The following is a 47,858-nucleotide window of genomic DNA, read 5'->3' as shown; positions in this document are numbered from 1 at the left end:
TTCCTCGGCCAGGAGAGCGGCGCGGGGCTGCTGCACCGGCTGGGTGGGGGCCCGGCCAGCGAGTTCACCCTGCTCTGCGTGCCGTACGGCGGCGGGTCGGCGGCGGTCTACCAGCCGCTGGCCCAGGCGCTGGGCGACCGGGTCGAGGTGCTCTCGGTCGAGCTGCCCGGCCACGACCCCGCCAGACCCGACGAGCTGCCGCTGCCCCTGGCGGAGCTGGTGGACGTGCTGGCCGCCGAAGTGGCGGCGACCGCGTCCGGCCCGGTCGCGATCTACGGCCACTGCGTGGGCTCCGCGCCCGCCGTCGCGCTCGCGCGCAAGCTGGAGGCCGACGGCGTGCCCGTGCTGGGCGTGATCGCCGCCGCCAGCTTCCCGGCCGCGCGGCTGCCCGGCATGGTCAGGCGACTGTTCGGCGGCGACCGCTGGGTGTCCGACCGGATGTTCCGCGACGCGCTGCGCGCCTCCGGCGGGCTGCTCGACGACATGGACGAGGCCGCCAAACGCACCGCCGTACGGGCCATGCGGCACGACGCCGACCAGGCGCAGGAGTGGTTCGGCCAGGAGCTGGCCGGCGAGGGCACGCCGCTGCGCGCCCCGATCCTGAGCCTGGTCGGGGAACGCGACCGCGCCACCGAGCTGCACGAGGAGCGCTACACCGAGTGGGCGGCGTTCGCGCCGCGGGTGGAGCGGGCCGTGCTGCCCAGGGCCGGCCACTACTTCCTGCGTCACCAGGCCGAGCCGCTGGCCGCCGTCGTGCTGGCGCACCTGACCCGCTGGGCGGCCGGAACGCTGCCCGATCCGGTGCGCCCGCCCGAACGCACCAGACTGGGGTCCTTCTACACCGTCGCGGGCGGTCAGATCGTCTCGGCGCTGGGCACGGCGCTGAGCTCGTTCGCGCTCGGCGTGTGGGCCTACCAGCGCAGCGGCGAGATCCTGGACCTCGCGCTGATCACGATGCTGGCGCAGATCCCGGCCGTGCTGCTCACCCCGCTGGGCGGCGCGCTGGCCGACCGGGTGGACCGGCGCAAGATCATGCTCGCCTGCGACGCGCTGTCCGGGATCGCCATGGTGGCGCTGGTGCTGCTGCTGACCACCGATCGGCTGGAGTTCTGGAACGTCTGCCTCATCGTGGGCGTGACCTCGGTCGTGTCGGCGTTCCAGCAGCCCGCCTGGCTGGCGGCGATCGCGCAGCTGGTGCCCAAACCGTACCTGCCGCAGGCCAACGCGCTGGCCAACGTGGGCTTCGGCGCGGGCAACGTGGTCGCGCCGCTCGCGGGCGGCGCGCTGATCGGCCTGTTCGGGCTGTCGGCGGTGGTGGCCGTGGACGTGGCCACGTTCGCGGTCGGCGTGCTGACGCTGCTGCTGGTGCGCTTCCCCGACCGGCTGTTCCACCGGCGCGAGGAGACGTTCACGGCGGCGCTCACCGGCGGGTGGCGGTTCCTGCGCCGGCGGCGGCCGCTGATGGTGATGGCGCTCTACTTCGCGGTGGTGAACTTCTGCACCGCGCTGATGTGGGTGCTGGTCACCCCGGTCGTGCTGGCCATCGGCGACTCGGCCGACCTCGGCGCGGTGACCGCCGTCGGCGGCGTCGGCGCGGCCGTGGGCACCGGCGTGGTGCTGGTGTGGGGCGGCACCCGGCGGCGGGCGACCGGCATGATCGGTTTCGTCGTCGGCTCCGGGATCGGCGTGGTGCTGATGGGCGTGTGGCCGGTCGTGTGGCTGGTCGCGGCCGGGTTGTTCGTCCGGCTGGCGTGCATGAGCATCGGCAACGCGCACTGGCTGTCGATCATCCAGGTCAAGGTGGGGCCGGAGCTGCAGGGGCGGGTGCTCGCGGTGAACATCATGATCGCCACGGCCATGCAGCCGATCGGCTTCCTCTCCGCCGGCCCGCTGGCGGACTGGGCCGGACGGTTCGCCACCGGCCCCGGCGGGGGCGCCGGGGTGGTGCTGCTGGCCAGCGGCGTGTTCCTGGTGCTGTGGGGGCTGCTGGGGCTCCGGCACCGGCCGCTGCACCACCTGGAGGACCTCGTCCCGGACGCCGCCCCGCCCTCGGAGGCCGCGGCCGACCTGGACGCCATCCAGGAGAGGGTGCTGAGCGCATGAACGGCGGTGCTGAGCCCATGGAAATGGAGGGGACGGCGGGCGCGCGGCTGGTCACCGCGGCCGACGTCCGGGCGGCCGGTGACCGCATCGCGCCGTACGTCCGGCGCACGCCGCTGCTGCGGCTGCCCGGCGAACGGCTCTGGGTCAAGCCGGAGAACCGGCAGCCCACCCGCTCCTTCAAGGTGCGCGGCGCGGCCAACGCCGTGGGCCGGCTGGCCGGGCGCGGCGTCCGGCACGTGGTGGCGCAGTCGTCGGGCAACCACGCCCAGGCCATCGCCTACGCCGCCGCCGAACACGGGGTGCGGGCGACCGTCGTCCTGCCGGACACGGCGCCCGAGCTGAAGGTCAGCGCCGCGCGCCGGCTCGGCGCCGAGGTGGTGATCGTCCCGCCCGCGCTGCGGGAGGAGGCGTGCCTGGCGCTGGCCGACCGGTTCGGCGCGACGGTGATCGGCTCCGACGCGTTCGACGTCATCGCCGGGCACGGCAGCGCCGGGACCGAGATCTGCCTGGACCTGCCGGACGCGGGGACCGTCCTGGTGCCCGTCTGCAACGGCGGCCTGCTGGCCGGGATCGCGGTGGCGGTCAAGGCCGCCGACCCGGCGATCCGGGTGATCGGCGTCGAGCCCGAGCTGGCCGCCGATGGGACGGCCAGCTTCCGGTCGGGCACGCGCACGGCGTGGCCGGTGGAGCTGACCTACCGCACGCGGGCCGACGGCCTGCGCGCGCCGGTGCTGGGCGCCCTGGCCTGGGAGCACATCCACCGGTACGTGGACGACATGGTGACCGTGACCGAGGACGCCATCGACGCCGCCGCCGGCCTGCTCCACCGGGAGCTGGGGGAACGCGCCGAACCCAGCGGCGCGGTGGCCACCGCCGCCTACCTCACCCACCAGGCGCACCTGCCGCCGGGGCCGGTCGTCGCGGTCCTCTCCGGCGGCAACGTCGCGATCACCCCGGAAACCAGCCAGGAGCCACTGGCACGAAGCACCTGATCCACGCCAGAGCCAACGGCTGTGGTGGCGGCGCCCGCGAGCGCCGTCACCACGCCACATCGGACGATCACTCCGCCCCGACCGCCCCGGCCCGTTGTGCCGTCACCCCGGCATCCGGCGCCCCGCAGAACTTTGCAGACTGTGCCTAACCGAGACGCTCCCGCCCCTTGTCCGTCAACGACGCCAGGTGCACCCCTACGCCGAAGGTGGTGAAGCCCGACCTGGCCGCCTTCGTGAACTCCGCGACCACCACGTCCGACGGGAAATCCTTGACCAGGACGTCATAGGCCGCGAATCCATGATCCCGGACGGCGGCGAGAACCATGTCCGTGGTCAGCTCGGGGTGTTCCACGATCTCCTCCAGCAGGTCGCCCTGCCTTCACAGTCGCACCGTTGCCGCCACCTGTCATCAGCAACGGCTCTTCGGTGCCCGGTCAGCTGTCAGGAAGCAGCCCCTCGTTCCCGCGCCGGCGGCATCGCCTGACCGGCGGCCTCCGGCGCCCACGAACGCTTGCGGAACCTCTCCGCGTACGCGCGGTAGAAGTCGGCGTACACCTCGCGCGCGCCTGCCACGCGAGCGAGCTCGCCGTCGATCATCTCGATGGCCGCGCGAACCGGCCGTTCAACTCGCGGACCATCGGCACCAGGACGCACCGGTCGTAGTCGAGCAGCAGCCCGGTCGTCTCGATCTCGGCGGAGAACCGTTCCCAGTCCACGGCGCGCTGCACTTCCCTCGTAAGACTGAACACGGTCACCTGTCCATGTCAGTAGCGATGGCCGCACCAGTCCACGGAACACGCCCCCGGGTACCGCGGTACGGCACGCCTGCGATGCGATCGATCTGCGTCCCATCCACAGGTACAGATGCGGCATGTACTACGATCAGCGGCACATGCAGCACGGCCGAGCGTGAAGGTGTCCTGGTGATGGCGCGACGTCCCGGGCTCAAGGGCCAAGACCCGGCCCACGTCGTGCTCGGCGTCGCTCTTTTCGTCACGATCATGTTCCTCGTAGACGCAGTGACCGAGTACGTCATCGACGGCCTTCTGACGGCGGCGTACATAGCCGCGCGTGCCGTTGTGCTCGTCACCGTATGGCTCGTGGCCTCGCTGCTCACCACCTGGCTCCATCGATCGCGCAGATGACCTTCAGGGGTTTCCACGCGTCTTCACCACCGGGCAGCCCCGGGCACGCTTCGTACCCGGGAACGGTGAGTCTGCGCGGACGGCCGCCGGCAGAGATTGCGAGGCCGAGGACGGCCATGGATGATGATCAGGTGATGTCGGTATTCGTGTGGGTTCTTCTCACGCTAGCCACTGTGAACGCTCTCGCAGGCGCCTACACCGTGATCGTCGGTCACCCGCCGACCTGGATGGCCCGGCGGAACAAGCCCCGCTCGGGCCACCTCTCAGGCTGGTCCGCTCTCCTGATGTCCCTGTTCATCGCACTGCTCGTGATCAACCTGTCGGGCGGTCTTCCGAGTTACGCGCTCCTGCTGGTGACGGTGGGGCAGATCATCTGCAGCTTCGGGGCTGCGGCGCTGTCAATGATCGACCACAGCCGGGGACGCGCCTGACAGCTGGCGCTGGTACGCAGTGCGGTGCTGCACCGTGGCGGAGACCCGGCAGGACGCCTCGACGTGCACGCCGGAGAGCGGCGGACAGCGGAGCGCGGGGCGAAAGCAGCCGACCCGGGCCGGCCCCTCGCCACCGCTGTGAGATTCGACCCGCTATGAACGCGACCCGCGTAAGCGGGCGTGCAGGTTGTCGATGCGCCGGTACAGCACTTGGTGGTCGGGCGGCTGAGTGCTCTCCCACAACCGCACCTTCCTGTCGGCGCCCGCGGTGGCGAGCAGATGCCCGTGCGGGTGGAAGGCGATGGCCCGGACGGGACCGGTGTGGCCGTCGAGAGGCCGCCCCACCTGTTTTCCGGAATCGAGCTGCCACAACCGGACCAGCCCGTCATCGCCGGCGCTGGCCACCAGGTCCGCGCCCGGATGGAAGGCCACCGACCGGACCGGGCCGATGTGGCCGACGAAGGGGTCGGCCGTGGCGCGTCCCGATGCGGGATCCCACAACCGCACCGTTTCGTCGTCGCCGCCGCTGGCCAGGACGTGCCCGTCCGGGTGGAAGGCCACCGTCACGACCGCGCCGCTGTGACCTGCCAACGGCTCACTGACCGGCTGCCCGGACGTCGTGTTCCACAACCGGACCATGCCGTCGTCCCCGCCGTTGGCCAGCAGGTGTCCGTCGAGGTCGAAGGCGAGGGCCCAGCCGGCGCCGTCATGGTCGATGAGCGGCCCCCGCAACGGCCTTCCCGTGGTGATGTCCCACAACCTCACGGTGCCGTCGATGCCGCCGCTGGCCAGGACGTGCCCGTTCGGGTGGAAGGCCACCGACCAGACAGTGCCGGCATGGCCGTGCAACGGTTCACCCACCGGTCGCAACCCGTCGGTCGTCCACAGGCGTACCGTCTTGTCGCTGCCACCACTGGCCACGAGATCCCCATCGGGATGGAAGGCCACCGCCACGACGGCACCCGTGTGGCCCAGCAGAGGCTCCCGCCACGGCCTGCCCGTCACCGTGTCCCACAGCCGCACGGTCCCGTCGCCGCCGCCGCTGGCCAGGATGCGCCCGTCCGGATGGAAGGCCACCGACCAGACGGCGCCGGAGTGACCTTCCGCATCCGCCCCGTCCACCGGCCGATACAGCTCATGCGGTGGATCGGAGGCCGGCCCTTGGGCGTCCTCCGTCCGGGCTGTGGGCCCGGTCTCGGGATCCAGCGGGCGACCGCGCTGCGAACGCAGGTCGTGGGCGGCGATCCACAGGGCCTTGAACTCCGTGACGTCGCCCTGCAACGCCTCCACCACGAGCTCCAGGTTGCCCCATCGAGGCAGGCTGACGCAGCGGATCACCCCGTGCGCGGTGGAGTGGCTCATCGCGCCCGTCTGCCTGGCCAGAGCCCGGCTGCTGGGCTCGCCCGCGTGGAGATGCAGGTCCCGCAGGCGTTCGCGCAGAACGGCCAGGGGATCCTCCGGCAGGGGGGCATGCGGAGACATGGTGATGTCAGGATTCCAGAATCCCGAAGAACCAAACCCACCCGTGACGGATCCGTGCACATCGCCATCCGGGCCGGGAACCGTCAGTTTCTGTCAGCCGATGTACGGGTTCATCGGATCGCGTAAGACCTTGGCACAGATCGTCAACGGCACTTCGGCGCGCCCCATCCTGATATCGCGCCCCTCGGCACCGGCCGAGGCGATGCCGAACTCTCGAAGGGAAGCTCCATGATGCTGCCCCACCTCGCCGCACTGGTCGTGACGAGCGCCGCGCTGGTGACGCTCCCCGCCATGATCTACATGTTCTCGGCCGACTCGGCCCGCCGCTCCCGGGCGCTACGTCTGCTGCGCCTGCTGCTGCGCCGTTGACGCCGGTGGCGCGGGCAGCCGGCCCGAATCGGGCTCCCGCCCGTGACGGCTCCCCCGGCGGGCCTGGGTCATCTGCCGCACAGGGCGGTGCCGAAGGCTTCGAAGATGTGCGCGTCGCTCTTCGGGGTGCCGGTCACGTAGAGGGTGACGGCGCGGCCCGAGCGGTCGCGGCCGCTGAGGACGCGGGTGCCGGGCAGGCCGCCGTCGTGCATCCAGGCCGGGCCGCAGGCGAACGGGTAGGAGTAGACGCCCAGACCGTAGTCGGCCTTCGGCGGGTCGTTGGCGGGGACGGTCCGGGCGAGCATGGTCTTGATCGTGGAGGCGGGCAGGGACTGCCAGAAGCGGTTCAGGTCGTCGGGGGTGGAGATCAGGCCGCCCGAGGCGCCGAAGAGGTAGCCGGGCTCCAGGGTCGTGTCGACCACCTTGCCCTGGCTCTTCGGGTCGAACGGGTTCACGCCGTAGGTGTGGGCGTGCTTGCCGCGGATGTCCAGCTCGTTCTGACGCGGCCAGTAGGTGTGCCGCAGGTTCTTCAGGACGCCCTGGCGGGTGACCGTCCGGAAGTCCTTTCCGGTGACCTTCTGGATGAGCATGCCGGCCACCAGGTAGTTCGTGTTGGAGTAGGCCCACTTCTCGCCGGGTTCGCCGGTGGGCTCGGCGTCCAGGGCCAGACGCAGGAAGTCGGCGTCGGCGTCGGCGCCGAGGCGCGCCGGGTCGATCAGCGGCAGGTACTCGGGCAGGCCGCTGGTGTGCGTCAGCAGTTGCCGCACGGTGATCGGCCTGCCGTCGAGCAGACCGGGCGCGTACCGCTCCGCCTGGGCGTCCAGATCGATCTTGCCCTGGTCCGCCAGGCGCACCACGGTGGCCGCGACGACCGACTTGGTCACGCTGGCGATGCGGAAGTGCGCGTCCGCGCCGACCATCGGCCGGTCAGAGCCGCGCTCGGCGACGCCGGACGTCCACGTCCTGACCCGGCCGCCGGGCTCACGCACCGACACCAGCGCACCCGCCAGCCCGTCCTGCTGGGTCAACCGGTCAAGCTGCTGCTGCAAGGTGGGCGACGACGGCTTGGCGGCGGCCGGCGCCGGGGACGCGGCGCCCAGCAGGACGACGGCGGCTGCAGCTGCGGCAAGATACCTACGCATGTTCTCGGCAACTCCCTTGGACGAGGTGATGTGCCCATCCTGTGGCTGCCGAGCACCGGAATCGATCATGCCGCCCGGTGTCCGGATGGTGGGGACTGCCCTACCACGCCCGGCTCGGGCGGTCTGCGCCACCAGCGGTGAAGTTTGAGGTAGTTTGCCCGGTGGTGTTGTGTTCGATCAAGGAGGAAGACAGATGCCTGACAGGCTGACCCGACGCGATTTCGGCCGGACGATGGGCCTGGCCGGGCTCGAATTGGCCGGCGCCGGGCTCGTCGCCGGTCAGCCGGGCAGAGCGGACGCCGCCGCCGGGACGTGGAAGACGACCGGAACCCTGGGAGCCGGGCTGGGCAGTTTCGACAGCACCATGAAGGCTTTCATGCAGGCCCGTAACCTCTCCTGCGGATCGCTCGCCGTCACCCGCAAGGGCAAGCTCGTCCTGGCCCGCGGCTACACCTGGACGACCAGCACCACCCTGAAGACCCAGCCGACCTCGCTGTTCCGGATCGCCAGCCTGAGCAAGCCCATCACCGGCGCGGCCGTCCTCAAGCTGGTGCAGGACGGCAAGCTCAAGCTCACCGACCGGCTGCCCGACCTGCTCCCCCTGACGCCGCCGTCCGGCAAGACGGTGGATCCCCGGCTGAAGGACGTGACCGTCCTCAGGTTGCTGCAGCACCTGGGCGGCTGGGACTCGTCCATCACCGCCGACCCCATGTTCAGCGACCTGGCGGTCTCCAGGGCGCTGGGCGCGGCGCTGCCCGTCCGCCAGGCCGACATCATGCGGTACGCCAGCGGCCTCGCCCTGGACCACGACCCCGGCAGCACGTACGCCTACGCCAACTACGACTACCTGCTGCTCGGCCGGATCATCGAGAAGGTCAGCGGCATGCCGTACGGCACGTACGTGCAGCAGAAGATCCTCGGGCCGCGCGGGATCACCCGGATGAGGCTCGGGCGCACGCTCAAGGCCGATGCCGTCACCGGCGAGGTGCCGTACGTCTCGAAGTACACGGGAAAGACGGTGTTCGACGCCTCCGGCACGTCCGTCCCGGCTCCGTACGGTTCGTTCAACCTGGAGAACATGGACGCGCACGGCGGCTGGCTGGGAACGGCGGTCGATCTGGTGCGCTTCGCCGGGATCTTCGACGCCGCCGGCTCCGTGCTCACCTCGACGTCGATCTCCCGGGCCTTCGCCCAACCCGAGACCGGCGTCAACGGCGACGGCTGGTGGTACGGCTGCGGCTGGTCGGTCCGCAACGTCACCGGCGGCCGCAACACCTGGCACACCGGCAGCCTCCCCGGCACCTACACCCTGCTGGTGCGGCGGTATGACGGGCTGACCTGGGCCGCGCTCTTCAACCAGCGCGACGACGCCTCGGGCCTGAGCTACGCCGACATCGACCCGGCCCTCCACAAGGCCGCCAACGCGGTGACCACCTGGCCCACCGCAGACCTGTACGGCACCTACCTCTGACAACCCCGCCGTTCACCGGCAACCGGCGCCCGCCCGCCCAGACGGCGGTGCGGGCGTCATGGAACCAACCGGCAGGGCGCCATCGACACGGCCCCCTTGGGCTTCGGCGAGTGCCTGGGTTATGACGTTCCGCTTTTCCTGGGCGGCGAGGATCGCGTGGCCAATCTGAGCCGATTCGACATCCAGATCTACTGGCATGTCGCCGGAGAGCTCCGGCAAGGGACCTCGAACCGGGCGTCGTAGTGGGCTGCGTGCTCACCGAGGTCCATGAGCAGGTTCGGCCCGGCAGACGAGGGCCGCCTCCGCGGAACCAGTGGCAGTGGACGAGCCCGGTGTACTGACCGTTCCGCGCCGCGCCACCACCAGGCCCGGCACCTCCCGTGTCGAACAATCTGCGGGCATGGATTCCGCATGACGCCCTGTCACCACGGACGTCCTGACCATGCCGACCTACGCTGCCCGCATGGCTTTTGTTATCCCAGAGATCAAGGTCGGCCTGGCCGAACTCGGCGGCGGGCCGGACGCCTGGTGCTCGAAGTGCGGCAAGCGGGCGACCCTGTACGCCGTTGACCCGGCGACCGGAAGGCCCACGTACGTCTGCACGGCCGACGCCGGTTCCGAGGTGGAGGCAATGCTCCTGCGCTCCCCCGACTAGCCGGATCACCACCGCGATGTCACCCTCGCAAGCCTCCGCGCCGCAGGAACGAGGTGTTCCTCGACGCCGCAGAACCGCGCCCGTCCCCATGAGTGTTCGCCCCCGAGGAACGGGCGCCCCACGCCGTCCGAGCGTCGCTCTCGCCTGGTGACGGCGTCCGCCATAGACAGGACTGCAGCCCCTTCCGTCCGACCGGACGAGTTCTTGAGCCCCACAGGCCGGACGTTTACGCTCGCGCCATGCCGATGATCGCCGTATTCGCCGGATTCGCCGCCCTGCTGGTCGTGGTCGCGTTCGTCGCCAGGCGCCGGCTGGCGGTGGTGACCGTACGGGGGGAGAGCATGGTGCCGGCGTTGCGGCCCGGCGACCGGTTGCTGGTGCTGCGCGGGAAGGCGGGCCGGCGCGGGCAGATCGTGGTGCTCGAACCGATCGGGCCGGGAATGCGGTGGCGGGACGGGCCGCTGCCCGAGGTCGCGGCCGCCGACTGGGTGGTCAAGCGGGTCGCGGCGCTGCCGGGCGAACCGGTGCCGCCGCAGTGCCCCGGACTGCCCGCCACGGTCCCGCCCGGAAAGCTCGTGGTGCTGGGGGACGGGGAGGTCAGCGCGGACTCGCGGTTGTGGGGGCTCGTCCCGGCCGATCGGGTTCTGGGGGTCGTCCTACGCACCCTTGTTAGTACGTCTTAACAGCCCCATACTCCATTATGTCCGGACATTTCCTGACAACGGGGCTGGGATATGCGTCTGGTCTTTTCTGCCGCAGGACTGGCCGCGACCACCTTCACCATCTCCCCGCTGCACCACACCCTGTTCGCCGCCCTGTGCCTGCATCATCCCGGCTTCGCCGTACCCGGATCGCCGTGGCGGGATCTGGCGCGCAGGACGCCCGCCAGGGCCATGCCGTTCGTCCGGCGTGTCCACCACGCGCCGCACAGCGTGTCCGGCTTCCTCTGGGCCGACCTGCCGCTGCCGCCCGGCGCGGGCACGCTCAACGACGAGCTCGACGTCCAGCCCGGTCTCGGTGACGTCGCCGACGCGCTCCGCGCCTTCTACGTCAGCTGCGTGGCTCCCGAGTGGGACGCGATCCGCCACCGCCTGAACGCCCACGTGAACCGCTACTCCGAGCTGATCTGCGTGCGGGGATTCGGCCGTACGCTGCCCAGGCTCACCCCCAGGCTGAGCTGGTACGGCTGCGCCCTGCAGATCGACACCTCGGACCTGTGCCCGTCGCCGGTGGAGCTCGGCGACGGGGGCGTGGCGTTCTCGCCGCTGATGTGCGCCAGCCGCTGCTTCCTCGCGCTGTCGCCGCCCCGCGGCGACAGCAGGGCGGTCATCGCCTATCCGGCCGGCGACGAGGGCGCCCGGCGTCCCGCGTCGGTGGACGCCCTGGCCCAGGTCGTCGGGCAGGCCCGCGCCAGGGTGCTGCGCTCGATCGGCGGCGGCTCGGCGACCGGCGAGCTGGCCAGGTCGCTGGCGGTGAGCGCCTCCACGGTGTCCGAGCACGTGACGGCGTTGCGGCTGGCGGGGCTCGTGAACACCTACCGCGAGGGCCGGGCCGTGCGGCACGTGCTCACCTCGCTGGGCCACGAACTCCTCGAATACAGTGCCTGATTTGTCGCATTTCGGTGGCGGTCCGAAAGGATTGCCCCTCCCCTGGCCCGATGGTGATGATCAGGCGAATACAGCCCCTCTCACCCAGGAGGTCGGATGACTCGCACACTCAAGGCGTTGGGCGACCGGATGCTCGGCGCCCTGCTGCCCGCCAGCACCGCGGACGCCAGGGGGTGCCCCTACGAGTGCTGGTGCTACCACTGGCTCGACCACACCGCGTGGACCTGCGTGCGGCCGGACTGCACGACCTACGTGTCCTGCTACGAGTGCTGCTGACCCTCCACACCCCGCCCACGCCCCCTTCCCAGGGGGTCGTGGGCGGCACCACCCGTGAAGGAGCGCCATGCCGTACATAGAGCTGGGCTGCAGGGCCGTGCTCTGCCTGGTCTTCCTGGCCGCGCTGGCGGGCAAGGCCACCGGCTGGCGCGCCTTCGTGTCCTCCGTCCCCGGTCTGGCTCCCGGGCTGCCCGCCGCGCCGGTCGCGGTGGCCGTACTGGCCGGCGAGAGCGCCGCCGTGGCGCTGCTCGCCCTGGGCGAGCGCGCCGGGTTCGTGCTGGCCGCCGCACTGCTCGCGGCCTTCGCCGCCGCGATTCTGCTGGCCCTGCGCCGCGGCTCCACCGCCGCCTGCCGGTGCTTCGGCGTCACCGCCGCTCCGCTGAGCCGCGCCCAGATCGTGCGCAACCTGCTGCTGATCGCGGTCGCGGTCACCGGCTGGGTGACGCCGGGCGGGCGCGTCGAACCCGCCGGGGTGGCGCTGGCGCTGGTCGCCGCCGCGGTGCTCGCCGCCGTGCTGGTGCTCTTCGACGACCTCGCCGACCTTCTCCTGGAGAGGAACCTCTGATGCCGTACGTCATCGCAGCCCTGGTCATCGTGGGCGTCATGAGCGCGCTCAACCTGGTGCTGACGTTCGCGGTGATCCGCAGGGTGCGCCACACCGAGCAGCACGCCGCTCCCACGGGGCCGCCGTTGCTGCCGGTGGGCTCGACCGTCCCCGACGTGCGCGGGATCGGGCGGCCCTCGGTGATCGGCTTCTTCGACACCGAGTGCCAGGCCTGCCCCGGGCAACTGCCGCCGTTCCTCCAGCTCGTCGCCAACGCGGGCTACTCCCCCTCGCAGGTGCTCGCCGTCGTGTCCGGCCCCGGCGGGGAGAGCTACACGGACGCGCTGCGCGGCAGCGCCACCGTGATCGCCGAACCCGCCAACGGGCCGATCTGCCTGGCCTTCCCCAACTCCGCCTTCCCCGCCTTCTACCTGCTCGACGACTCCGGCCGGGTCAGGTCGCGCGCGGTCACCGTGGCCGGGCTCGGCGCTCCCGTCACCGCATGACCCACGACGTCTCGCCCGGTGTGTCACGGCTGGCCGGGCGGGCCGTGACGGTGTGGGGGCTGGCCTGGCGGGCCGCCCCGGTCGCCGCCGTCTGCTCGGTGCTCGCCGTCCTCGCCGGCGGCACGACGCCGGTGGCCGCCGCCTGGTCCACCAAGCTGATCCTGGACGGCCTGGCGGGCGGCCGGGCCGTACTGATGCCGACGATCATGCTCGGCGTGGTCGGCCTGGTCGCCGCGCTGCTGCCGCATCTCACCGAACACACCGACGGACGGCTGCGCCGCGGCCTGGGCCTGCTGACCCGCGAGCGCCTGTTCACCTCGGTCAACGCGTTCGTCGGCCTCGGCCCGTTCGAGAACCCCCGCTTCCGCGACCGGCTCAGGCTGGCCGAGCAGGCCGGGACCGGCGCGGCCAACCAGATCCTGGCCCCCAGCCTGTCGCTGGTGCGCGGGCTGGTCACGCTGGCCGGGTTCGTCGCCGCCCTCACGGCGCTGAGCCCGGTCATGACGGCGATCGTCCTGCTGTCGGCGCTGCCGTCGCTGGGCGTGCAACTGTCGCTGAGCAGGCGCAAGGTGGGTCTCGAATGGCAGATCAGCCCCGCGATGCGCCGCCAGATCTTCTACGCCGGCCTGCTCACCGAGGTCGAGCCGGCCAAGGAGGTGCGGCTGTTCGGGCTGGGCGCGTACCTGCGCGACCGTCTCCTCGGCGAGGTCCGCGCGGTCAACCGCCAGGAGGAGGCCCTGGAACGGCGCGCGCTGGCGGGACACGGGCTGCTCGCCCTGCTCGGCGCCGCCATCGGCGGCGCCGGGCTGATCTGGGCGATCGCCGGCGGCCGTCTCGGCGTGGGCGACGTGGCCGTCTTCGCCGCCGCCGTCGCCGGGGTGCAGGGCGCGCTGTCGGGCGGGGTCACCCAGGTCGCCCGGCTGCACCAGGCGCTGCTGGTCTTCGGACACTACCGCGCCGTCGTCTCCGCCGCCCCGGACCTTCCCGTACGCCGCCCGCCCCGCCCGCTGCCCGCCCTCCGCTCCGGGATCGAGCTGCGGGACGTCTGGTTCCGCTACGGCGAGGGGCGACCGTGGGTGTTGCGCGGAGTGGATCTCACCATCCCGCACGGCGCCTGCGTCGCGCTCGTGGGGCGCAACGGCGCCGGCAAGTCGACGCTGGTCAAACTGCTGTGCCGGTTCTACGACCCGTCGCGCGGCGCGGTCCGCTGGGACGGGACGGACCTCCGCGACGCCGACCCCGCCGAGCTGCGCTCCCGGCTGACCGCGGTCTTCCAGGACTACGTGGCCTACGACTTCACGGCGGCCGAGAACATCTCACTCGGCTCACTCGGCGCCTCGCCCGAGCAGGTCAGGACGGCGGCCCGGCTGGCCGGGGTGGACACGGCGCTGGACGCCCTGCCGCACGGCTACGACACGTTGCTCAGCAACCGCTTCCTCGACGCGGCCGAGACCTCCGGCGTCGTGCTGTCCGGCGGCCAGTGGCAGCGGCTCGCCCTGGCCAGAGCGTTGATCAGGGGGGAACGCGACCTGCTCGTCCTGGACGAGCCGAGCGCCGGGCTCGACGCGGAGGCCGAGCACGCCATCCACCACAGGTTGCGCGAGCATCGAGCCGGCCGCACCAGCCTGCTCATCTCCCACCGGCTGAGCGCGGTCAAGGACGCCGACCTCATCGTGGTGCTGGCAGAGGGCAGAATCGCCGAACAGGGCACCCACACCGCCCTCATGGCCGCCGGCGGCGAATACGCCCGCCTGTTCACCCTCCAGGCCAGCGGCTACACCGTCGAGCACGCCTGAAGCCGCCTCAGGCCAGATGTCGGCCCCGGCGGATCGGCGCAGGTGGCCGATCGCCTCGAAGCCCTTGCCGTGGAGCACGGCGGTCCGGCCAACATCACCATGGTCGTCGACCCCAGGGAAGAGTTGCCGGCAGGACGCCCGTCCAACCTCCGCCCCCGCTCCCAGGCCCTGGACATCGCGCCCACCGCTCGCAACGGGACACGCCTGCACCGGATTGGCCGTGAGGCGGGTTCTTACCTCTGATGCGAAAGAAATCTGTAGTCGCCACGGTAGACATTCGCGCCAAGGGGAGCTAGAGTTCCTGACATCGCAAGGAACGAATCCACGAGGGCGGCACGAGCACCACGATGGGGCTGCCCGGACGAACGTGGACAGCAGTACAGAACGAGGTAGGGCAGAAGGTCGGACTGCCGCGGCCAGTGTGGTTGAGCAAGAGGGGCCGGGGCGGTGGACGCGCTGCCGCTTACGGAAAGTCGGCGCCAGCGATCGGGGCGCCGAGGTACGGATAACCGGAAAGGAGTGTTGAACGCCATCAGGATCGCCCGTCGCCGGCCGCATGTCGCCGCACGGGTACCGCAGCTCCACGAACAGGACGGTGGTCTACGGTCACGCTTACGCGATCCCCGCACCCCCGCATCGGGCGGCTGGTGCGGCCCAAGTGAACCGCCCCTGCAGCACGCAGGCAGGGCCGGTCGATGGTGTTAAACCTCTGGGCCCCGGCGCCATCATGGCGCCGGGGCCCCTGTTCGCATTCAGGAAGGTTGAATGGATCAAACACCTCAGGCAACGGTCACCGCGTCCAAGCGGGAGCGGCCCAGCCCCACCGGCGATCACCCGGTTCAGGAGGTCGAAGCGGCCGGCAGTCCCGGGCAGCGGCTCGATGACGAGGACTATCCCGCCTACAGCATGGGTCGGGCCGCCGAGATCCTCGGCGTCACCCCGGCGTTCCTGCGCAGCCTCGGCGCCGCCAAGCTGATCGAGCCGCTACGCAGCGAGGGCGGGCACCGCCGTTTCTCCCGCTACCAGCTGCGCCTGGCCGCCCGCGCCCGCGAACTCGTCGACGCCGGCACCCAGCTGGAAGCGGCCTGCCGCATCATCATCCTGGAAGACCAGCTCGCCGAGGCGCTGCGCATCAACGAAGAACTCCGCCGGCGCCACTGACCGCCTTCCGCCCCCGGCCACACCCGGGGGCATCAGGACCGGCCGTTCGGTCGTCAGCTGTCGAGTCTGGCCGCCTGCATGGCGCCCAGTCGCCGCACGAACAGGGCGGTGACGATCGCCGTCGGCACGACCAGCACGTGCACGGCCACGCTGGCCCAGGTCGCCCACGTGAATTCGTACCTCAGGCCAAGGGTGTCCTCGTACGTCTCGGAGTCGTAGTCCTTGGTGAGGAGTGTCGTCCACTCGATCCAGAAGAGGGGCCAGGTCAGGAAAGTGACCAGCCACAGGGCCCACCATGTGTGCAGCAGACCGGCCGGGGCAGTCGTGCCGCCGCGTCCAGGGGGGCTGGAGGCGTGCCAGATGTCGTCGGCGATCTGCTTGGGCAGCCACAGGTTGCCGATCGGGATGAACCAGCCGAATGCGGCCATGGAGGGGCGGTAACGCAGCCGGCCGGGCGCGAGCCGTTCGGCGACGACTCGTACCCGGAAGAACCAGAGCAGCCAGGACGCCGTCAATCCCACGCCGGAGACGACCTGGGCCACCAGCATGATCTGGCCGACCGTCTCAATTTCGTCGTAGCTCTCCACCCGGTGCCACCGTCTCGCGTCGTCGGCGACATCGAGCTGGTACACCACTGTGCTCACGGAGATCAGGGTGAAGAGGGCAAGCAGCACATAGGCGGCGATCTGGTAGCCGGTGACGGAGTGCAGGGGGTCACGGCCGCGCATATGGCGGCGTTCGTTGACCAGTAAGGGCTGGGGTGCCCCCGGCGGATTCGCGTGGCCGAACGGTGGTGGCGCCATCGCTCGGGGGCCGCCACCGTCGGTCGCGGTGGCCGGGTCGTGAAGAGCGGTCAGCGCCAGGGTCCGGCGGTCGGCGATGACCTGGGTGAGCGCCTCAGGCAGCCACCGCCCCTGGTCGGGCGAAGCGAGCACGGTGAGCCGGGTCAGCACCTGCTCCAGGCTGGGCCGGGCGGCGGGGTCCTTGGCCAGGCAGGCCGCCACCAGAGCGGCCAGAGGGGCGGGCACTCCTTGAAGATCGGGCTCGGCGTGCACCACGCGGAAGACGACCGCGTGGACGGGCCCCGTCCCGAAGGGGCTGCGGCCGGTCACGGTGAAGGCGAGCATGCAGCCGAGCGAGAACACGTCCGAGGGCGGCCCGACCTCCCGGCCCATGGCCTGTTCGGGGGACATGAACGCGGCGGTGCCCAGCACGGTGGAGGTCTGGGTGTGGCTGGTGGCGTCCAGGGCGCGGGCGATGCCGAAGTCGATCAGGCGAGGCCCGTCCTCGGCGAGGATGACGTTGCCGGGTTTGAGGTCGCGATGCACCATCCCGCAGGCGTGCACGGCGGCGAGTCCTTCGGCCAGCCCGGCGCCGAGCACCGCGGCCGACTCCACCGGGAGCGGCCCGTGCTCGTCGACGGCTTGGTGCAGGGAGGGGCCGGGGATGTAGGCGGTGGCCAGCCACGGCCGGACGGCGTCGGTGTCGGCGTCCACGACCTGGGCGGTGTAGAACCCGCCGACCTTGCGGGCGGCGTCCACCTCGGACGTGAAGCGGCGCCGGAAGTCGCTGTTGCCGGCCAGCTCCGGGCGCACCACTTTGACGGCGACCAGGCGCCCGCCCGGGGAGCGGCCCAGGAACACCTCTCCCATCCCGCCCCCACCGAGCCTTGCGTGCAGCCGGTAGGAGCCGATGTGAGCCGGGTCGCCGTCGCGTAGGGGGTCGGTCATGGTGACTCATTCCTCGTCGAGATCATCGCCGGTCGGTGTCGATGATTCCAAAAGAGGGGCCACCGGAATATGGCAAAACCAGGTCGCGCCGGGCCCGGTGACCGCCTTGCAGGTGCGCCCGTCCGTCATCGGCATCGCCGTCGGCCAGGTCCTGAGTACCGCGGGTACGGGCAGCGGGCCGTTAGACTACACCGATGTTCGCGCGCGTTCCCCTGGCCGTCCGCTCATGGCCGGCCTGGTGGAGAGCCCAGCCGTCCTTGGTCAAGGACGGCGCGCTCGCGGCGACGCTCACTGCGCTGGCCTTCGTACCGACGCTGTCCGTCATCGGAGCCCAGCTCAGTGACCTGCCGAAGCGACCGGCCGACGCCTTGGCGGTGGTGCTGACCGTGGCGCAATCGGCGCCGCTGGCGTTCCGCAGCCGTCACCCGGCGGCATGCCTGGCCGTCATCGGCGCCGCCTTCGCCGTTCATCAGGCGCTCTGTTATCCGCAGACGTTCGCCAGCGTCGGCTTCTACCTGGCCCTGTATACGGCCGGAGCCCAACAGTCCCGGCACCGTCGCACGCTCGCGGCGGCGGTGAGCGCCGGCTACGCCGCACTCGCGATCGTCCTGAGCCGGCTGGGATCCCCCAACCGGATCCCGGACTTCGTCGCCTTCTACCTGGTTCTGGTCGTGATCTGGATGGCCGGAGCCGGGATGCGCCGGTGGCGGGCCGAGGAGGCCGAACGGCGGCGGCTCGGCGCGCTGGCGGCCGGCGCCGACGAACGCGCGCGCATCGCCCGTGAGCTGCACGACGTGGTCACCCATCACGTGACCGCCATCGTGGTGCAGGCCGACGCCGCGCAGTTCCTGGTCGGCGCCGCACCGGAACGCGCAGGGCAAGGGCTGGCCGCCATCGGCGACACCGGCCGGCGGGCGCTGACGGAGCTTCGGCATCTGCTCGGTGTGCTGGAGGCGACCGGCGACGACGCGCTCACGGACCGTACGCCGGGCCTCGGCAGTATCGCCGACCTGGTCGAACAGGCCCGCGTCTCCGGCCAGCCCGTCGAACTGACCGAGCACGGCGAGCGCCTGGCTCGGCCCGTCGACGTCGAGCTGGCCGCGTATCGGGTGGTTCAGGAAGCCCTCACGAACGCCATCAAACACGCGACCGGCCGGCCCACCAGGGTCATGGTCCACCACCGCACCGGCCACATCGACATCGAGGTGACCACCGACGGGTCCGCTCTGGTGGAAGGTCCCGCCGTACCGTCCGGGGGGCGAGGGCTGGACGGGCTGCGCCGCCGCGTCCAGATGCTGAACGGTGAGCTGACCGCCGGCGCCCGGCCCGGGGGCGGGTTCACCGTCCGGGCTCTCATCCCCTTCAGGAGCGCCGCATGACCAGTACGCCGATCCGGGTGCTCATCTGTGAGGACCATGAGCTGGTGCGCACCGGCTACACCACGATCTTCTCCGCCCAGCCCGACATGGAGGTCGTCGGGGATGCCGCGGACGGCCGCGCGGCGCTCGACGCCGCCCGGCGGCTGCTGCCGGACGTCGTCGTGATGGACATCCGGATGCCCGTCCTGGACGGCATCGAGGTCACCAGGCGACTGGCCGGGCCAGGCGTCGCCGCTCCGGTGAAGGTACTGGTGGTGACCACGTTCAACGTCGACGAGTACGCCTACGAAGCACTCAGGGCAGGCGCCAGCGGCTTCCTGCTCAAGGACGCGCGGCCGAAGGAACTGGTGGACGGCGTACGCACCGTCGCGCGCGGCGACTCCCTGCTCGCGCCCGCCGTCACCCGGGCCCTCATCGGCCACTTCGCCGAGCGCCTGCGCCCCACCGACTCCGCCCGGCCGGCCCTGCAGGAGGTCGTGCGGGCGCTGACCCAGCGGGAGCTGGAAGTACTCGAACAGCTCGCCGAGGGCCTGTCCAACGCGGAGATCGCCACACGGCTGTCCATCAGCATCGAGACCGTCAAGACGTACGTGTCGCGGATCCTGACGAAACTCGACCTGCGCGACCGTGTACAGGCGGTCGTGCTCGCCTACCGGGTGGGACTGGTGGCCGCCGATCAGGGTTGACACGGCGGTCAGGCGGAGGGCTCGGCGCGGTGCGGCCGAGGCCGGATCCGGCCGGCGCGGGCGGCCCGCCGCAGCAGGAGAATCGTGGGCGCCGAGCAGACCAGCAGCGCGAAGAGGCTGGCCTCAGGGCCGAAGACGCCGCCGGTCAGCGCGGTCGGGCCGGACAGCGTGACGTTCAGCAGGCCCTCGGGCGGCGTGGCCGATCCGGAGACCGTGACACCGAAGATCCCGGCCTGGGCGAAGTTCCAGGCGAAGTGCAGGCCGATGGGCAGCCACAGCGAGCGGGTGGCGACGTAGGCGGCGGCCAGCATGGCTCCGCCCGTCAAGGCGATCGCGAACACGCCCCACAGGGTGGCGTTGCCGTTGACCAGGTGCATCGCACCGAACAGCAGCATGGATACGACCAGGGCGATCACGGTGCCGGTACGTTCCTCCATGATGCGGAACACCACCCCGCGAAACAGCAGTTCTTCGGTCACGGCGACGCCGGCCATCAGCCCCGCGGTGCCGAGGAAGCCGCCGAAGGAACCCCAGGACAGCTCCTGCCAGCCACCGAACACCGCGATCAGCGCCATCAGCCCGGCGAACAGGCCCGACCCGAGCAGCATCCCGCGCCGCAGCTGGGACCATCGCCGCGTCTTCCCGAGTTCGGGGACGTCCGGACGCAGCTCGACGACCCGGCACAACCAGCGGTAGCAGATGACCGCGATGATGGCCAGGCCGATCCCCACCGGCAGGGCGAGGATCGGTACGGGCGAGACGAGTTGGTTGATCCCGGTCGTCACCGACATCACACCGAACAACGCGACCAGCAGGACGGGGAACCGGAACCTGCGCAACCGGTCACGGGCCGTGGCCGAACCGGCGTGCGAAGGGGTGGCTCTCGAATGCTCAGGGGACGCCACGATCGCGATCCTTTCGATCAGAGGTCCGCGGTGTCTTCCGCGGCTCAAGTGAGGCTAGGGATCGGAGCCGGGCATGCCATCCCCCTGGAACGGACACAGCGGTAGCTCTCACGAGGGATCAGGAACCGCCCCGGCTTTCTGTCTCCCGCGACGTCCAGGGCATGTGCACCATCCTTGAGAGCACCCAAGAACAGCCCATCATGAATGCGCAGGTCAGCGCCTCAGATCCAGTTCTGACACCCTTCGAGGTCAGGCATCAGGTCACTACTGTCCAGAACCCCCTTCGGCGAAGTGCTTGAGCAGACGGTGGTGCACGAACTGGTACTCGTTCGTCGAGAGCCGGCGGAGCAGCCCGGCCCTGACCAGTTCCTCCAGCGACTGCGGCACCTGCCGGCCGTGCTTGCCGTGGTGCCGGAAGATGTTTCTGATCTCCCGGCTCTCGTCGTCGAAGCTCGTCCCGTCCCGGGAGATCAGGTGTCGCGCGACGTCACGCAGGATCTCCCGCAGTGCGGGCCCGTCATCGAGCATCGCCATCGCACGGTCGGCGTAGAGTTCGACGAGATCGCGCCCCTCCGCCGACGCCTCGCGCAGCCACGAGTCGGTCAGGTTGGCCAGCAGCGCGGGCGCGCCCGCGAGCTCCTCGGCGTCCGCCGCCGCCCCCTTCCACGCGCCCAGGAGGCGCGACATCTCCTGCTCGGTGACCCCCTTCACCCGCACCTTGACGAAGTCCTGGTGCACTACCAGCGGATGGCCCGGGCCAGGATTGCGATCGGTGACAGTGATCTTGGCCCCGGTCACTTCGTGCCAGCGCACCACCTCCTGAGCGATCTTGTCGCGGTCGGCGGGGTCGGCCACCTCGTCCAGCCCGTCGAGCACATAGATCAGGCGTTGCCGGTTGACCATGGCGAGGGCTTCGGTGATCGGCGTCCGGTACTGCTGGACGAGCGCATGAGTCATCCACATCTCGAACCCCGGGCGGCTGAGGTCCAGCGACCGCAGGCTCACGAAGACCGGAACGGGACCACCGCCCTCCTCCAGCAGGCGCAGAGTGATACGGGCCGCGAGCACTGTCTTGCCGGCGCCTGACGCTCCGACCACGAGCAGGCCCCGGTCCCAGCGGGCGACGAGGTCGTCCAGCGTGATCGCCCGGCCGTCCATGTCGAGATCCTGCGCCAGCACGGCGCCCCTGGCGGGGAGCAACTGTCCGACCTGCCGCTCCACCCGCTCGGCGAGCACCGCGAGTCCTTCCGCCAACTCCCCTCTGGCGGCGGCGACGAGCGGCTGCCCCACCGGCGGCACCGCCTTCGACTCCTCCTCGCTGTGCTCCGGGACGGGGGCGGATCTCACCAGATCGATGTACGCGCCCACGTCCGCGGGCACAGCCCGATGGGAGTCCCGGAACCTGGAGATGAGTTGAAGGGGCAACTGACTCCAATCGAGTTGCCGCCCTTCCTCGGCGGTGTCGAGATCCTCCTTGATCCGCTGCAACAGGCTGGCGTCCTGGGCCAGCCTGGCGTAGAACTCACCGTCTCCTTCCCTGATCAGCAGGATCGCCGCCAGGGTGGAGACGTCGTACGGAGACAGCTGCCTCGCCTTGGCGATCCGGTCCTGCAATATCAGGACGTTGAGAAACCGTTTGATCGACCGAGGGTTGCGCGGCAGCCCGATGCGCAGCAGGTCGCGCGTGGGCATGATCTCTTCCGGAAGCAGGCTCCGCAGATAGTCGTCGAAGGCGGCGGCTGACAACCTCGGCATTTCGAACGGAAACTGAATGATCTTGTCCAGATAATGGTCGACCTGCAGACCCTTGTACTTCTCCCCGAGGGCCACCAGCAGCGGTTCCTTGGCGACGGCCAGGAAGAAGACACAGTTGTCGCGGTTGAAATGGAGCTTGAGCGCCTCCAGCAGTCCGGCCACCTGATCGCCGGCGCATCGGTCGAGGTCGTCGATGAACACCACGAGCCGCTTCTTGCCCGTCTCCGCCAGAGCTTGCGCGATCAGATCGGTGAGGTACTCATCCAGCCGCACACGATCCGAACGAATACGGAAATGTTGTTCGTCGTACTCCTTGAGACTGCTGCGCACGTCAGCCAGGTTCACCCGGGCCGTCGAGGAGAGCACCAGAGAGCCGAGCACCTCGGAGATGGTCCGCAGCGTGCGCGCAACCTGTTCCTTCTTCGCCAGTCCGAGCTCCGCGACGAGCGTGTGGAGCAGCGGCAGCACCGGGTTGTCGTCGTACTGGTGCCGCCACGGGTCGAACCACACGTGTGCGCAGTCGCCGTACTGATCGTCGATCACCTGTCTGACCTGCTTGAGCAGGGAGGTCTTGCCGATCCCCCACTCGCCGTAGACACCGATGACCATGGGCGGAGAGGCGGAGTGGGCAAGCAGCGCCAGCGCCTGCGCGTACTCCGCCCGCCCCAGGCTGTCCGTGACCGCCGGCTCGTCGCTGTGCGTGAATCCGGCCGGGGCCTGCTCCTCCTCCTTGAGAGCGGGCGCCGGTTCCACCCGCGGCCTGCGCCTGCGCCACATCAGCCAGGCGAGGAGCCCCACAAGGATCAGACCACCGGCGAGATAGGGCCACAGCCGCAGAAGCAGGTGCCGCGGCACCACCCGCAGTTCCCGCCGCGCCACCCCGGTCTCGGCGTAGAGAACCAGTTGCCCGCTCGTCTCCCGCAGCCGTGGCCCCGGCACCAGGGTGACGGTCACGTTCCCGCCCGCCGGAAGCTGAACCGACCCGCCGCCCTGGACGCTCACCGCGCTCGCGGCAGGGCCCGCGACCTGGATGCGGGCCGTCACGGCCGGTCCCGGATTCACGACGGTGACCTTCACGGGCACGCGCGGGAACGTCTCGAGTGAGATGGACAGCGCCGAATTGTCCAGGAACTGGGGAGCACCGAACCCCGTGCCCACGGCCAGGACCACCACGACAAATAAGCGCGCGATCGGCATGCCTTGATTATTCAGGCTTTCTGCGGGGGCCAGCCGGGCGAAAGCCCTTTTCTGAAGGGCCGAATCATGGTGGCGGCAAAAGCGAGCGTGACCATCGCGACGGCCAACGTGGTGGTGGTGACCCACACGTCCGCGCATGCGTAGAGCAACCCGGCGAGCACCGGGCCGAGCGCCCCTCCGCCGTAGCTGACCAGCCGGGAGACGCCTGCCACCCGAGCCAGCTTGTCAGCCGGCACCCGGCTGATCACCGTACGGATCGTCACGTTGCTCAGCCCACCCGCCACGCCGATCATCAGCAGTGCCAGCGCGAAGGCTCCGGGCGAGAGCGCGGTGGTCACGGCCAGCAGCAGCGCCGCCGCGCACACCCAGGTGTGCACCAGCAACATCGATCGGCCGCGGTGGGTGAGACCGATGATCTCGGCCAGCCGGTAGGCCGGCACCTTCCCGGCGATCCTCTGGCGTTGCGGCGAGATGAGCGCCCCCACCACCCCGCCCACCCCCGCGGTCGCCAGGATGACGCCGATCAACGCCGGGCTCTCCCGTGTCTGCGTCATATGGGTCACGAACACCACGGTCAGCGCCTGCACGACCAAGTTGATCAGGGCGGTCAGGATCGTCGCGGACCTCAGGAAGTCGTTCGTCCAGATCTCCCTCAGCCCGACACGGATCTCCTCCATGAGCGAGAGCCTGACCGGCCGGGCCGGGGTCCGCCGCACCGGCGTGCGGGCCAGCGTGGCCGCCGCGGAGAGGAACGCCACCGCGTTCGCCAGGAAGGTCATCGCCGGGCCGTACGCGTAGAGCACCCCTCCCAGCGACCGCCCTGTCAGGCCCACGGCGTGAACGGTGGTCTCGTGCACGGCGAGCGCCGTGTCCACCTCCGCCGGGCGGGCCACCGCCGGAACCAGCGCGATCTCCGCGACGGACGAGAACACCGTCAGACATCCCTCGGCGAAGGCCACCACGAGCAGATGCTCGATCTGCAGGCTGCCCAGGAGCAACGCACCGCAGGTGACGGCCATCAGCAGGCCCTTGGCCAGCTCGCACCAGGTCATGACGAGCCTCGGGCCGACCCGGTCGACGACCGTGCCCGCCGGCAGGTAACACAGCAGGCCGGGCAGTGTGGCGGCGCACACCACCCAGCCGGTCCAGGAGGGCGATCCGGTGAGCGCGATGGCGAGCAGGGGGTAGGCCACGCTCAGCGTGCGCGTGCCCATCATCGACAGCGTCGATGCCGTCCAGGAGCGGCGAAAGCCCGCGTTTGTGGCGAACAGCGAGGTCAAGCCACTCGGAGCTTGTCTGGTCTCCACCGCCACTCCTGCCGTCCTGTGCTCGAGCACAGTGTCCCGTGATCCGCGGCGGTGGGGTGACGGCGGCTGCATTGTCAGAGACTAAATGATGCACTCCCCGGTGCAGGACATTACCTGCGTGGCTGTCAACGAGTGCGGGGCTCGGTCACGCTCAACCGGTCGGCCTCGGCGGCCAGCCGTGGCGGAAGGAGCGGGCTGGTCGTGCTCTGCCGCGCCCTGCGGGCGAGCCGTACCGCCTCGTCGTGGTTGCCGGCGGCCTCCATGACGCGGGCGGCGCGCAGCAGCGTGGAGCCGTCCTGGACCGTCTCCATGGGCGGGATGGCCCGAACCGCCATGTGCACGTCGCCGCTCAATGCGAGGGCCAGGGCGTACGCGGCCCGGGTCGAGGGTTGCTGGAGCGGACGCACCCGCTCCAGGTCACGCAGCGCTCCGGCGGGCCGTTGCAGGTCGGAGAGGATCTCGCCACGCGCCTGCAGCGCCTCCGGCGCGTTCCCTTCTCTCATCAGCGCGTCGTCGAGCACGTCGACGGCGGTGCGCTCGTGGCCGCCGTACCACAGCGCCCAGGCCAGCTCCGTCTGGATGGCGGAATCGTCCGGGCTGCGCCGCGCGGCCGCCTGCAGCTGCCGGATGGCCTCGTCGGTCCTGCCCTGCCTGAGGAGAACCCGGCCCGTGGCGGTGAGCAGGGTCGCCGCGAGCACGTCCGTACCCGGCTGCGCGACGTACAGCTGAGTGGCCCTGCGGTAGTGGATCACCGCTTCGTCGAGGTCGTCCCGCAGGTAGGCCACGTCGCCGAGCAGGGATTCGATCGCGGCGCTCAGCCGGACGTCGTGCCCTGCTTCGCGTAACGCCAGCCTCCCGTGCCGGGCGGCCACCTCGAACTCGCCCGCGAGCACGGCGGACTCCGCGAGGCGCAGGCGCGCGTCCGGGCGGATGTGGACCGCGCCGCCGGGAAGGGGGCCGCCTCGAAACAACGCGGGGCGCAACCGTTCGTGCCAGATTCGCCAGCCGGAGGCGTCGGGCACCCTCGCGAGCACATAGCGGTCCGCCAGAGCCTTCAGCACCGGAGCCGGGAGACCGGCTGTCTCCGTCACGACCTCCGGCGAGCCGAAGGTCTCGCGCAGTCGGGTGCGGAGCTTTTCCGGGTCGGCATGGAAGTGGTCGGCGGCGACCTCTTCCAGTTGCCGCCGGCAGTAGGCGGCGATCGCCTCGTCGGGGCCGTCGAGGTCGCCGATCAGCTCGGGTTGGGACGGGCTCAGCAGTGCGGTGCAGGCGATCTGCAGCAGGAGGGGCTCGACCTGACCGGCCGCGTCGGCCAGGTCGTCCACCAGCCCCTCGGCGACTCCAGGCGCGAACGTGTGGCCCAGCTCCTCCAAGGGTTTTCGGCAGGCGGCGACGGCCTGTTCGCGCCGAAGCGGACCCAGACGGTAGGGAGGCGTGGTCACGCGGCTGTGCCGGACGACCTCATCCAGATGATCGTCGTCGACCGCGATCAGCAGATGGAAGGGCAGGTCGCCGTCGAGCACGGCGAAGATCTGCTCGATCAGTTGCTCACAGTGCCGGCGCTGCCGGTCATGGGCGGTGAACAACTCCTCGACCTGGTCGACGACCGCCATGATCGGCACCGGAGCGCCGGAGGCGTCCAGCCGCGGGGGTCGCGTGCGCAGAAAGGCGGAGATCGTCAGGCCGGACAAGTGCGTCGGCGCCTCGTGCGGAGCCCATGACGACAGCAGTGCGAGCACGAACGAGTTCCTGCCACCGCCGGCGAGCGCGGCCGGCACCGAGGATCGCCGTGACACCCTGCCGATCGGCAGCACGTCGGCGCTGTAGGAATCGAGGAGGGGCAGCACTCCGGCGGCGATCAGCGAGCTTTTCCCTACGCCACGAGGGCCGTGCACGATCGTGATCGGATCAGCACGCCAGCGAGCGGCCACCTCGGCCGCCTCGGTCTCACGGCCGACGAAGCGGGCGTCGTCCGCCCTGGCGTAGGGGCGCGTACCGACATACGGCCATGCATCCGGGACCGAGTTGCTGCTGGATCTCATCACCGTGCCTCGCCCCATTGCCGCGATTCTGCCAGGAATACAGGCACCATCCGATGGCAGATGGAGAATTGTCGCAATCGATATGACTATATGGCCGAGCTCCAGCCGGCGACGGTGAGGTCATCCGGGTCTTCGGCCAGCCGCAGGTAGGCTCGCCTGAGCACCGGAGAGTGAAGATTCCTGAGCGCATCGAGATCGATGACGCCGAGGTCGATGATGCCGATCGTGCTCTCTTCTTCCATGCATTCTCCTGGTTTTCGGTCAGCCGTAACCAGCTCCGCGCAATTTGCTTCTTCAGACGATTCTGCGTCGGTATTTTTCAGGAATCAATCTATAAGATGTGAGCAACGAGGACCATGGCCGGAGGACCACGTGAGCGAGCAGGTCAACGAGTACGGGCCGATTCGGATGCCGAACATCTGGGGGAAGATCCCAGCCCGTAACCGAAATTTCACCGGACGTGAGCATTTGCTGGACCGGTTGAGAGAGAGCCTGCACCTGTCGACCACCGCAGCCGTGGTGGCGCACACGCCCGTCCCGCAGGCCCTGCACGGCCTCGGCGGGGTCGGCAAGACCCAACTGGTCACGGAGTTCGCCTGGCGCTTCCGGGGATCGTACGAGCTCGTCTGGTGGATCTCGGCCGACCAGCCGGCCCTGGTCCCCGCCGCTCTCGCGGGGCTGGCCGCCGACCTCAACTGCGCTCCCGCCAGCGCCGTCGGCATCGAGGAGGCCGCGGCCTCGGTGCGCAGGGCGCTCCAGCGCGGCGAGCCGTACAGCAAATGGTTATTGATCTTCGACAACGCCGACGAGCCCGAGGCGATCAAGGACTTCCTCCCCGACGGAGGGCCGGGACACGTACTGATCACCTCCCGCAACATCCGCTGGAGCGCGGCCAGCGAGAGCGTGGCGGTGGACGTCTTCGAGCGGAACGAGAGCATCCAGTTCCTCCGCAGACGCCTCGAACGCGACATGCCCCACGCCGAGGCCGACGCCCTCGCGCAGGCGCTCGGTGACCTGCCTCTGGCGCTGGAGCAGGCGGCGGCGCTCCAGCTCACGACCGGCCTGTCCACCGACGAGTACCTCGAAGCGCTGGGCGAAGAGACACGGCGGCTGCTCGCTCTGGGCAAGGCCACCGAATATCCCCACTCCATGACCGCGGCCTGGCAACTGTCGGTCCAGGCGATCGAGGAACGCATGCCCGAGGCCGCCACCGTGCTGCGGTGCCTGGCCTTCTTCGGTCCCGAGCCGATCCCCCGCGACCTGTTCCGCCGCGGCAACAAGACCCAGGGCGCCGCGCGCATCGGCCCGATCCTGTCCGACCCGCTGCTGCTGAGCCGGGCCTTCGGCGAGCTCAACCGGTTCGCCCTGCTCAAGGTCGAGTCCGCCGCCGGCACCGTCCAGGTGCACCGCCTCATCCAGGCGCTGCTGCGCGACTCGGTCGACGAGCGGGAACGCGGCGAGATCCGGCACGAAGTCCACCTGCTGCTGGCCGGTGGCGCGCCCGTCGACCCGGAGGACACCACCAGGTGGGCGGCCTTCCGCGAGCTGCTGCCCCATTTCGAGCCGTCCGGCCTCGCGGACTGCGCCGAGGCGGATCCCCGCAACTTCTGCATCACGCTCGTCCGCTTCCTCTACCGAGTGGGCGACTACCGGTCGGCCAGGACCTTCGCCGAGCATCTCCGCGACACCTGGACGGCCGCCTCGGGCCCGGAGAGCCCCGACGTGCTGCGGATCCGCCGCCACCTGGCCAACGTGCTCTGGCAGCTCGGCGACTTCGACGAGTCCCGCCTGCTCAACGCGGAGACGCTGGCGATGATGCAGCGCGTGCTCGGCCCCGACCACGAGGAGACCCTCGGCGCGGCCAACTCCTACGGCGCCTCACTACGCGCGCTGGGCGACTTCGCCGCCGCTCAGAAGCAGGACAAGGAGTCGCTGGCGGCCTTCGAGCGTGTCTTCGGCCCGACCCATCCGGTGACTCTCCGCCTGCTCAACAACCTCGCGCTCGACCACGCGCTGCTCAGCGACTACTTCACCGCGCGCGACCTGCACAAGCTGGCCTACCTGGAGATGAGCGGCGCCACCCACGGCGTCGGCAAGTGGGACGTGCAGAACGCCTGGAACGGCCTGGCACAGGTGCTGCGGCTCTGCGGCGCCTACGAGGAAGCCGTCGACCTGGGCGAGGAGGTCTACGCCTACGGGCTCAGGGAGCTCACCGCGGAACATCCCATCGTGATCAAGACCGCCAAGGACCTCTCCATCGCCCGGCGTGGCGCCGGTGACATCACCGCGTCGCTGGAACTGGCCAAGGAAACGCTCAGCCGCTTGGAAAAGCTCTTCGGCCGGGACAACCCCGACACCATGGCCACCGCGATCGCGCTGTCGAACAGCCTGCGCGAGGCCGGCAACCTGGACGAGGCGATGGCGCTCGTCAAGGACACTCTGCCGAGGTATCACACGATCTACGGCCCGCGACACCCGTTCACCTACGGCTGCCGCGCCGACCTCGCACTCCTCCACCGGCTTCGCGGCGACCCCGAACGCGCCCGGGAGGAGAACTCCGAAGCCTACGAGGGCCTGCTCACCCGCCTCGGCGCCGAGCACGAGTACACGCTCATGGCGGCCGTCAACCTGGCCTCCGACTACGCCGCGCTGGGCGACAGCCACACCGCTCGCCGCCTGGGCGAGGAGAGCCTGGCGCGGCTGCGCGGGTTCTTCGGCAAGGAGCACTTCCTCACCACCTTCGGCGCCGTCAACCTCGCCATCGACCTGAGCGACACCGGAGCCGACGAGGAGGCGGCCGCGCTGCGAACGGAGATCGTGAACAACCTCCGGCGCATCTCTCGCACGTCCACGCCCGACATGGTCCGAGCGCTCAAGGGCGAGCGGATCGACTGGGACTTCGATCCGCTGTCCCTGTGACGCCGTTCCTGGCGAGCCAGGCCGCTCTGTGCTCGTCCGCCTCCCGCGCCGCCGCCTCGGCGGCGGCGGGCGGCACCGGATCCTTCATCCAGGACGACAGGGTACGGCGGAGCAGTCCGGTGAACCGTTCGCCGACCGGCGTCAGCTTCCCGCTGTCGAGCAGGGTCCCCGTCACCTCCAGCGCGGCTGCGCGCCAGCGCGCGAACTCGATGTGGGGACGCAGTCCGCGCTCGGAGTCGCGCTGACGGCGCCAGAATCCGGCCAGGCCGAGGTGTGCGTACGCGCCGTGCAGGAGACCGGACAGCGGGCGTGGATCACCGCGCCAGGGCGCGTAGAAGCGCCGCTCGTCCGGAAGCGTCAGCTCCACCAGGTCGAGTACGGCGTTGAGCTTGGCGTGCTGGAGCTCGTGCGCGAACGTCGACGCGAGCCAGGTGTGATCGGGCGGAGTCGACATCGCCACCGTGCCGAAGGTGACGCGGGACGTCGCGCTGTCCCGGCCGCTCTGGGCCGCCTTGATGGGGGTGAGCACCCGGGCGATCGCGCGCAGCTCAGCGGCGGTCGTCCAATGATGTTTGTCCAGGAGCTCCCAGGCGGCGGCGACGTGGCTCCGCCAGCGCCGCAGGTCGTCGGGCGGCAGCCGGCCGTCGATCACTGTGGGACCTGGCCAGCGATGCGGATCCAGATCGTCGACGACCAGCTCGATCGCGCCGTCGGCCGAGCGGATCCGATGGAGCGGGGTGCATCTGGACGTGTCGGTTTCCAGCTCGATGATCTGGTCCTCGTCCGTCGGCAGGACGAGCTGCCCCAGCGAGGGCAACGTGATCACCCCGCCCGGCGCGGGAACCTGGACCCGCAGCCGTAGCCCGGCCCGGCAGGCGGCCGCCGCGGCGACCGCACCGAGCTGCGCCACGGCCAGCGGATCCGCCCGTCCAGTGATCAATGCCCGCAGAGTGCTCTTGGCCCACGCACCGACCGCTGGATAGCCGATCACGTACTTGACCGCTTCAGGAGCCTGTGCGGCGATCTCGGCGAGCCGGTCATAGGCAGCTTCCGCCCGCCCTTCCTCCGCCACCCCCCTGAGGAGCAGCAGATGCTTGCTGTACTGCGTCTCGGCCAGGAATTGGGCTGCCTCCGCGCCACCTCCCCCTCGCGCCAGCCGGTCAAGAAGATCTTGAGGGACGGTGTACGAGTCGAGCCGCATGTCGCTCCCCTCAGTGAACCGACCCGCGCAGGTCGGCGACGAGGCGTTCACGAATGTGATCGATCAGTCGATACAGGTCATCGCAATAGACTGACGGGTTCTTGAAGCCGTCGTCCGAGCGGTAACGATGCGTGTAGAGCCCGCCGCCGCACACTCGCCCGAATTTGCATGCCTTGCACGTGTCGCTCAACGCTTCCCAACCGAGCTGGCGCGCCACCATGCCGGGATGTCGGAGCGCCTCGTCGAAGGAATGGTCCACGATGTTCAAGCCGGTCATGGGGGCGCCCTGCCGTACCGCCTTGAGGGAGTCCGTCTGCTCGATGGTGCCGTCCGTCTCGATCACGACGACCGTGGACGGCGTCAGGCCCACGGATTCGCTGGCCGAGCCGCCGCCGAGCAACAGACTCACGATTTCCTGAAATGTCCGTATCACGCTGTCGCTGCCGCTTTCGTACCAATGGTCGAAGATCGGAATGAGCCAGTCGGCGTACGGCGTAGCCGGCTTCCTCCATCCCGGCGGTGGCGTGTCCCAGGTCGCGTGCGGCAGCAGGAAGTCCATGGTCGGCGGATCGAAAGCGCTCAGCGCCTCATAGGTCTCGACGGGATCATTGAGCAGATCGACCGTGCACAACAGCCCGCTGAACAGGTGACGGAACCTCTCGCTGGTGAGCCGTGTCAGCCCCTGCATCACTGCCGGGTAGCTCCCCCGCCCGTCGGCGAACCGCCGATTGCGGTCGTTCTCCCTGGGACCGCCGTCGAGACTCACTCCCACCCGGACGTCCATCGCGTCGAACGACGACAGCGCCGCTTCGTCCAGCAACACCGCGTTCGTCTGCAGCACCGCCTCGACCCGCAGCCCCGGCCCCACCTCGGACCGCACCAACTCCACGATCTTCGCGAGGTACTCGTGACCCGCCAGCAACGGCTCCCCTCCGTGCAGAACCACTCGCACCGACGGCAAATCATGATCAGCCGCGTGCTCGGCGATACGCTGGGCGGCGATGGAGACCAGTTGAGGGTCCATCACCATCGGCCGCCCCCGCCAGCTCTGATCAGCCAGGGTGTAGACATAGCAGTAGTCGCACGCCAAATTGCAGCGGCTATGGACTTTAAGCAGGAATTGCCGGAAAGGTCGCGCCCGCCACCCGCCACGAAGCAGTTCGTCGACATCGAGCGCTGAAGGCCACTCCCATGATTGATTCTCTGCGTTAGATGTCAACCTAGAGACCACCCCGCTTCAACGCTGCCAATTCTAGACGACCCAGGGCAAATGGGGGAGGCTCCGTCGCGGCCCGGCAGCGCTGGGCCGTGATCGCTTTACTGCTCGAATCGCACACCGGCCACGCCAATCAATGAAATGCGAGGTCCTGGTGTCATTGCGCCTGCCGATAATCACATCCATCCAGGTCATGACTCTGCGAAGGCTTCGCGTGGCGTACGCGAGCCGCCGGCGCCGGCCATCCGCGTGAGCCCTCAACCCGTACCCGGAGCGCCGGCTGTTCGCCTGCGCGGGCTACGCCCTGCAGGATTCGCGCACTTTGCACCTTCACATCGTGGGTCCCACGCCAGACGTGATCAACGACGGCGTCACCGTCACGTGCGCGCTGTGGAGGTGCCAGAAATGGCACATCACGCCCGAGTGTCTGCGAGACTCCGGAAGCCATGAAGATCTTGTGGATCGTCTGCGTCCTGGTGCTGGCGGGCTGCACGGCAGCCCCAGCGCGCACCGTGCCGAGGACTCCGGCGGCGAGCACGACCCCCGTCGCGTCGCCCAAAGAGAGCGACCTCGACGACGAGGAGGACGAGGGTGCCTCTGACGACAGGGCCACCACGGTGCTCGACGTGGCGGTGGCGGCCCCGGACGCGGCCTGGGCGGCCGGCTTTGCCGTGACAGCGGAGGACGAGCCGTCCAACGGCGTGCTCCTGCGGATGGACCGCGACGGATGGCGTGTCGACCAGCGTCCGTACAAGCGGTTCCCCGACGCGATCGACTCCATCGTGTCGGGCGTGGACGCCGACGGACCGAACCAGGTCTGGGCAGTCGGCGACCTCGGCGACCTCGATGAAAACTCCGAGGAGGTGCGGCTCCCCTTCGCCCTGCGCTGGGACGGCCGGCGTTGGAAGACGTTCGGACCTGCCCAGCTCCCGAAGGTCGGCACGCTGACCGACGTCGCCGTGGACGGTTCGCGGGCGTTCCTGATCGGCAGGCGCGGGGAGGGCAAGACGTCCATCCCCGTCCTCGCGACCTGGAACGGCAGGCGTTTCGGCAAGCAGGAAGTCCCGCACGGAGGTAGATTCCGCGCCGTGGACGCCGGAGCCGGGCAGGTGTGGATCGCGGGCAGCTCCTCCAGCGGGCGATGCGCTGATTCGCGCCCGGCGATCTGGCACAGCGCGACTCCCGGCGGCGCGCCGGTGGAGATGCGGCTGCCCGCGCTGGGCCAGGGCACGCTCCGGCACATCTCGCAGAACCGGCCGTCCGACGTGTGGGCCGTGGGTGAGCGCGGCACCTCGGGAGACTGTGACGAGTACGGTGCAGGCGAACCGCTGATCCTGCACTGGAACGGAAGCTCCTGGACGCAGGTCGAACCCCCCAGGTGGAGGGGCTCGCTGTACGGTGTCGCCGCCGTCGGCGAGGACGACGTGTGGGTGGTGGGTTACGAAGAGGACGTGACGACCGAAGTCACGTTGCTGCACTACGACGGGCGGCGGTGGAAGCGGAGGGCCGGGTACACCGAAGGCGGCTCGAACGTCTCCGGCCTCGCCCGGGTCGACGCCAACCTGCTGCTGGCCGCCGGGGACCGCTGAGCCGACCGTTCTCCCCGACAGCACGCCTGACGGCGGCACGTCCGTGACCGCGTCGCTGAACTACGTGCGCGGATCTGGGAGAAGCGCACACGAACCGGTGACAGATGCCTCTGGGCAACCCCTGGCCGGCTGCCTAGTTTCTTGAACGGAACCGCCTCCGTGAAGGGAGCACCGTGCGTCCGCCTGAACGTTCGGTCATCGCCGCCGCCGTGCTCGCGGCGCCCTTCCTGGCGACCCCCGCCGCACGCCAACGGCTCCCCGGGCGTGGGCCCGGGCAGCTTCGTCCGCTGACCCTCAAGACCCCGAAGGGAAGCATCATGCGCCCCATCCGGACACTCGTCCTCGCCCTCGTCGCGGCAGCGCTCCTGCCCGCGACGGCCGCCGCGGCCCAGGAGCGTGTGTATGACTGCGCCCAGGGCTTCTGGTCGCCCAATCCCTACCGCGGAGGGATCGACATCCTCGCCGGCGGCTGCACGGGACCGGCGTCGGGCACGGAACCGGCCTACGTCACGCTCCGGTCCGGGGTGCCCTCGCCTCCCAAGACGTTCCTGTGCCCGACGGCCGCGTATGTCAACGGCACCGTGGTCGCGTCGCAGTGCGCCCACGTCCCGCCGGCCTGACACCGGAAGCCCTCGCGATGGCACTCGTTCGGACGAAAAGCTCCCGTGGGCGGCCACGACTGCACGAGGGAGGGGATGCGGCGCCCCTCCCCTCCTCAGCCGGCGAGTGAGGCCGGCCTGCCGAGCACCTCGGTGAGAGCTGAGATGCTGTGGTCGCCGTGGCCGGCCTCGGCGGCTCGCCTCAGCAGGTCGTTCAGCGGGCCGAGCCATGCCACGTCGACGTTCGTCTCCCGCGCGAGGTCTTCGTCGTGGGCCGCTCCGGCCAGGAACAGGTTCACGGAGGAGGCGGCGTCGCTGTAGTCACCGCTGTCGATCTCCCTGGCGTACACCGGAAGCAGGGACTTGATCATGTCCAGCCACTTGCCGGTGAAGCGCACCATGCTGCCCGCGTCCAGCCCGCGCGCCCGGAGGGCGGCGGCGCCCTGGAAGAAGCCGACGAGCGTGGGCAGCAGGAGGGCGCCCACCGCCATCTCGTACAGGGCGGCCAGGTCGACCTCGTCGCCCAGGTGGACGGTGTCGCCGCCCAGTGTCGTCAGCGTCGGCTCGCAGGCGTCGAAGACGGCCTTGTCCCCGCTGTAGTAGATCAGGGTGTCCGGCGCCCCCACGGCTGCGGGCACGTTCTTGACGGCGCCGTCGAGGTAGCGGGCCCCGAGGGAGCCGGCCCAGGCGGCCGTCTCCCTGGCGCCGGCCGGTGACCCGCTGTTCAGGGTGACCAGGGTGCGCCCCGACAGGGCGGCGGCGACCGGCTGCAGGATCTGGCGGGTGTCTTCGTACGTGGTCAGGCAGGTGATGATCAACGGGCTCGCGGCCACGGCGTCCTCGATCGCCTCCGCGTGGATCGCGCCCCTGGCGGCGAGGAGTGCGGCCTTGTGCGACGTGCGGTTCCACACCGTCGTGGGGTGTCCTGCCCTGATGAACGTCTCGGCGAGGGCCGTACCCATCGAGCCCAGCCCGATGACGGTCACGTTGTCGTCTGTCATTGCGTGCTCCTTGGTGATGTGCGGTGGTCGGTCAGTGGTGAACGGGCACCGAGTGCTTGCCGGTGCTCTGTGAGGACGTCTTCTTGTCCCGGTGCAGCAGCAGGAGCAGCGCCGTCGCGAGCCCGGCCAGCGCGAAGACGGCGGTGGCCAGGAAGCCCGCCTGGAACCCGTCGTTCAGGCCCTCGGCGTCGGCGCCCGTCGTGGAGGCGAAGGCGACCGACGAGGCGATCGCGATGCCGAGCGCGGCTCCGATCTGGAAGACGGCGTTGTTGATGCCGGAGACCAGGCCGGACTCCTCGGGCTTGGCGCCGGTGAGCGAGGCGATGGAGGCTGCGACGTTGGTGCTGCCGATTCCGGAGCCGAAGACGACCAGGCCGAAGAACAGGTCGCTCCAGTAGCCGCCGTCGGCGTCGATCCGGGTCAGCAGCAGCAGGCCGCCGGCCAGCAGCGTCATGCCTGCGATCGCGATGGGCTTGTAGCCGACCTTGGCGACCAGTCGGGCGCTGACGTTCGCGCCGATGATCGACATGACCGCGTAGATCGCGGTGCTGAGTCCGAACTTCACCGCGCTGTAGCCGAGGACCTGCTGGGCGTAGAGCGACGTGATGAGCGCCCCGCCGTACACCGTCATGGCGACGATGAGCATCAGGATGTTGCCGCCGACCACGGTCGGTGAGCGGAAGATCCGCAGCGGCACCAGCGGGGCCTGCGACCGGTTCTCGATCACGGTGAAGATCACGAACAGTACGGCGGCGCCGATGAGCATGCCGATGGTCCGGCCGCCGCCCCAGCCGACCAGCGGCGCCTCGGAGACGGCGTAGACCAGCAGGGCGATGGCGGCGGTGATGGTCACCGCGCCCGCCGGGTCGAAGCGGCGGCGGCCGTCCTGGACCGGCGTCGTCTTGAGCAGACGGGGCCCGAAGACCAGGACCGCCACGACGACCGGGACGTTGATGTAGAAGATCCACTCCCAGCCGAGCCCGTCGGTGATCGGGCCGCCGATGAGCAGTGCCGCGGTCGCGCCGAAGGCGCCGACGCCGGTCCAGATGCCCAGCGCCTTGTTGCGCTCGGGCCCCTCGGCGAAGGTGTGCATGAGCACCGCCATCGCGGTCGGTGTCATGATCGCGGCGGCGACGCCCTGGACGACCCTGGCAGTGATCAGCACCGAGTCGTTCCAGGCCAGGCCGCACAGCACTGAGGCGAGGCCGAACAGGGCGGTGCCGAACAGGAACATCCGGCGGCCGCCGAGCAGGTCGGCGGTGCGCCCGCCGAACATCAGCAGGCCGCCGAAGCTCAGCAGGTACGCGCTCATCACCCACTGGACGCCGCCCGGGGAGAAGCCGAGTTCGCTCTCGATGGAGGGCAGGGCCAGCATGACGATCTGGGAGTCGACGATGACCATGAAGAAGGACGCCACCAAGAGGGTCAGCGCCAGCCATCTCCGAGGGTCGGGGGCTTCCAGGGGTTCGCGAGGTGTCATCTTTTCCTCTTCTGGGATGCATCAGGGCAGCGCGAAGCCGCCCCGTAGGGATATCGGGCCTGGTGAGACCTAGTGGGGAGGGGAGATCCTCGCGGTCAGGCACATGCGATCGAGCGCGTTCGCGACGGACACGGCCATGATCAGATTCGCGAGGTTGTGGGGACCGAGCAGGTTCTCCGCCGCGCCGTACACGTCGTCGGGCACGCCGTCGGCCGGAAGCTTGGTCATCGTTTCGGCGAGAGCCAGGGCGGCACGCTCCGAGTCGGTGAACCGGCGCGAGTCGCGCCAGCCCGCCAGCTCGTTGAGCCGCTCCTGCCGCTCGCCCAGGCGGATCGCCTCCGCGGAACGCAGGGCCAGGAAGTACGCGCAGCCGTTGAGCTGGGCGACCCGGATGCGCGCCAGTTCGCGCAACCGGTCGTCGCACAACCCCTCGCGCCGCAGCACGTCCTCCAGATCGGTGATCAGGCTGACGGCTCGTGGCGACGCTGCCGCCAGTTCGATGCGCTGCCTGGTCATCGTGTGGTTCAGCCCTTCGTCGCGGTCGGTGGTCGTCTGCCTGAAGCAGTGTGAATCCGGCAGACGGTCACGAACAACGGCAAAGTTCTCACCGCTCGGTAAGGTGCCCTTACCGAAGGGGGGTGCCGGTGAACTGGCAGGAGCTGGAGACGTTCCTGGTACTGGCCGAAGAGCTGCATTTCGGCCGCACGGCCGACCGCCTGCACGTGTCACGCGCCCGGGTCAGCCAGATGACCCAGGCGCTGGAACGCCGGGTCGGCGGCCCGCTGTTCGAGCGCACCAGCCGCCGGGTGGCCCTGACCCCCTTGGGCAGGCAACTGCGCGAAGACCTCGGTCCCCACTGCCACGGGATTCTCGAAGCCATGGCCAAAGCGTCGAACACCGCGCGCGGCACCGGCGAGGTGCTGCGCGTGGGCTTCTCCAGCCCGCTGGCCAGCGAGCGGGTCATGACCGTGGTCGAGGCGTTCCGAGCCTCGCATCCGCGGTGTGAGGTGCAGATCCGCGAAGTCCACCTGTCAGACAGGTACAGCGCGCTGCGACGGGGCGAGCTGGACCTGCAGGTGATCGAACTGCCCGTGGACGAGCCCGACCTGACCGTGGGCCCCGTGCTCGTGCGCGACCGGACCATGCTCGCCGTCTCCGCCTCGCACCGCCTGGCCGGCCGTACGTCGATCTCCATCGAGGATCTCGGAGGGGAGAACCTGCGGCTCATCGACGGCCTGCCGGGCTATTTCCAGGCGCGTCACATGCCTGATCGCACCCCGGCCGGGCGGCCCATCCATCACTCGACAACGACGAAGTACTGGCAGGAACTGCTGGCCCTCGTCGCGGCGGGCGAGGGCGTCACGATCGCCGCCGCCCAGGGCACCCGTTACTATCCAAGGCCCAACCTGGTCTACGTCCCGTTCCACGACGTCGGGCCGTTCGAGTACGCACTGATATGGCGTACGGCGAGCGTCTCCGCCAAGGCCCTGGCCTTCGCCAGGATGGCAGTGGAGAAGCACGCCTCCAAGGCCTGAGTCACTTGATCGACAAGCGTACATCTCGCCAGGCGCGCCGAACCCGGGCGCCGACGTCGGCGGTCAGCGTCCCGAGAGGGCGTCACGCAGTTTGATGTCCTTATGATCTGGACAGGTTCAAGCAGCCCAACTTCCTCCGTGGCTCGAACGCCACGACGCCCGCCGCCCAGACGGCCTCTGGGCACGCCTCAGCCAACGCGTCCTCGCCCTCAACGCCGCCATCTGGCAACTGGAACACCGGCGCACCCGTCAAACGGTCTCTGGCCGCCTACGACCACTGCCCCGGATTCACATCAGCGATCCAGCAGCTAGCCGGCGGCCGCCTGGGCGACAGACCGGAGTCCGGCGGCCAGTTCCTGCGCCGTCGGGGCGTTGTCCGGGTCGATCTGCCAGCGGACCAGCAGGCCGATGAACAAGGTCAGCAGCACCTGCCCGCCCGCCTCGTCCTGGCCGGGCAGGCGATGGCTCAGCTCGCGCTGGGCGAGTGCCTGCCCCTCGGCCAGCCGGGTGCGCACGTCGGGCAGATGCGGCGCCTGGGCCAGTGTTTCGACGTTGGCCCGCCAGACCATCGGGTTGGCCTGGAACGACTCGATCAGCCGGGCCCAGAACTCCTCGAACCACCGGGCCGACTCGTCAGGAAAGGCCTTGAGCACTTCGGCGACCGCCTGACCGGTGACTTCGATCATCGCCTGGGCGAGCAGGGCGTCCTTCGAGCGGTAGTGGTAGTTGATCGCGGCCAGGTTGCTGCCGGAGACGGCCACGATGTCCCGGACCGTGGTGCGGGCGTAGCCGCGCTCGGACAGGCACTGTTTGGCCGCTGCCAGCAAATCCTCGGGGACTCCCATCTGGTGATCTTACCAGCACCACGAACAACTGTTTCAAACAACCGCTCTACACTCGGTCAGGGTGCGGACCAGTGGCGGAGCAGCGCGTCGCGGCCGCGGGACCAGGGCGCATCGACCTCACGCTCGGTCCGGCTGAACCCGCCCGCCGTCTCCGGGCCGACGTAGCCGTGGAAGGTGCTGTGCAGTGACCGCGTCGCGTCGCTCGGGCGGCTCCGGCGGCGAACAGCCCGTGGGATGACCCGCTTGATCTCCGAGTGCCGTCGGGCGGCGTCGGCCTCGGCCGTGGCGTCGTCCAGTTCCATCCACGCCGCCGGCGCCGTCCTGGTGTTCCCCCTGTGGTCTCCTTGACTCGGCCTTGCAGCAGTGCGTCGAGGTTTCGGACACCGAAGTGGCCACCGCACCGCTGCCGGCCAGGCTGCCCCCCGGCGCGATGCCCCTGGGGAGCGACGCCTTCGAGGTCGCCCGCGCCGACCACCGGGTCCAGCGCCGGCCGTCTGCGACCATCTGGCTCAGGCAGCCGCAGGTGGGGCGGCCGGTCAGGTCTGGGTGGAGCCCTCCCCGGGCAGGACTCGGGCGATCTCCTCCAGGTCGTCTGCGGTCAGCCGCAGCGTGCCCGCGGGAAGCCACCCGTCCACCTGCGCGGCGTTCCGAGCGCCCACGATGGCGCCGGTGACGCCGGGCCAGGCCAGCGTCCAGGCGACCGCCACGGCGGCGACGGACACGCCGGCGCGATCGGCGATCGGACGGAAGGCCTCCACGACGGCGAGCCGCTCGTCCAGCCCGGTGGTGAAGCTGGGGTGGTGCTTGCGCCAGTCGTCCTCGGGCAGCGCGGCCACTCGCTCGGCGGAGAAGGCGCCGGTGAGCAGGCCCGACTCCATGGGCGAGTAGACGATGACCCCGGTGTCGTGGGCGGCGGCCCAGGCGATCTCGGGTGCCGCGTTCCGGTTCAGCGCGGAGAACTGCGGCTGGATCGCGTCGACGTGCGCGATCTGCTCGGCGATCTCCAGGTCGGCGACGCCGTGGTTGGACAGGCCGATCGCCCGGACCTTGCCCTCGGCCTTCAGCTCCGCCATGACCTGCCAGTACTCCTGCACCGGCGTGGCGTTCGGCGAGCGGCCGCCGCCGTTCCAGTCGAGAGGTTCGCCGGTGTCGGGCCAGTGCACCTGGTACAGGTCGATGCTCTCGACGCCGAGCCGGCGCAGCGACTCCTCGACCTCGCGGCGGACGTGTTTCATGGTACGGCGGGGCGTCGCGTCGGGCTCGGCGGGATCCCGGACCAGGCCGCCCTTGGTGAAGATCAGGGGCCGTTCGTCCTGAGGCAGGTCCGCGATCGCCTTGCCGACCACCTCTTCGGCGTGGCCGTAGCCGTAGACGGCGGCGGTGTCGATCCAGTTGACGCCGCGTCTGATCGCATGCCGTACCGCCTCGATCGATTCGGCGTCGTCCTGGGCGCCCCAGCTCCAGCGCCAGCCGGCGCCGGCGATGCCCCAGGAGCCGAACCCGGTACGGCTGACGCGCAGCCCGCTGCCGCCCAGCTCGATCATGTCAGGCCTGCCGCGTCGGGTAGACGACGACCTGGCAGAGGTTGACGCGAGCCGGGCGGGAAGTGATGTAGGCGACCGCGTCGGCGACGTCCTCGGGCGCGAGCCTAGTGCATCTCGTGCCTCGCGGAGTGGTTCAGGCGAGGATGTGGCCGGTCCGCCTGCCGTACGGCACGCAGCATGACCGGTGCGACGAGCGCCATCAGGACCAGTGCCACCGCCGCGGCGATCATGGCGTAGTGCTGGCCCTGGGTGAACGCCTCACGCGCGGCGGCCGCCAGAGCGGTCCCCGCCGGCTCCGGCAGGTGGCGCGCCGACTCCAGAGCGCCGCCGAGGGTGTCCAGGGCCGGGGCCGGAGCGCCGGTGAGGTGCGCCCGGTAGACGGCGGTGCCGATGCTGCCCAGCAGCGAGATGCCGAGCGCGCCGCCGAACTCCGTGGCCACCTGCGACAACCCGGCGACCGAGCCTGCCCGCTCCGGCGGAGCGGTGGCGATGATCAGGTCGGAGGAGACCGTCAGGACGAGGGTGACGCCCCCGGCCATCAGCATGATCCCGGCGATCAGCAGACCGCTCTGCCCGGTCACGTCCAGCCTGGACAGCAGCGCGAACCCGCTCGCGCCGACGAGCAGCCCGGCGCAGACCACCAGCCCCGGCCTGACCTTGCGGACCAGCACCGGCGCGAGCCCGGCGGCGAGCATCGCCATGCCCGCCGAGGGCAGCGCGTACAGACCGGCGACGAGCGGCCTGGCGTCCATGACCATCTGCAGGTACTGCGTGGTGAAGAGGCTGGAGCCGACCATGGCGAAGACGCCGAGGGTGTTGGCGCCGATCGCGGCGGTGAAGGCGCGGCTGCCGAACAGGCGCACGTCCAGCATCGGATCGGCCATCGAGCGCTGCCGCCCCACGAAGGCGGCGCCCATCGCCAGCCCGGCGACGATGGCCACAACCGGCGTCCAGCCGAGGCCGTCCTGCGCGATGTGCTGGATCCCGTAGATCGTGGGCAGGATGGCGCCCAGCGACAACGCCACGCCGAGCAGGTCGAACCTGCCCGGACGCGGGTCACGCGACTCGGGCAGCAGCAGCGGCGCCAGGATCAGCAGCAGCGCCATGACCGGCAGGTTGACCAGGAAGACCGAGCCCCACCAGAAGTGCTCCAGCAACGCACCGCCCATCAGCGGGCCCAGCATCGCGCCGCCGGCGAAGGCGCCGGTCCAGATGGCGATCGCGACCCGGCGCCGGCCGTCGTCGTGGAACATGTTGCGGATCAGCGACAGCGTCGAGGGCATCAAGGTGGCGCCGCCCACCCCGAGCAGGGCCCTGGTGACGATCAGCATGTCGGCGCTGGGAGAGAACGCGGCCACCGCGGAGGCGGCGCCGAACGCGGCGGCCCCCGCCATCAGCAGGCGACGCCGCCCGACCCGGTCACCGAGCGTGCCCATCGGCAGCAGCAGCCCGGCCAGCATGAACGGGTAGATGTCGATGATCCACAGCAGCTGGGAGCCGCTCGGCGCCAGGGAGGCGCTGATGAACGGCAGCGCGTAGGACAAGACGTGCAGGTCGACGGAGATCAGGAGCACGGGCAGGACCAGGACGGCCAGCCCGACCCACTGCTTGCGTCCGGCTTTCATGAACGGCCTTTCTCGCGGAGGGGTGCACCGGCGTGGTGCAGGTGACGCAGGGCCTCGGCGTGCGAGGCCGCGAAGCCGACCTCGTGGTACGGCAGGCCGAGCTGCCGGCAGTAGGCCCGCACGATGGGCTGGGCCAGGCGCAGGTTGGGGGCGGGCATGCTGGGGAACAGATGGTGCTCGATCTGGTGGTTGAGCCCACCCATGGCCAGGTCGATGAGGCGGCCGCCGCGCACGTTGCGGGTGGTGAGCACCTGCTTGCGCAGGAAGTCCAGCTCCGCCGTACCAGTCAGGGTGGGCATGCCCTTGTGGCCGGGGGCGAAGACGCAGCCCATGTAGAGGCCGAACAGACCTTGGTGGACGGCGAAGAAGATCAGGGCCTTGCCGGGCGACAGGACCCAGACCAGCGCGCCCAGATAGAGGACGAAGTGGGCGAACAGCAGCGCGCCCTCCAGGACGCGGTGTCTCATCCAGGGCCGGCGTAGGGCGCGGACACCGCCCAGGTGCAGGTTGAGCCCCTCCAGCAGGAGCAGAGGGTAGAACAGCAGCGCCTGCCTGCCGCCGATGAGCCGGGCCAGCCCGCGGCTGTCGCGCGCCTGCTCCTGCGACCACACCAGGACGTCGGGAACGACGTCGGGATCGAGGTCCTCGTGGTTGGGGTTGGCGTGGTGACGGGTGTGCTTGTTCATCCACCAGCCGTATCCGAGGCCGATCCCAAGGTTGCCGCCGAGCCGGCCGAGGATCTCGCTCGGCCTCCTGCTGAGGAAGATCTGCCGGTGCGCCAGGTCGTGCATGACGAGGGCGACCTGGGCGAAGACGATCGCGAAGCCGACCGCCAGCGGCACCTGGAGCCAGGAGTCGCCGAGCAGGAAGAAGGCAGCCAGACCGGACAGGTAGAGAGCTGCCACCACGCTGATCCGCCGGAGGTAGTGGCGGGTGCGGCGGTCGAGGAGCCCGGCCTGTCTGACACGTCTGGACAGGCGGCTGAAGTCGCTCACGGCCTGGGCCGTTGCGGTTGCTTGTGCCATGCCTGGGACCATACACATGTTTGTGACGACCGTGCAAAACACTTGTTTGTGACGTTTGTTTGACTAGACTGAGCGCATGATCGAGAACGGAGCACACGCGCTGACAGCGTTCGAGACACCCGCCGGCTGGGCACACGAACCGGACGAGGCCTACGAGATTTCGTGGCGGCGGGCGATCGAACTGCTCGACCACCACGGCCCCGCCCGCGTGGCCGGCATCGAAGTCGTCGCCGCCAGTGCCGAGACGCCGACAGGGGCGCTGCACGCCGTCTGGAAGCGTGCCGCGGGATGACGGCCCTGCCTCCGCTCAGCCTGCGGCAAGCCCTGCTGATCGTGGACGCGGTGAACGGGCTGCCCTGCGTCGACCGCCTGACCAGAGAGCGACTGCTGGCGCAGGAAGTGGCGGCGGTGATCGCTCTGGGTGCGCCGGAGGTGTGGGCTGCGGACGGGACTGCCCTGCTGGGCATGATCGAAGCCTGGACGACGGGCCAGAGCCTGGCGGTCATCGATGCGGCCGAGCGATTCTGGGCGTGCACCGAAGGTGGTTACGAGCAAGGGTTGCGGGCCGTGGGACTGTTGCGGTGAGTTCTCACAGGCAGATCGGCCGGGCGAGCCTGGCGTCCATCGCCATGGTGACCATGGCGATCAAGATCGCCTGCCGCAGCGGTGAGCAGGGGAGCCTGAAACGAGTACATCGACCACTACAACGGCCACCGGCCTCACCAAGCGCACGACCAACGGCCCCCTGATCAAGACCAACAGGTAGGGGTGTCCATGAAGGTCGGATCAAACGCCACGAAGTACTCGGAGGAGCGATCGACGAGTACCGCATCGCAGAACCAAACACCGGCAATGGTGGCATGCTTACACCTCAAGCCTCGGTACAGAACGTTCGACGGTGAGGGTGAAGCCTGTGCCCATGTTGGTCGAGCCCATATTCGAACCTACCGACAACCAGCTGGTGAATGTCGGACTCTTCCTTTTAGACGTAATTCTGAGTTTCTGGTTCTTATGGGTACCCGGGGTCGTGCTTTGGTGGATATTTGAAGGGCGCCACAAGCGCTCATCCGGCGGTTCCAGTGGCTCCCGCAGTTCCAGCTACCGTCACGACGGGGCTGGTGGCGACGGTGGCAGTGACGGCGGCGCGGGCGACGGCGGAGGCGACGGCGGAGACTGACGGACAGGCATGGGCGGCCACCCGCAGCCCCATCGGCAAGATGGGCTGCCGTTGACGACTACGGCGACCAGGTCGCCCTGGGCACCGTCCGCCGGACCGCCATCGGCCGCGCCGCCACGCGCCGGCAGGCCACGCCCGACGGCCGGGCCCTCGCGCACGCCCAGACCCGAAGGCCCATCTGCCAGCGACTATTCGAGTTCGAATATCGGTCGTCCGTTGATATCGATATTGGACACAATCTATGTCCCGTGATGTCCTCTGCGCATGAAGAAGCCAATCCCCCAGGCCTTCCATTCCGGGCTGGGCGTCATCGCGCTCACCTCGCTCACCCTCCTTGGTGCTCCCTCGTACGCGGCCACCGCATCACCCGGCGCCCCCGCCGCCGCCGCAGAGGTACGGCCGGGAACCACCGTGCGCGACGACCTGCGTGCGGTGTTCGACACGGCCGGCGTGCGAGGCACGTTCGCGCTGCTGGACGTGTCGTCCGAGAAGACGACCGTGGTGGACCGGCGACGGGCCGAGACGCCGATGGTGCCCGCCTCCAGTTTCAAGGTCCCGCACGCGCTGGTCGCGCTGGAGACGGGCGTGGTCAAGAGCCCCGACGAGGTGATCCCCTGGGACGGCACGCCGCAGCCGTATCCCGAGTGGGAGAAGGACATGACCATGCGGGAGGCCGTGCGTATCTCCAACGCGGCGGCGTTCCAGGTGATCGCCCGCCGCATCGGCCTCGCGCGCGAACGCCAGTGGTTGCACCGGCTTGGCTACGGCAACCGGCAGACCGGGTCAGTGGTCGACCGGTTCTGGCTGGACGGGCCGCTGGAGATCTCGGCGGTGGAGCAGACCCGATTCATGGCACGGCTCGCCGCGCTGCGCCTGCCCGCCAAGCGCGAGAACCAGCGCACCGTCCACGACTTGATCCTGCAGGAGAAGAAGAACGGGTACGCGCTGTACGCCAAGTCAGGCTGGCAGAACGCCCCCGGCCCCGGCACGGGCTGGTGGACCGGCTGGGTCGAGCACCGCGGACGCGTGTACACCTTCGCCCTGAACATGGACATCGCCAAGGACGGCGACGCCGCCAAGCGCGCCACGCTCGCCCGCGAACTGCTGCACCGGCTGAACGTCCTGCCCGCCGCGTGAGCAACGCACCCGCAGACCACGGTGACCGTCGCACGGTCACCGTGGTGGTCGCCGTCCAGGCGGCCATCTCGCTCGGCTACTTCGCGGCCATGGCGCACGTCGTCCTGCACCTGCGAGCCGACCTCGGGTTGGCCGCCGGCCTGATCGGCCTGGTGCTGGCGCTGCGCAATCTCGTGCAGCACACGCTCTCCCTTCCGGTCGGCGTGCTGGTGGACGTACTCGGCCCGGTACGGATGGGAATTCTGGCGTGCCTGCTGCGCGCGGCCGGGTTCGCCCTGCTGGGCACCGTGTCCACCCTGCCCTGGCTGATCATCTCCGTGGTGTTGCTGGGCACGGGCGGAGCGCTGTTCCACCCGGCGGCACAGTCGCTGCTGGCCGGGCTCGCCGAACGGCGAAGGGCGCGCGGATACGCGGCGTACACGATCACGTTGCAGGCCGCGGCCGTGCTCGGCCCGCTGCTCGGCCTGGCGCTCCTGAACGTGGGTTTCTGGCTGGTCGCGCTGACGGCGGCGGCGCTGTGGGGCGCGGCGGCATTCCTGTTCTCGCTCGTGCGGCACGTCCCGCGCGTGCCGGTCGTGCGCGGGGTCGCCTCCAGAGTGCGAACGGTGCTGCAGGATCGGGTCTTCATCTGGTTCGCGGCCGTGTCGGCGCCCGCCATGCTGCTCACGGACCAGTCGTCGGTGGTCGTGCCGCTCGGCGGCGCGGACGCGACAGCGGTGGCCGTGTTCTCCTGCGTGCTCGCCATGGTGTCGGCCGCGGTCCAGCCGTGGTGCGCGGTACCCGGCCGCGCCGACAGCCCGCACGTGCTGCGCGCGGGACTGCTGCTCGCCGCGGGCGGCCATCTGCTGCTGGCAACCGGCGCGGGCGGCGGAGTGACGGGCCTGGTGCTGGTGGCCGTGCTGCACGGGCTCGCCGACGGGCTGCTGCAGCCGGCAGTGTTCCAGACGATCGCCCGGCTCGCCCCGCCGACCCGTTTCGGGGCGTACCTGGGCGTGCAGACGTTCTTGTCGGGCCTGTGCGCGTTCGTCGGCGGCAGCGCGGTGGGCTGGTTGTTCGACCGAGGACCGGCCGGTGCGACCACGGCGCTGGTCATCCTGGCGTTGACCGGCTGCGTCGGGGCGACCTGCGTCCGTCCACTGTCTACCCGGGCGCTTGACGCCCGAGAGGTGATGCGGCCGGTCACGACCGATGCCGGCTCATCCCCCCGCTCCAGGAGCATCGGACGGCAGCCGAGCTCCGTTGACACCGAGGCCGGCACCTGCCCAAGCCCTGCCGCAGCGCACAGGGACGGCGTCAACGGCTCAGCGAGGTCATGACCGGCGGGGCGACTCCCCGCCGGGTGCGGTCGGCCGGCCGAAATCGTGGGCGACAGTCGCCGGCGCGTCCGCCTCGGTGTCGGAGGCGATCGCACGGGCGCTGCGCGTGAACGCCACCGACCGCGCCCACCTGTTCCACCTGGCCCGCGCCGCTACGCCGGCAGGCGCAGCGCCTCCCGACCGGGCCCGCACCAGCGCTGGACTCCATCGCCGACGCCGCCGCCTTCGTCCGCGACACCCGCCAAAACCTCCCGGCGGCCGGCGCAACTCCGCAGGATGGACGCCTTCTCCGCGAAAGCGCTCAGGAGCGGTCGAGGGCTACTTGTCGTAGGGCTTCGGCAGGCGCATGCCGCGGTCGGCCATGATCCGCCGGACCCGGTCCGGGTAGTCCGTGATGACGCCGTCGATCCCCATGTCCATGAGGGCCTCGATCGTGGCCGGGTCGTCACAGGTCCACGGGATCACTTTCAGGCCGCGCGCGTGCGCGTCCGACACCATCTTCTCGGTGACGTAGAAGCGGAAGGCGGGGTCGCTGATCGTGCCGTTCTGCGGGAAGCCGTACACCGGGGACAGTGCCGTGACGCCCGGGACGGCGGCGGCAGCGCTGACGAAGTCGCCGCCGAAGTCGTCGGCGTCGAGCCCGCCGAGCCACGGGGAGGCGCCCGGCTTGCCCACCTGAAGGAAGTCGTAGTTGGTCAGTGCCACCAGCGGCCATTCCGGTGCGAGCCGGTGCATCTCCATCAGGGCACCCCAGTCGAAGGACTGGATAGTGACCTGGCGCTCGATACCCGAGGCGCGGATCTCCTCGAACACGCGGCCCACGAACAGCTCGCGCGGCGCGGTCTGCTCCGGTGCGCCCGCCTCGACCTTGGTCTCGATGTTCAGCTTGACCTGCTTGGCCCGGTGACTCCTGACAAGGTTCAGCACGTCCTTGAGCTCGACCATCCGGAAGCCGTCGACCACCTCCT

General features: G+C 70.2%; 46 protein-coding genes (1 of these 46 cut by a window edge). 25 read left to right on the top strand and 21 right to left on the bottom strand.

Annotated features, from left to right (window positions below):
* Both AB0C33_RS46750 and AB0C33_RS46745 read left to right on the top strand, forming a co-directional pair.
* Positions 1-2,103 (top strand): MFS transporter (locus tag AB0C33_RS46750; RefSeq protein WP_358300824.1); only part of this gene is annotated, 2,103 nt, incomplete at its 5' end.
* Positions 2,100-3,095 (top strand): pyridoxal-phosphate dependent enzyme, encoded by a 996-nt coding sequence (locus tag AB0C33_RS46745; RefSeq protein WP_358300821.1) that lies wholly within the window; start codon positions 2,100-2,102, stop codon positions 3,093-3,095. The genes AB0C33_RS46750 and AB0C33_RS46745, both read left to right, overlap by 4 nt.
* A gap of 145 nt (positions 3,096-3,240) precedes the next feature.
* Here the strand turns inward: AB0C33_RS46745 and AB0C33_RS46740 are convergent, their stop codons facing one another.
* Positions 3,241-3,447, bottom strand: coding sequence for a hypothetical protein (locus AB0C33_RS46740; protein ID WP_352327996.1), 207 nt, complete (start codon positions 3,445-3,447; stop codon positions 3,241-3,243).
* A gap of 241 nt (positions 3,448-3,688) precedes the next feature.
* Complete coding sequence (locus tag AB0C33_RS46735) at positions 3,689-3,844, bottom strand: hypothetical protein (RefSeq protein WP_358300818.1); 156 nt, start codon at positions 3,842-3,844, stop codon at positions 3,689-3,691.
* A gap of 177 nt (positions 3,845-4,021) precedes the next feature.
* Here AB0C33_RS46735 and AB0C33_RS46730 point away from each other — a divergent pair, with 177 nt between their 5' ends.
* Together AB0C33_RS46730 and AB0C33_RS46725 are read left to right on the top strand one after the other, a co-directional pair.
* Positions 4,022-4,240: a hypothetical protein gene (locus tag AB0C33_RS46730; RefSeq protein ID WP_358300815.1), complete on the top strand. Its 219-nt coding sequence runs from the start codon at positions 4,022-4,024 to the stop codon at positions 4,238-4,240.
* Positions 4,241-4,356: 116 nt separating this feature from the next.
* Positions 4,357-4,671, top strand: a complete 315-nt coding sequence (locus AB0C33_RS46725) for a hypothetical protein (protein WP_358300812.1) — start codon at positions 4,357-4,359, stop codon at positions 4,669-4,671.
* Between the two features lie 153 nt (positions 4,672-4,824).
* Here the strand turns inward: AB0C33_RS46725 and AB0C33_RS46720 are convergent, their stop codons facing one another.
* Positions 4,825-6,153: a WD40 repeat domain-containing protein gene (locus AB0C33_RS46720; RefSeq protein WP_358300809.1), complete on the bottom strand. Its 1,329-nt coding sequence runs from the start codon at positions 6,151-6,153 to the stop codon at positions 4,825-4,827.
* A 228-nt stretch (positions 6,154-6,381) separates the two neighbouring features.
* Here AB0C33_RS46720 and AB0C33_RS46715 point away from each other — a divergent pair, with 228 nt between their 5' ends.
* Positions 6,382-6,522, top strand: coding sequence for a hypothetical protein (locus tag AB0C33_RS46715; RefSeq protein ID WP_352356170.1), 141 nt, complete (start codon positions 6,382-6,384; stop codon positions 6,520-6,522).
* A 68-nt stretch (positions 6,523-6,590) separates the two neighbouring features.
* Here AB0C33_RS46715 and AB0C33_RS46710 read toward each other — a convergent pair whose 3' ends face one another.
* Positions 6,591-7,664 carry a serine hydrolase domain-containing protein gene (locus tag AB0C33_RS46710; RefSeq protein ID WP_358300806.1) on the bottom strand — a complete coding sequence of 358 codons (1,074 nt, stop codon included), beginning with the start codon at positions 7,662-7,664 and terminating at the stop codon, positions 6,591-6,593.
* A gap of 193 nt (positions 7,665-7,857) precedes the next feature.
* On the opposite strand from AB0C33_RS46710, the gene AB0C33_RS46705 reads away from it, so the two are divergent.
* The 10 genes from AB0C33_RS46705 to AB0C33_RS46660 all read left to right on the top strand — a co-directional run bounded on the left by AB0C33_RS46705 (position 7,858) and on the right by AB0C33_RS46660 (position 15,680).
* On the top strand, positions 7,858-9,135 hold the full coding sequence (locus AB0C33_RS46705) for a serine hydrolase domain-containing protein (RefSeq protein WP_358300803.1): 1,278 nt from the start codon (positions 7,858-7,860) through the stop codon (positions 9,133-9,135).
* A gap of 96 nt (positions 9,136-9,231) precedes the next feature.
* Positions 9,232-9,378, top strand: coding sequence for a T6SS immunity protein Tdi1 domain-containing protein (locus AB0C33_RS46700; protein WP_358300800.1), 147 nt, complete (start codon positions 9,232-9,234; stop codon positions 9,376-9,378).
* A 220-nt stretch (positions 9,379-9,598) separates the two neighbouring features.
* Positions 9,599-9,790 carry a hypothetical protein gene (locus AB0C33_RS46695; RefSeq protein ID WP_352356176.1) on the top strand — a complete coding sequence of 64 codons (192 nt, stop codon included), beginning with the start codon at positions 9,599-9,601 and terminating at the stop codon, positions 9,788-9,790.
* A 239-nt stretch (positions 9,791-10,029) separates the two neighbouring features.
* On the top strand, positions 10,030-10,473 hold the full coding sequence (locus AB0C33_RS46690) for a S26 family signal peptidase (RefSeq protein ID WP_358300797.1): 444 nt from the start codon (positions 10,030-10,032) through the stop codon (positions 10,471-10,473).
* 51 nt (positions 10,474-10,524) lie between these two features.
* Positions 10,525-11,397, top strand: a complete 873-nt coding sequence (locus AB0C33_RS46685) for a winged helix-turn-helix domain-containing protein (RefSeq protein WP_358300794.1) — start codon at positions 10,525-10,527, stop codon at positions 11,395-11,397.
* Between the two features lie 96 nt (positions 11,398-11,493).
* Positions 11,494-11,673: a hypothetical protein gene (locus tag AB0C33_RS46680; protein ID WP_125645566.1), complete on the top strand. Its 180-nt coding sequence runs from the start codon at positions 11,494-11,496 to the stop codon at positions 11,671-11,673.
* A 67-nt stretch (positions 11,674-11,740) separates the two neighbouring features.
* Positions 11,741-12,238 (top strand): MauE/DoxX family redox-associated membrane protein, encoded by a 498-nt coding sequence (locus tag AB0C33_RS46675; protein WP_358300790.1) that lies wholly within the window; start codon positions 11,741-11,743, stop codon positions 12,236-12,238.
* Complete coding sequence (locus tag AB0C33_RS46670) at positions 12,238-12,723, top strand: hypothetical protein (RefSeq protein WP_358300787.1); 486 nt, start codon at positions 12,238-12,240, stop codon at positions 12,721-12,723. Before AB0C33_RS46675 ends, AB0C33_RS46670 begins: the two co-directional genes overlap by 1 nt.
* Positions 12,720-14,519: an ABC transporter ATP-binding protein gene (locus tag AB0C33_RS46665; protein WP_358300784.1), complete on the top strand. Its 1,800-nt coding sequence runs from the start codon at positions 12,720-12,722 to the stop codon at positions 14,517-14,519. The genes AB0C33_RS46670 and AB0C33_RS46665 overlap by 4 nt, the downstream gene beginning before the upstream one ends.
* A gap of 765 nt (positions 14,520-15,284) precedes the next feature.
* Complete coding sequence (locus tag AB0C33_RS46660) at positions 15,285-15,680, top strand: MerR family transcriptional regulator (protein WP_358300782.1); 396 nt, start codon at positions 15,285-15,287, stop codon at positions 15,678-15,680.
* A gap of 53 nt (positions 15,681-15,733) precedes the next feature.
* On the opposite strand, the gene AB0C33_RS46655 is transcribed toward AB0C33_RS46660, so the two are convergent.
* Complete coding sequence (locus AB0C33_RS46655) at positions 15,734-17,410, bottom strand: protein kinase (protein WP_358300779.1); 1,677 nt, start codon at positions 17,408-17,410, stop codon at positions 15,734-15,736.
* 194 nt (positions 17,411-17,604) lie between these two features.
* Between AB0C33_RS46655 and AB0C33_RS46650 the strand changes: the two genes are divergently transcribed.
* Both AB0C33_RS46650 and AB0C33_RS46645 read left to right on the top strand, forming a co-directional pair.
* Entirely contained in the window at positions 17,605-18,789 is a 1,185-nt protein-coding gene (locus AB0C33_RS46650) for a histidine kinase (RefSeq protein WP_358300776.1), read from the top strand.
* Entirely contained in the window at positions 18,786-19,475 is a 690-nt protein-coding gene (locus tag AB0C33_RS46645; protein WP_358300773.1) for a response regulator transcription factor, read from the top strand. Before AB0C33_RS46650 ends, AB0C33_RS46645 begins: the two co-directional genes overlap by 4 nt.
* 8 nt (positions 19,476-19,483) lie before the next feature.
* Here AB0C33_RS46645 and AB0C33_RS46640 read toward each other — a convergent pair whose 3' ends face one another.
* From AB0C33_RS46640 to fxsA, 5 genes are all read right to left on the bottom strand, one after another.
* Positions 19,484-20,380: a type II CAAX endopeptidase family protein gene (locus AB0C33_RS46640; protein WP_358300770.1), complete on the bottom strand. Its 897-nt coding sequence runs from the start codon at positions 20,378-20,380 to the stop codon at positions 19,484-19,486.
* A 264-nt stretch (positions 20,381-20,644) separates the two neighbouring features.
* Complete coding sequence (locus AB0C33_RS46635; protein ID WP_358300767.1) at positions 20,645-23,332, bottom strand: P-loop NTPase fold protein; 2,688 nt, start codon at positions 23,330-23,332, stop codon at positions 20,645-20,647.
* Positions 23,333-23,343: 11 nt separating this feature from the next.
* A complete protein-coding gene (locus AB0C33_RS46630) occupies positions 23,344-24,711 on the bottom strand; it encodes an MFS transporter (protein WP_358300764.1) in 1,368 nt (455 codons plus the stop codon).
* A 53-nt stretch (positions 24,712-24,764) separates the two neighbouring features.
* Entirely contained in the window at positions 24,765-26,681 is a 1,917-nt protein-coding gene (locus AB0C33_RS46625; protein ID WP_358300761.1) for a tetratricopeptide repeat protein, read from the bottom strand.
* 86 nt (positions 26,682-26,767) lie between these two features.
* Positions 26,768-26,923, bottom strand: a complete 156-nt coding sequence (fxsA, locus tag AB0C33_RS46620) for an FxSxx-COOH cyclophane-containing RiPP peptide (protein WP_358300759.1) — start codon at positions 26,921-26,923, stop codon at positions 26,768-26,770.
* A 238-nt stretch (positions 26,924-27,161) separates the two neighbouring features.
* Between fxsA and fxsT the strand changes: the two genes are divergently transcribed.
* Complete coding sequence (gene fxsT / locus AB0C33_RS46615) at positions 27,162-29,600, top strand: FxSxx-COOH system tetratricopeptide repeat protein (protein ID WP_358300756.1); 2,439 nt, start codon at positions 27,162-27,164, stop codon at positions 29,598-29,600.
* On the opposite strand, the gene AB0C33_RS46610 is transcribed toward fxsT, so the two are convergent.
* Both AB0C33_RS46610 and AB0C33_RS46605 read right to left on the bottom strand, forming a co-directional pair.
* Entirely contained in the window at positions 29,554-30,801 is a 1,248-nt protein-coding gene (locus AB0C33_RS46610; protein ID WP_358300753.1) for an HEXXH motif domain-containing protein, read from the bottom strand. The genes fxsT and AB0C33_RS46610 overlap by 47 nt on opposite strands.
* A 10-nt stretch (positions 30,802-30,811) precedes the next feature.
* Positions 30,812-32,032, bottom strand: a complete 1,221-nt coding sequence (locus AB0C33_RS46605; RefSeq protein WP_358300751.1) for an FxsB family cyclophane-forming radical SAM/SPASM peptide maturase — start codon at positions 32,030-32,032, stop codon at positions 30,812-30,814.
* 431 nt (positions 32,033-32,463) lie between these two features.
* Between AB0C33_RS46605 and AB0C33_RS46600 the strand changes: the two genes are divergently transcribed.
* Together AB0C33_RS46600 and AB0C33_RS46595 are read left to right on the top strand one after the other, a co-directional pair.
* Complete coding sequence (locus AB0C33_RS46600) at positions 32,464-33,606, top strand: hypothetical protein (RefSeq protein ID WP_358300748.1); 1,143 nt, start codon at positions 32,464-32,466, stop codon at positions 33,604-33,606.
* Positions 33,607-33,923: 317 nt separating this feature from the next.
* Positions 33,924-34,226, top strand: a complete 303-nt coding sequence (locus tag AB0C33_RS46595) for a hypothetical protein (protein WP_358300745.1) — start codon at positions 33,924-33,926, stop codon at positions 34,224-34,226.
* 95 nt (positions 34,227-34,321) lie between these two features.
* Here AB0C33_RS46595 and AB0C33_RS46590 read toward each other — a convergent pair whose 3' ends face one another.
* From AB0C33_RS46590 to AB0C33_RS46580, 3 genes are all read right to left on the bottom strand, one after another.
* On the bottom strand, positions 34,322-35,206 hold the full coding sequence (locus AB0C33_RS46590; protein ID WP_358300742.1) for an NAD(P)-binding domain-containing protein: 885 nt from the start codon (positions 35,204-35,206) through the stop codon (positions 34,322-34,324).
* 31 nt (positions 35,207-35,237) lie between these two features.
* Entirely contained in the window at positions 35,238-36,686 is a 1,449-nt protein-coding gene (locus AB0C33_RS46585) for an MFS transporter (protein WP_358300740.1), read from the bottom strand.
* A 69-nt stretch (positions 36,687-36,755) separates the two neighbouring features.
* Positions 36,756-37,202, bottom strand: a complete 447-nt coding sequence (locus AB0C33_RS46580) for a carboxymuconolactone decarboxylase family protein (RefSeq protein ID WP_358300738.1) — start codon at positions 37,200-37,202, stop codon at positions 36,756-36,758.
* 128 nt (positions 37,203-37,330) lie between these two features.
* Between AB0C33_RS46580 and AB0C33_RS46575 the strand changes: the two genes are divergently transcribed.
* Positions 37,331-38,221, top strand: coding sequence for a LysR family transcriptional regulator (locus tag AB0C33_RS46575; protein ID WP_358300736.1), 891 nt, complete (start codon positions 37,331-37,333; stop codon positions 38,219-38,221).
* A 308-nt stretch (positions 38,222-38,529) separates the two neighbouring features.
* Here the strand turns inward: AB0C33_RS46575 and AB0C33_RS46570 are convergent, their stop codons facing one another.
* The 5 genes from AB0C33_RS46570 to AB0C33_RS46550 form a co-directional block, all read right to left on the bottom strand.
* Positions 38,530-39,066: a helix-turn-helix domain-containing protein gene (locus tag AB0C33_RS46570; protein WP_358300733.1), complete on the bottom strand. Its 537-nt coding sequence runs from the start codon at positions 39,064-39,066 to the stop codon at positions 38,530-38,532.
* A 56-nt stretch (positions 39,067-39,122) separates the two neighbouring features.
* Positions 39,123-39,368, bottom strand: coding sequence for a hypothetical protein (locus tag AB0C33_RS46565; RefSeq protein WP_358300731.1), 246 nt, complete (start codon positions 39,366-39,368; stop codon positions 39,123-39,125).
* A gap of 234 nt (positions 39,369-39,602) precedes the next feature.
* Entirely contained in the window at positions 39,603-40,610 is a 1,008-nt protein-coding gene (locus AB0C33_RS46560; protein ID WP_358300728.1) for an aldo/keto reductase, read from the bottom strand.
* Between the two features lie 104 nt (positions 40,611-40,714).
* A complete protein-coding gene (locus tag AB0C33_RS46555) occupies positions 40,715-42,235 on the bottom strand; it encodes an MFS transporter (RefSeq protein WP_358300725.1) in 1,521 nt (506 codons plus the stop codon).
* Positions 42,232-43,260, bottom strand: a complete 1,029-nt coding sequence (locus tag AB0C33_RS46550; protein ID WP_358300722.1) for an acyl-CoA desaturase — start codon at positions 43,258-43,260, stop codon at positions 42,232-42,234. The genes AB0C33_RS46555 and AB0C33_RS46550 overlap by 4 nt, the downstream gene beginning before the upstream one ends.
* Positions 43,261-43,336: 76 nt before the next feature.
* On the opposite strand from AB0C33_RS46550, the gene AB0C33_RS46545 reads away from it, so the two are divergent.
* The 4 genes from AB0C33_RS46545 to AB0C33_RS46530 all read left to right on the top strand — a co-directional run bounded on the left by AB0C33_RS46545 (position 43,337) and on the right by AB0C33_RS46530 (position 46,890).
* The gene (locus AB0C33_RS46545; protein ID WP_358300720.1) at positions 43,337-43,552 is read left to right on the top strand and encodes a hypothetical protein; all 216 of its coding nucleotides are present in this window, start codon (positions 43,337-43,339) and stop codon (positions 43,550-43,552) included.
* A complete protein-coding gene (locus tag AB0C33_RS46540) occupies positions 43,549-43,845 on the top strand; it encodes a hypothetical protein (RefSeq protein WP_358300717.1) in 297 nt (98 codons plus the stop codon). The genes AB0C33_RS46545 and AB0C33_RS46540 overlap by 4 nt, the downstream gene beginning before the upstream one ends.
* Before the next feature lie 856 nt (positions 43,846-44,701).
* Positions 44,702-45,574 carry a class D beta-lactamase gene (blaOXA, locus tag AB0C33_RS46535; protein ID WP_358300715.1) on the top strand — a complete coding sequence of 291 codons (873 nt, stop codon included), beginning with the start codon at positions 44,702-44,704 and terminating at the stop codon, positions 45,572-45,574.
* Positions 45,571-46,890 (top strand): MFS transporter, encoded by a 1,320-nt coding sequence (locus tag AB0C33_RS46530; RefSeq protein WP_358300712.1) that lies wholly within the window; start codon positions 45,571-45,573, stop codon positions 46,888-46,890. The genes blaOXA and AB0C33_RS46530 overlap by 4 nt, the downstream gene beginning before the upstream one ends.
* 318 nt (positions 46,891-47,208) lie before the next feature.
* On the opposite strand, the gene AB0C33_RS46525 is transcribed toward AB0C33_RS46530, so the two are convergent.
* Positions 47,209-47,858: the 3' portion of a glycerophosphodiester phosphodiesterase family protein gene (locus AB0C33_RS46525; protein WP_358300709.1), read on the bottom strand. It continues 373 nt past the right edge of the window; 650 of the gene's 1,023 nt are visible here — the last part of the coding sequence; its start codon lies off the right edge, out of view; it ends in the stop codon at positions 47,209-47,211.

The sequence above is a fragment of the Nonomuraea sp. NPDC048881 genome, assembly GCF_040649795.1.
GTDB lineage: Bacteria > Actinomycetota > Actinomycetes > Streptosporangiales > Streptosporangiaceae > Nonomuraea.
The sequence above is the reverse complement of the archived record's forward strand: the minus strand, read 5'-3'. Positions and strand labels throughout refer to the sequence as shown.

Excerpts from the sequence above, each read along its gene's own strand:
- AB0C33_RS46745 (WP_358300821.1), top strand. The coding sequence starts at position 2,100 with ATGAACGGCGGTGCTGAGCCCATGGAAATGGAGGGGACGGCGGGCGCG.
- AB0C33_RS46730 (WP_358300815.1), top strand. The coding sequence starts at position 4,022 with ATGGCGCGACGTCCCGGGCTCAAGGGCCAAGACCCGGCCCACGTCGTG.
- AB0C33_RS46725 (WP_358300812.1), top strand. The coding sequence starts at position 4,357 with ATGGATGATGATCAGGTGATGTCGGTATTCGTGTGGGTTCTTCTCACG.
- AB0C33_RS46720 (WP_358300809.1), bottom strand. The coding sequence starts at position 6,153 with ATGTCTCCGCATGCCCCCCTGCCGGAGGATCCCCTGGCCGTTCTGCGC.
- AB0C33_RS46715 (WP_352356170.1), top strand. The coding sequence starts at position 6,382 with ATGATGCTGCCCCACCTCGCCGCACTGGTCGTGACGAGCGCCGCGCTG.
- AB0C33_RS46710 (WP_358300806.1), bottom strand. The coding sequence starts at position 7,664 with ATGCGTAGGTATCTTGCCGCAGCTGCAGCCGCCGTCGTCCTGCTGGGC.
- AB0C33_RS46705 (WP_358300803.1), top strand. The coding sequence starts at position 7,858 with ATGCCTGACAGGCTGACCCGACGCGATTTCGGCCGGACGATGGGCCTG.
- AB0C33_RS46695 (WP_352356176.1), top strand. The coding sequence starts at position 9,599 with ATGGCTTTTGTTATCCCAGAGATCAAGGTCGGCCTGGCCGAACTCGGC.
- AB0C33_RS46690 (WP_358300797.1), top strand. The coding sequence starts at position 10,030 with ATGCCGATGATCGCCGTATTCGCCGGATTCGCCGCCCTGCTGGTCGTG.
- AB0C33_RS46685 (WP_358300794.1), top strand. The coding sequence starts at position 10,525 with ATGCGTCTGGTCTTTTCTGCCGCAGGACTGGCCGCGACCACCTTCACC.
- AB0C33_RS46680 (WP_125645566.1), top strand. The coding sequence starts at position 11,494 with ATGACTCGCACACTCAAGGCGTTGGGCGACCGGATGCTCGGCGCCCTG.
- AB0C33_RS46675 (WP_358300790.1), top strand. The coding sequence starts at position 11,741 with ATGCCGTACATAGAGCTGGGCTGCAGGGCCGTGCTCTGCCTGGTCTTC.
- AB0C33_RS46670 (WP_358300787.1), top strand. The coding sequence starts at position 12,238 with ATGCCGTACGTCATCGCAGCCCTGGTCATCGTGGGCGTCATGAGCGCG.
- AB0C33_RS46665 (WP_358300784.1), top strand. The coding sequence starts at position 12,720 with ATGACCCACGACGTCTCGCCCGGTGTGTCACGGCTGGCCGGGCGGGCC.
- AB0C33_RS46660 (WP_358300782.1), top strand. The coding sequence starts at position 15,285 with ATGGATCAAACACCTCAGGCAACGGTCACCGCGTCCAAGCGGGAGCGG.
- AB0C33_RS46655 (WP_358300779.1), bottom strand. The coding sequence starts at position 17,410 with ATGACCGACCCCCTACGCGACGGCGACCCGGCTCACATCGGCTCCTAC.
- AB0C33_RS46650 (WP_358300776.1), top strand. The coding sequence starts at position 17,605 with ATGTTCGCGCGCGTTCCCCTGGCCGTCCGCTCATGGCCGGCCTGGTGG.
- AB0C33_RS46645 (WP_358300773.1), top strand. The coding sequence starts at position 18,786 with ATGACCAGTACGCCGATCCGGGTGCTCATCTGTGAGGACCATGAGCTG.
- AB0C33_RS46635 (WP_358300767.1), bottom strand. The coding sequence starts at position 23,332 with ATGCCGATCGCGCGCTTATTTGTCGTGGTGGTCCTGGCCGTGGGCACG.
- AB0C33_RS46630 (WP_358300764.1), bottom strand. The coding sequence starts at position 24,711 with ATGCAGCCGCCGTCACCCCACCGCCGCGGATCACGGGACACTGTGCTC.
- AB0C33_RS46625 (WP_358300761.1), bottom strand. The coding sequence starts at position 26,681 with ATGAGATCCAGCAGCAACTCGGTCCCGGATGCATGGCCGTATGTCGGT.
- fxsA (WP_358300759.1), bottom strand. The coding sequence starts at position 26,923 with ATGGAAGAAGAGAGCACGATCGGCATCATCGACCTCGGCGTCATCGAT.
- AB0C33_RS46610 (WP_358300753.1), bottom strand. The coding sequence starts at position 30,801 with ATGCGGCTCGACTCGTACACCGTCCCTCAAGATCTTCTTGACCGGCTG.
- AB0C33_RS46600 (WP_358300748.1), top strand. The coding sequence starts at position 32,464 with ATGAAGATCTTGTGGATCGTCTGCGTCCTGGTGCTGGCGGGCTGCACG.
- AB0C33_RS46595 (WP_358300745.1), top strand. The coding sequence starts at position 33,924 with ATGCGCCCCATCCGGACACTCGTCCTCGCCCTCGTCGCGGCAGCGCTC.
- AB0C33_RS46590 (WP_358300742.1), bottom strand. The coding sequence starts at position 35,206 with ATGACAGACGACAACGTGACCGTCATCGGGCTGGGCTCGATGGGTACG.
- AB0C33_RS46585 (WP_358300740.1), bottom strand. The coding sequence starts at position 36,686 with ATGACACCTCGCGAACCCCTGGAAGCCCCCGACCCTCGGAGATGGCTG.
- AB0C33_RS46580 (WP_358300738.1), bottom strand. The coding sequence starts at position 37,202 with ATGACCAGGCAGCGCATCGAACTGGCGGCAGCGTCGCCACGAGCCGTC.
- AB0C33_RS46570 (WP_358300733.1), bottom strand. The coding sequence starts at position 39,066 with ATGGGAGTCCCCGAGGATTTGCTGGCAGCGGCCAAACAGTGCCTGTCC.
- AB0C33_RS46565 (WP_358300731.1), bottom strand. The coding sequence starts at position 39,368 with ATGGAACTGGACGACGCCACGGCCGAGGCCGACGCCGCCCGACGGCAC.
- AB0C33_RS46560 (WP_358300728.1), bottom strand. The coding sequence starts at position 40,610 with ATGATCGAGCTGGGCGGCAGCGGGCTGCGCGTCAGCCGTACCGGGTTC.
- AB0C33_RS46555 (WP_358300725.1), bottom strand. The coding sequence starts at position 42,235 with ATGAAAGCCGGACGCAAGCAGTGGGTCGGGCTGGCCGTCCTGGTCCTG.
- AB0C33_RS46550 (WP_358300722.1), bottom strand. The coding sequence starts at position 43,260 with ATGGCACAAGCAACCGCAACGGCCCAGGCCGTGAGCGACTTCAGCCGC.
- AB0C33_RS46545 (WP_358300720.1), top strand. The coding sequence starts at position 43,337 with ATGATCGAGAACGGAGCACACGCGCTGACAGCGTTCGAGACACCCGCC.
- AB0C33_RS46540 (WP_358300717.1), top strand. The coding sequence starts at position 43,549 with ATGACGGCCCTGCCTCCGCTCAGCCTGCGGCAAGCCCTGCTGATCGTG.
- blaOXA (WP_358300715.1), top strand. The coding sequence starts at position 44,702 with ATGAAGAAGCCAATCCCCCAGGCCTTCCATTCCGGGCTGGGCGTCATC.